At 70.1% G+C, this 57671-nt stretch carries 47 protein-coding genes (2 of these 47 cut by a window edge); 26 read left to right on the forward strand and 21 right to left on the reverse strand.

All coding sequences use genetic code 11. The annotated features are described in order from the left end of the window. The 3 genes from JFC09_RS13970 to manA form a co-directional block, all read left to right on the forward strand. On the forward strand, window positions 1–266 hold the 3' portion of the coding sequence (locus JFC09_RS13970) for an LCP family protein (RefSeq protein ID WP_198394650.1). 1210 nt of this gene lie to the left of the window's left edge; 266 of the gene's 1476 nt are visible here — the last part of the coding sequence; its start codon lies beyond the left edge, outside the window; it ends in the stop codon at window positions 264–266. A 397-nt stretch (window positions 267–663) separates the two neighbouring features. Further along, entirely contained in the window at window positions 664–3414 is a 2751-nt protein-coding gene (locus JFC09_RS13975; protein ID WP_269770535.1) for an NlpC/P60 family protein, read from the forward strand. Window positions 3415–3692: 278 nt separating this feature from the next. Further along, on the forward strand, window positions 3693–5039 hold the full coding sequence (gene manA / locus JFC09_RS13980) for a mannose-6-phosphate isomerase, class I (protein WP_198394651.1): 1347 nt from the start codon (window positions 3693–3695) through the stop codon (window positions 5037–5039). Between the two features lie 90 nt (window positions 5040–5129). Here the strand turns inward: manA and JFC09_RS13985 are convergent, their stop codons facing one another. The 4 genes from JFC09_RS13985 to JFC09_RS14000 are packed head-to-tail and all read right to left on the reverse strand — an operon-like array spanning window position 5130 to window position 8602. Further along, window positions 5130–5792, reverse strand: a complete 663-nt coding sequence (locus JFC09_RS13985; RefSeq protein WP_198394652.1) for a 3-oxoacid CoA-transferase subunit B — start codon at window positions 5790–5792, stop codon at window positions 5130–5132. 2 nt (window positions 5793–5794) lie between these two features. Next, complete coding sequence (locus JFC09_RS13990) at window positions 5795–6565, reverse strand: CoA transferase subunit A (protein WP_198394653.1); 771 nt, start codon at window positions 6563–6565, stop codon at window positions 5795–5797. Between the two features lie 56 nt (window positions 6566–6621). Then, on the reverse strand, window positions 6622–7368 hold the full coding sequence (locus JFC09_RS13995) for a hypothetical protein (RefSeq protein ID WP_198394654.1): 747 nt from the start codon (window positions 7366–7368) through the stop codon (window positions 6622–6624). A gap of 4 nt (window positions 7369–7372) precedes the next feature. Continuing rightward, window positions 7373–8602 (reverse strand): coenzyme F420-0:L-glutamate ligase, encoded by a 1230-nt coding sequence (locus tag JFC09_RS14000; RefSeq protein ID WP_232483619.1) that lies wholly within the window; start codon window positions 8600–8602, stop codon window positions 7373–7375. A 540-nt stretch (window positions 8603–9142) separates the two neighbouring features. Between JFC09_RS14000 and JFC09_RS16955 the strand changes: the two genes are divergently transcribed. Genes JFC09_RS16955 through JFC09_RS14015 form a run of 3 tightly spaced genes read left to right on the forward strand, consistent with a single transcriptional unit; the run spans window position 9143 to window position 13946 of the window. Beyond that, window positions 9143–9394, forward strand: coding sequence for a WhiB family transcriptional regulator (locus JFC09_RS16955; protein ID WP_198394783.1), 252 nt, complete (start codon window positions 9143–9145; stop codon window positions 9392–9394). Beyond that, the gene (locus JFC09_RS14010) at window positions 9391–12492 is read left to right on the forward strand and encodes a glycosyltransferase family 2 protein (RefSeq protein WP_198394655.1); all 3102 of its coding nucleotides are present in this window, start codon (window positions 9391–9393) and stop codon (window positions 12490–12492) included. The genes JFC09_RS16955 and JFC09_RS14010 overlap by 4 nt, the downstream gene beginning before the upstream one ends. Continuing rightward, window positions 12489–13946: a DUF5719 family protein gene (locus tag JFC09_RS14015; RefSeq protein ID WP_198394656.1), complete on the forward strand. Its 1458-nt coding sequence runs from the start codon at window positions 12489–12491 to the stop codon at window positions 13944–13946. Before JFC09_RS14010 ends, JFC09_RS14015 begins: the two co-directional genes overlap by 4 nt. A gap of 71 nt (window positions 13947–14017) precedes the next feature. Here JFC09_RS14015 and JFC09_RS14020 read toward each other — a convergent pair whose 3' ends face one another. Next, window positions 14018–14398 carry a metallopeptidase family protein gene (locus tag JFC09_RS14020; protein WP_198394657.1) on the reverse strand — a complete coding sequence of 127 codons (381 nt, stop codon included), beginning with the start codon at window positions 14396–14398 and terminating at the stop codon, window positions 14018–14020. A gap of 71 nt (window positions 14399–14469) precedes the next feature. Between JFC09_RS14020 and JFC09_RS14025 the strand changes: the two genes are divergently transcribed. Genes JFC09_RS14025 through ahcY form a run of 3 tightly spaced genes read left to right on the forward strand, consistent with a single transcriptional unit; the run spans window position 14470 to window position 18001 of the window. Continuing rightward, window positions 14470–14826 (forward strand): DUF3499 domain-containing protein, encoded by a 357-nt coding sequence (locus JFC09_RS14025; RefSeq protein WP_198394658.1) that lies wholly within the window; start codon window positions 14470–14472, stop codon window positions 14824–14826. A gap of 51 nt (window positions 14827–14877) precedes the next feature. Further along, window positions 14878–16473 (forward strand): phosphohexomutase domain-containing protein, encoded by a 1596-nt coding sequence (manB, locus tag JFC09_RS14030; RefSeq protein WP_332839782.1) that lies wholly within the window; start codon window positions 14878–14880, stop codon window positions 16471–16473. A gap of 37 nt (window positions 16474–16510) precedes the next feature. Further along, window positions 16511–18001 carry an adenosylhomocysteinase gene (ahcY, locus tag JFC09_RS14035; protein ID WP_198394660.1) on the forward strand — a complete coding sequence of 497 codons (1491 nt, stop codon included), beginning with the start codon at window positions 16511–16513 and terminating at the stop codon, window positions 17999–18001. Between the two features lie 122 nt (window positions 18002–18123). Here the strand turns inward: ahcY and JFC09_RS14040 are convergent, their stop codons facing one another. Next, window positions 18124–18942, reverse strand: coding sequence for an RDD family protein (locus tag JFC09_RS14040; RefSeq protein WP_232483621.1), 819 nt, complete (start codon window positions 18940–18942; stop codon window positions 18124–18126). A 33-nt stretch (window positions 18943–18975) separates the two neighbouring features. Between JFC09_RS14040 and JFC09_RS14045 the strand changes: the two genes are divergently transcribed. Beyond that, window positions 18976–19971, forward strand: a complete 996-nt coding sequence (locus JFC09_RS14045; RefSeq protein WP_198394661.1) for a stage II sporulation protein M — start codon at window positions 18976–18978, stop codon at window positions 19969–19971. Window positions 19972–20060: 89 nt separating this feature from the next. Here the strand turns inward: JFC09_RS14045 and JFC09_RS14050 are convergent, their stop codons facing one another. The 5 genes from JFC09_RS14050 to JFC09_RS14070 form a co-directional block, all read right to left on the reverse strand. Next, window positions 20061–21353 carry a DUF58 domain-containing protein gene (locus JFC09_RS14050; RefSeq protein WP_198394662.1) on the reverse strand — a complete coding sequence of 431 codons (1293 nt, stop codon included), beginning with the start codon at window positions 21351–21353 and terminating at the stop codon, window positions 20061–20063. Between the two features lie 88 nt (window positions 21354–21441). Then, window positions 21442–22578, reverse strand: a complete 1137-nt coding sequence (locus tag JFC09_RS14055) for an AAA family ATPase (protein WP_408610975.1) — start codon at window positions 22576–22578, stop codon at window positions 21442–21444. A 173-nt stretch (window positions 22579–22751) separates the two neighbouring features. Continuing rightward, entirely contained in the window at window positions 22752–24011 is a 1260-nt protein-coding gene (locus JFC09_RS14060) for a DUF4350 domain-containing protein (protein WP_198394664.1), read from the reverse strand. After that, window positions 24008–24739: a DUF4129 domain-containing protein gene (locus JFC09_RS14065; RefSeq protein WP_198394665.1), complete on the reverse strand. Its 732-nt coding sequence runs from the start codon at window positions 24737–24739 to the stop codon at window positions 24008–24010. Before JFC09_RS14065 ends, JFC09_RS14060 begins: the two co-directional genes overlap by 4 nt. Continuing rightward, window positions 24736–25944, reverse strand: coding sequence for a hypothetical protein (locus tag JFC09_RS14070; protein ID WP_198394666.1), 1209 nt, complete (start codon window positions 25942–25944; stop codon window positions 24736–24738). Before JFC09_RS14070 ends, JFC09_RS14065 begins: the two co-directional genes overlap by 4 nt. A 149-nt stretch (window positions 25945–26093) precedes the next feature. On the opposite strand from JFC09_RS14070, the gene mtrA reads away from it, so the two are divergent. From mtrA to secA, 7 genes are all read left to right on the forward strand, one after another. Continuing rightward, entirely contained in the window at window positions 26094–26774 is a 681-nt protein-coding gene (gene mtrA, locus JFC09_RS14075) for an MtrAB system response regulator MtrA (protein WP_198394667.1), read from the forward strand. 16 nt (window positions 26775–26790) lie between these two features. After that, window positions 26791–28614: an MtrAB system histidine kinase MtrB gene (gene mtrB / locus JFC09_RS14080; RefSeq protein ID WP_232483622.1), complete on the forward strand. Its 1824-nt coding sequence runs from the start codon at window positions 26791–26793 to the stop codon at window positions 28612–28614. Beyond that, window positions 28607–30319, forward strand: a complete 1713-nt coding sequence (locus tag JFC09_RS14085; protein WP_198394668.1) for an LpqB family beta-propeller domain-containing protein — start codon at window positions 28607–28609, stop codon at window positions 30317–30319. The genes mtrB and JFC09_RS14085 overlap by 8 nt, the downstream gene beginning before the upstream one ends. A 2-nt stretch (window positions 30320–30321) precedes the next feature. Then, a complete protein-coding gene (locus JFC09_RS14090) occupies window positions 30322–31086 on the forward strand; it encodes a ComF family protein (protein ID WP_198394669.1) in 765 nt (254 codons plus the stop codon). Between the two features lie 115 nt (window positions 31087–31201). Beyond that, complete coding sequence (gene hpf / locus JFC09_RS14095) at window positions 31202–31888, forward strand: ribosome hibernation-promoting factor, HPF/YfiA family (RefSeq protein WP_198394670.1); 687 nt, start codon at window positions 31202–31204, stop codon at window positions 31886–31888. Window positions 31889–31893: 5 nt separating this feature from the next. Beyond that, window positions 31894–33141, forward strand: a complete 1248-nt coding sequence (locus tag JFC09_RS14100; protein ID WP_332839784.1) for a winged helix-turn-helix domain-containing protein — start codon at window positions 31894–31896, stop codon at window positions 33139–33141. Between the two features lie 52 nt (window positions 33142–33193). Continuing rightward, window positions 33194–35938, forward strand: coding sequence for a preprotein translocase subunit SecA (gene secA, locus JFC09_RS14105; protein ID WP_198394671.1), 2745 nt, complete (start codon window positions 33194–33196; stop codon window positions 35936–35938). Between the two features lie 191 nt (window positions 35939–36129). On the opposite strand, the gene JFC09_RS14110 is transcribed toward secA, so the two are convergent. Both JFC09_RS14110 and JFC09_RS14115 read right to left on the reverse strand, forming a co-directional pair. Continuing rightward, entirely contained in the window at window positions 36130–36708 is a 579-nt protein-coding gene (locus JFC09_RS14110; protein ID WP_198394672.1) for an Rv3235 family protein, read from the reverse strand. Next, window positions 36705–37466: a LysM peptidoglycan-binding domain-containing protein gene (locus JFC09_RS14115; RefSeq protein ID WP_198394673.1), complete on the reverse strand. Its 762-nt coding sequence runs from the start codon at window positions 37464–37466 to the stop codon at window positions 36705–36707. Before JFC09_RS14115 ends, JFC09_RS14110 begins: the two co-directional genes overlap by 4 nt. A gap of 146 nt (window positions 37467–37612) precedes the next feature. Here JFC09_RS14115 and JFC09_RS14120 point away from each other — a divergent pair, with 146 nt between their 5' ends. Next, window positions 37613–38215: a hypothetical protein gene (locus JFC09_RS14120; protein WP_198394674.1), complete on the forward strand. Its 603-nt coding sequence runs from the start codon at window positions 37613–37615 to the stop codon at window positions 38213–38215. Window positions 38216–38232: 17 nt separating this feature from the next. On the opposite strand, the gene JFC09_RS14125 is transcribed toward JFC09_RS14120, so the two are convergent. Continuing rightward, window positions 38233–38451 (reverse strand): helix-turn-helix domain-containing protein, encoded by a 219-nt coding sequence (locus JFC09_RS14125; RefSeq protein ID WP_198394675.1) that lies wholly within the window; start codon window positions 38449–38451, stop codon window positions 38233–38235. 107 nt (window positions 38452–38558) lie between these two features. Between JFC09_RS14125 and JFC09_RS14130 the strand changes: the two genes are divergently transcribed. The 3 genes from JFC09_RS14130 (at window position 38559) to JFC09_RS14140 (ending at window position 41105) form a co-directional block, all read left to right on the forward strand. Continuing rightward, window positions 38559–39266: a CpaB family protein gene (locus tag JFC09_RS14130; protein ID WP_198394676.1), complete on the forward strand. Its 708-nt coding sequence runs from the start codon at window positions 38559–38561 to the stop codon at window positions 39264–39266. Then, complete coding sequence (locus JFC09_RS14135) at window positions 39263–40555, forward strand: AAA family ATPase (RefSeq protein WP_198394677.1); 1293 nt, start codon at window positions 39263–39265, stop codon at window positions 40553–40555. The genes JFC09_RS14130 and JFC09_RS14135 overlap by 4 nt, the downstream gene beginning before the upstream one ends. 79 nt (window positions 40556–40634) lie before the next feature. Then, entirely contained in the window at window positions 40635–41105 is a 471-nt protein-coding gene (locus tag JFC09_RS14140; RefSeq protein WP_198394678.1) for a DUF6912 family protein, read from the forward strand. Here the strand turns inward: JFC09_RS14140 and JFC09_RS14145 are convergent. Then, the gene (locus JFC09_RS14145; protein ID WP_198394679.1) at window positions 41037–41621 is read right to left on the reverse strand and encodes an SRPBCC family protein; all 585 of its coding nucleotides are present in this window, start codon (window positions 41619–41621) and stop codon (window positions 41037–41039) included. The genes JFC09_RS14140 and JFC09_RS14145 overlap by 69 nt on opposite strands. Window positions 41622–41777: 156 nt before the next feature. On the opposite strand from JFC09_RS14145, the gene JFC09_RS14150 reads away from it, so the two are divergent. Continuing rightward, complete coding sequence (locus tag JFC09_RS14150; protein ID WP_198394680.1) at window positions 41778–46718, forward strand: NAD-glutamate dehydrogenase; 4941 nt, start codon at window positions 41778–41780, stop codon at window positions 46716–46718. Next, entirely contained in the window at window positions 46715–48238 is a 1524-nt protein-coding gene (locus JFC09_RS14155) for a sensor histidine kinase (protein WP_198394681.1), read from the forward strand. The genes JFC09_RS14150 and JFC09_RS14155 overlap by 4 nt, the downstream gene beginning before the upstream one ends. A gap of 78 nt (window positions 48239–48316) precedes the next feature. On the opposite strand, the gene JFC09_RS14160 is transcribed toward JFC09_RS14155, so the two are convergent. Further along, entirely contained in the window at window positions 48317–48565 is a 249-nt protein-coding gene (locus JFC09_RS14160; RefSeq protein ID WP_087004855.1) for a WhiB family transcriptional regulator, read from the reverse strand. A gap of 287 nt (window positions 48566–48852) precedes the next feature. Between JFC09_RS14160 and JFC09_RS14165 the strand changes: the two genes are divergently transcribed. Continuing rightward, window positions 48853–49413: a gamma carbonic anhydrase family protein gene (locus tag JFC09_RS14165; RefSeq protein ID WP_198394682.1), complete on the forward strand. Its 561-nt coding sequence runs from the start codon at window positions 48853–48855 to the stop codon at window positions 49411–49413. Between the two features lie 150 nt (window positions 49414–49563). Continuing rightward, complete coding sequence (locus tag JFC09_RS14170; RefSeq protein ID WP_198394683.1) at window positions 49564–50988, forward strand: NAD(P)H-quinone dehydrogenase; 1425 nt, start codon at window positions 49564–49566, stop codon at window positions 50986–50988. Window positions 50989–51061: 73 nt separating this feature from the next. On the opposite strand, the gene JFC09_RS14175 is transcribed toward JFC09_RS14170, so the two are convergent. The 3 genes from JFC09_RS14175 to JFC09_RS14185 form a co-directional block, all read right to left on the reverse strand. Then, entirely contained in the window at window positions 51062–52864 is a 1803-nt protein-coding gene (locus tag JFC09_RS14175) for an acetyl/propionyl/methylcrotonyl-CoA carboxylase subunit alpha (protein ID WP_198394684.1), read from the reverse strand. A 229-nt stretch (window positions 52865–53093) separates the two neighbouring features. Continuing rightward, window positions 53094–53795 (reverse strand): Maf family protein, encoded by a 702-nt coding sequence (locus JFC09_RS14180; protein ID WP_198394685.1) that lies wholly within the window; start codon window positions 53793–53795, stop codon window positions 53094–53096. Further along, the gene (locus JFC09_RS14185) at window positions 53792–54793 is read right to left on the reverse strand and encodes an SGNH/GDSL hydrolase family protein (protein ID WP_198394686.1); all 1002 of its coding nucleotides are present in this window, start codon (window positions 54791–54793) and stop codon (window positions 53792–53794) included. The genes JFC09_RS14180 and JFC09_RS14185 overlap by 4 nt, the downstream gene beginning before the upstream one ends. Window positions 54794–54923: 130 nt before the next feature. On the opposite strand from JFC09_RS14185, the gene JFC09_RS14190 reads away from it, so the two are divergent. Then, complete coding sequence (locus JFC09_RS14190; protein WP_232483623.1) at window positions 54924–56579, forward strand: AI-2E family transporter; 1656 nt, start codon at window positions 54924–54926, stop codon at window positions 56577–56579. Between the two features lie 136 nt (window positions 56580–56715). Here JFC09_RS14190 and greA read toward each other — a convergent pair whose 3' ends face one another. Both greA and JFC09_RS14200 read right to left on the reverse strand, forming a co-directional pair. Further along, window positions 56716–57210, reverse strand: a complete 495-nt coding sequence (gene greA, locus JFC09_RS14195) for a transcription elongation factor GreA (RefSeq protein ID WP_198394687.1) — start codon at window positions 57208–57210, stop codon at window positions 56716–56718. Window positions 57211–57421: 211 nt separating this feature from the next. After that, a protein-coding gene (locus JFC09_RS14200; RefSeq protein WP_198394688.1) for a DUF4307 domain-containing protein crosses the window boundary here: on the reverse strand, window positions 57422–57671 show its 3' portion. The gene runs 200 nt beyond the window's last position; the window shows 250 of its 450 coding nt (coding positions 201–450); its start codon lies off the right edge, out of view; the stop codon is at window positions 57422–57424.

Here is a 57671-nt window from a genome sequence, read left to right on the forward strand (position 1 = left end):
ACCTGGCGCTGCAGACGCGGTCTGCCGGGACGACGTCGCTCAACCTGACCCCTCCCGAGGTCAACCCCACCCACCCCGACTTCGTCGAGGTGCAGCAGCTGGTCTCCGACACGATCGAGACATCGTCGCAGGACGCCGAGGCCGCAGCACCCCAGTCTGCCGGCTCGGTGTCGCTGTGGGCGGCTCCTGCCGGGGGAGAGGCGACGGACGCGGGCGACGGCGAAGGATCAGACCCTGACGCGGAATCCATCTGCAGCGTCCCCTGACGTCTGCTGACAAGTCGCGACGGCTGTTGGCGACCGGGTACTCTGTCGTAGTCGAGAGTGCGAAGCCACTGCAGGAAGCCGCGTCGGCGCGGTCCGGTCACCGGTGTGACTCGCTCACTCGCTGCCAGAGAACCCACAGGGTCCTGTGAGCACTGTCACGTCGTATCGTGACCGTTCAGCGGCCTGAAGGCCGATCTGCGAGAAACTTTTTCAGGCGCACAGTCCCGCGAGAACTCGCGGAACCACATCGATGTCATTTTGGTCAAACGCGAGATTTCAACTCAGACACGCCGAATTTATGTAACAATCTTGAGATGTTGAGGTGGTGCGCCGCATCCAGCGACGCCCCCACTTCGTAGAAGCCTCCTTCCCTGACTTCCTCACAAAGGCTGAAACGATGAGAATTCTGGTCCCTTCTGTAGCCGCATGCGCGGCTGCGGTGATGGTGACGACGTTCGGACTGTCGAGCTCGACCGCCGCGATAGCGGTTCCGGTCAGCCCCGACATCAGCGCAACACCTCTCACCGACATCGACGCCGACGGCCTCGACGAGGCAGGCGCCCGCGCATCCTCTGAATCCACGTCCACGGCATCGAACCGCGGGCTGGTCAACGTTCCCGGGCTGCTGCGTGCGGCTCAGGACACCACCGCGAAGAACGTGTCCGCTGCGCCGTTCGCACCTGACAGCGGTGCGTACGGGGCGACGAACACGTCGCTCACCGACTCCTCGGAGAACTCCGAGGACACCGACGCCCCGGCGCTGGGCGACTCCTCGGACTCCGCACCGGACGATGACGCATCGTCTGACGCCGGCTCCTCCGACGACGGGTCCTCCGAGAACGCCGAATCGACGGAGCCCGCAGAGACGGACTCTCCCGTCGTCGGGTCGGTCAAGGAGGAGACTGAGGACGGCGTGACGATCGCCGCGATCTCCAACGCAGTCGACGTCCCCAGTGACAACCCGAGCGTCGTGGGCATCACCTACGAGGGCGATGCAGGCGTGTCGTTCGAGGTGCGCCTGAAGTCCGGCGGCGAATGGGGCGCCTGGGAAGACCTCGAGATCGAGAACACCGATGAGGGCGGCAACGGCACGGAGCCGTTCATCGTCGCGGACTCCGAGAGCGTGCAGCTGCGCGTGCTCGGTGAAGCCGAGGCGCCGGAGAAGACCGAGCTCGTCCTCGTCGACCCGAAGACCTCCGCCGCAGATGCGGCGGCGGTGCAGGAGAACCAGCCGGTCCTCCCGCCGCAGGAAGACTCGGCCGATGACTCCGGTGCGGAGTCCGACGGTGCGGCCAGCGAGACGGCCGAGGCACCCGCAGCCGAGGCGCCCGCAGAAGGCGAGGCGGCAGCGGAAGCCGCCAACGCCTCGGCGACGGAGGGTGCGAGCGTGCAGAACGCCGCCTACGTGCCGGGCAGCTCGACCGTGCAGAACACCTCCGTCAAGAAGGTGAAGAAGCCGAAGATCGGCTCCCGCAAGTCGTGGGGCGCGAACGAGAAGCTGCGCAAGGGCTCGCCGGATTACGCGGGCTCCGTCAAGGCAGCGGTCGTCCACCACACCGCCGGAGCCAACGGCTACAAGGCCGAGGACGTCCCCTCGATCCTGCGAGGCATCTACAGCTTCCACACGAACGGCCGCGGATGGTCCGACGTCGGCTACAACGTCCTCGCGGACAAGTACGGCCGTCTGTGGGAGGGCCGCGCCGGCGGAGTCGACAAGGCCGTGATCGGTGCACACGTCGCCGGGTACAACACCGGGACGTTCGGCATCTCCGTCATGGGCACGTTCGAGAAGTCCGCGCCACCCCAGAAGACGATCGACGCGGTCAACCACGCGATCGCCTGGAAGCTGTCGATGAACGGTGTCTCCGCGGATGCGAAGACCACCGTCGCGGGCAAGAAGATCCGCACGGTCGTCGGACACCGCGACCTCGGACAGACCTCCTGCCCCGGCGCCGCCTTCTACTCGAAGTTGGGTGGAATGCGCAGCGCGATCACGAAGATGCAGAAGGGCGGTGACACCCCGGAGGACAAGAAGGACTCCGAGGAGAAGGAGAAGTCGAAGACTCCGATCGAGAAGAAGTACGACGGCAACGAGAAGGCACTCGGCAAGCCTTCCGGCAAGGAGTTCGACATCGCCAGCGGCCGCGCGCAGAAGTACGAGAACGGCCACATCTACTGGACGAAGGACACCGGCGCACACATCGTCAAGGGTGCCTTCAACAAGCTGGTCGACGAGAAGCTGCTCAAGCAGATCGGCTTCCCGGTCGCGGATGAGAAGGGCGGCCTCAAGGACGGCGGCTACTACCAGAAATTCAAGAAGGGCTCCGTCCACTACTCGAAGGACTCAGGCGCTCACGCGACGACCGGCATCCTCCAGAAGTACTGGAAGGACAAGGGCACCGAGAACGGCCACCTGGGATACCCGACCAGCGAACTGACCGTCAAGGACGGCCGCGCTGAGCAGACGTTCCAGGGCGCACGCCTCGTGTGGGCCGAAGGGTACGGAACCACGGAGTTCTCACCCGAGGGCGACATCAACGCCGGCGTCGAAGACCTCAACCTGCGGGACGGAGGTGACACCGGCGAGCCCGGGGAAGGCCCGTCGGATGAACCCTCCGCCGAGCCGAGCGAGGAGCCGTCGGAGGAACCCTCGACGGAGCCTTCGGAAGAGCCGTCGCAGAAGCCCAGCGAATCGGCCTCTCCGACACCGTCTGCCACGCCTTCGCCCACGCCTTCCAAGACGGCTGAACCGACGCCGTCGAAGAAGCCGGAGAAGACCCCGGAGCAGAAGGAGGAGGAGAAGCGCGCCTCGATCATCGCCGAGGCGAAGAAGCACCTGGGAGTGAAGTACCGCTGGGGCGGCACCTCACCCACCTCCGGATGGGACTGCTCGGGCTACACGCAGTACGTCTACAGCAAGAACGGGATCAAGCTCCCGCGCACCACGAGTGCGCAGCGCGGAGCAGGGGAAGTGATCTCGGCCAAGGAGGCGAAGCCCGGCGATCTCGTCTGGGTCCCCGGACACATCGGCATCGTGTCGGAGACGAAGGGCCAGATGTACGACGCGGGGTCCTCGCGCACGAACACCTCGAAGCGCAGCTACGACTGGATGGTCAAGCGCGGCGCAGTGTTCATCCGCGTGGTCTGAGTCCCTCGGAGTGACCGGGGGCGACCGGAACGGTCTGGGGCGACCAGGGTGACCTGAGTCGACCAGAGCGAACCGGGGCCTCGGGGCCGGCGGGTTGGGGAACCCGCCGGCGCACCCGTGAACAGCGGTCCCGCATCCTTGCGAGGGTGCGGGACCGCTGCTGTTCGTCTCCCCGTGTGCGCCTGCGGGACCGCCGCTGTTCGCCACGTGTTCGCCACGGCGTCGCCACGGCGTCGTAGACTTCACGAGATCCGTGGGTCCCTGATGTGAGGAGATCAGTGCAGCGTTTGACGAACACCGTGAAGGACTATGCGTGGGGCTCCCCGTCGGGCATCCCCGAGATCCTCGGGAACGAGCCCGACGGACGTCCTGCGGCCGAACTGTGGGTGGGCGCCCACCCCGGGGCACCGTCGTTCGTCGACGGTCGCGGTCTCGACGATCTCATCGCCTCGGACCCGTCCCGGTATCTGGGGGAGGCATCCGTCGCCCGCTTCGGTCCGCGGCTGCCGTTCCTCCTCAAGATCCTCTCCGCACGCACTGCGCTGTCCATCCAGAGCCACCCGTCCCGCGAACAGGCGATCGCCGGGTTCGCCGCCGAATCCGCCGCGGGAATCCCACTCGACGCGCCGCATCGCAACTACCGCGACGAGTGGCACAAGCCGGAGCTCCTCTACGCCCTGGGCGAGTTCCATGCCCTCTGCGGCTTCCGGCCCGTCCCCGCGATCCGCGCGACACTCGACCGATTCGCGACCGCTCTGGACGCGGCGGAAGCAGCATCCGCGCACCGTGAGTCGCTCGCAGCGTGGCGCGACGCACTGGATGGAGAGGCGGAGGCTGGACTCGAAACAGCGTCCGACACTGGGCCCGAGGCCAAGACCGAGACCGAAGCCGAGACCGAGGCCGAGGCGGCGGTCCTGCGGCGAGCCGTGGAGGTGGTCCTGGGGGACCCCGACCGGTTCGGCGCTCTCGCGGACGCGCTCGCAACTGCCCTCTCCGCGCCATCGTTCCCGCACGTCGCAGCCGATGACCCGTCCCATGAGGGGACGAGCGTGGACCCGGCACTCACCCTCCTGGAGACCCACGCGGACTTCCCGCGCGACGCGGGCTCACTGGTCGCCGTCATGCTCCGCCGCTTCCTCCTGCAGGCAGGGGAATCGCTCGCGTTCGATTCCGGGATCCTCCACGCATACTTGGGAGGCCTGGGGGCGGAGATCATGGCCTCGAGCGACAATGTGCTGCGCGGCGGCCTCACAGGGAAGCACATCGACGTGCCGGAACTGGTCCGGACAGTGCACTTCGATACGCAGCCGCCGCGCGTCCTCACCGCGGACGACGACACCGAACTGCGGGGAGCGACCGACGACTTCATCCTCACTGTCGTCCACGATGCAGACGACCAGGTCCTGCCTCGCCCTGGGGCGCTCACCGCTCTCTGCATCGACGGGACGTTCATGCTCCGGTCGGGGGACGAGGAACTGGAGGCCGGCCGCGGTGACTCCGTCTTCATCGGCGCCGACGAACCCCGCCCCACTCTCACCGGGAAGGGCGCGCTCTTCGTGGCGAGTTCGGCACTGAGCGGCGCGAGAGATCGCACTGAGGGCCATGAGCGCCCCGTCGTGGCCTGAGAGACGAGCACTCGGCAGCAACACAGAAGCGGGCGGTGGACTCCGCATGGGAATCCACCGCCCGCTTCTGTGTGCGAAGCGCTCCGCCTGTCACGCGGCCGGCGCGGCCTCCGGGACATCACCGGTGACGGGCTCGAGGCCCTGTGTCTTCTCCTGGATCTCCTCGACACTCACCCCGGGCGCCCGCTCGATGAGCCGGAAGCCGGTGCCGGTGACGTCGAGCACCGCCAGGTCCGTGATGATGCGGGAGACGACCCGCTCACCCGTGAGCGGCAGGTCGCAGGTCTCCAACAGCTTGAGCGACCCGTCCTTCGCGGTGTGGTCCATGATGACGATGACCTTCTTCGCGCCGTGGACCAGGTCCATCGCGCCGCCCATGCCCTTGACCATCTTGCCGGGGATCATCCAGTTCGCGATGTCGCCGTTGCCCGCGACCTGCATCGCGCCGAGGATCGCCGCGTCGATCTTCCCGCCGCGGATCATGCCGAAGCTGGTCGCGGAGTCGAAGTAGGCGGAACCCGGGTTCATCGTGACGATCTCCTTGCCCGCGTTGATGAGGTCGGGGTCGACCTCGTCCCTCCGCGGGTAGGGGCCGACGCCCAGCAGACCGTTCTCCGACTGCAGGACGACGTTCACACCTTCGGGGATGTAGTTGGGCACCAGCGTGGGCATGCCGATACCCAGGTTGACGTACGAACCGTCGGGCAGTTCCTGGGCCGCGCGGGCGGCCATCTGATTGCGTGTGAGACCCATGGTCAGTCCTCCCTCACGGTCATCTTCTCGATGGGCTTGTCCGCGACCTGCTCCGGTGTGAGCTCCACGACGCGGGCGACGTAGATGCCGGGCAGGTGGACATCGTCCGGATCGATCTGACCGACCTCGACGAGCTCTTCGACCTCCGCGATCGTCGTCTTCGCGGACATCGCGGCGGGCGGGTTGAAGTTGCGGGCGGACGAGTGGAAGACGAGGTTGCCGGCGCGGTCGCCCTTCGCGGCGCGGACCAGCGCGAAGTCCGACGGGAGCGACTCCTCGAGGACGTAGTCGTGCTCCTCGCCGAACGTCGACAGTGTCTTCGTCTCCTTCTTCGGAGACTCCTTCACGACGTTGCCGTCGCTGTCGTACTTCCAGGGGATCCCGCCGTCGGCCACCTGGGTGCCCGAACCGGTGATCGTGTAGAAGGCGGGGATCCCCGCACCTGCTGCGCGCAGCTTCTCCGCCATCGTGCCCTGCGGCGTCAGCTCGACCTCGAGCTCTCCGGACAGGTACTGGCGGGCGAATTCCTTGTTCTCACCGACGTAGGAGGCGATGATGCGGCTGATCTGCCGCGTCTCCAGGAGCTTGCCCAGCCCCCGGCCGTCGACACCCGCGTTGTTCGAGATGACCTCGAGACCCTTCGCGCCCTGGTCGTGGAGTGCGTCGATGAGGACTTCGGGCACTCCGACGACCCCGAATCCGCCGACGGCGATGCGCACGCCGTCGGGGATGTCCTTCACCGCTTCTGCTGCTGAGGAAACCACTTTGTCCATGCTCCGGATTATTGCATGTCACCTGAAAGCGGGCTTATGCGTCCACGGGGCACGACTTACGGGTCCACGGCGGGACGGAGGACGACGACCCCGTGGAGCAGCCCGTGCATGATCCGGCCCCAGTCGGAAGCGGTGCGGGGTGCGGAGGTGACGACGACCTCGGCGGCGGTGGACGGACTGTCACTGGGAGTGGCGGACGGGCCGTCCGCAGGGGCGGCGGACGCGGAAGCGTCACCGGGGGGCGCCGTCGACGACAGGACCTGTGCGGAGGGGGCCCCGCAGAGGGCTCGCAGGCCCTCGGTCTCCGTGTGCGCCGCATCGCCGAAGGTCACGCGGGCCGTCGTGCCGATCGGCGCCTCGTCCGGGTAGGCCCGCAGTGCAGTCGCGAAGTCGATCGTGTCCTGTGGGGCGTCGACGCCCAGGGCGAGGGGTGCGACGGGGTAGATGAAGACCTCGTCCGCGGAGTGGGTGACGGCGTCGTCGGCGCGGTGCTCGGACACGAGGGCGGCCCACGGGGCGTCCGGCTCCTCCTCGTCGATCACGCGCACGCACGCACCCAGCGACCACGCTGCCAGCGCCCCCGCCAGAGCCCGCCAGTGCACGCCGGGCTCCTCTGCTCCCGTCTCCTCCACGACGCCGAGGTCGAGGTCCGGTCCCACGTCGGAGTCCGCAAGCAGCCCGTGCGCCTTGTGCGCCCAGTTGGCGAGCACCGGGCCGGTGAGTTCGAGGGAGGCACCGGCACTGTCCTCCCAGCGCAGGACTGGGTGGCGGCGTTCGGCGAGTGCGGTGAGGAATGTGCGCACGGAATCAGCTCCTGGTCATGAGGTCGAGTTCGATCCGGATGTCCGCACCGCCAGGCGCCCCGGTGTCGTCCCACAGCCACGCGGTGTCGCAGCGCAGGTCTTCGGCGGCGAGGCTCGTCGCGATGCGCTCGACGAGCGCTCCCAGCCCCACCGCCGCTTCGACGAGAGGGTGCCCCGACACCTCGGACGGGGCGAAGCCGGGACGCGGTCGGATGCGGATGGACGAGCCCGAACCGGTGACGCTCAGCCGCCACCCCGCCTGGCCGGGGGTGCGCGGATCACCGGCGCGGGCGACCGCGAGCGCGCGGGTGGTGCGGGTGAGGATGTCGTCCGCGCCGTCGCCCGACGGTGGGGTGAGAGCCGGGTCCGCCGGATCGACGCCCAGTGCGTTCCAGGCCGCCTCGACATGCCCGGTGCGGAACCAGTCGTCCTCCAGCGGACGGGTGAGCGCCGCCGCGCCGGAGCCGGCCGCCGTGGCTGTGTCCCGGCGGGTGAGGACTTCGCCCACGCCGCGGACGATCGCGACGGGGCGACCGCGCGCGGCGCCCTTCACGAGGTCGGCGGCCTGCGTGATCGAGTCCGCGACGGCGCGGACGGTGATCTGCTGGGTGCGACCGGAGTCGTCCGGCAGGCCCCGCTGCGAGTCGAGCGGGTCGATGCCCGCGCAGCCCAGCGCGAAGTCGAAGACCCCGACCCGCCACGGCCGCGACGTGGAGTCCGACACGATGATGCCCAGTCGCACCTGGAACCGTTCGGTGAGGGAGGCGAGCAGGGCGGCCGCGGAGGCGTCCGGATCGCGAGGGTGCAGGATGACGTCGGTGTCCGCGTCGGTGTTCGACTGGTCCAGACCGGCAGCGGCCTGCACGGTCCCGGAGCGTGTGCGGACGACGCTCACGGTGACGCCGGAGCCGTAGCGGCGCCTCGCGACCGTGTGGTGGGTGTGCGCGTCGACGAGCTGTTCGACGTCCGCACGTGTCCGCGCGGTGGCGACGGAGCCCTCCGCCTTCGCGACGACCTTCGAAGCGACGACAAGCACGTCGCCGTCCTTGAGATCGAGGCCGCTCGCGGTGATCGCCCCGCCGATCTCCCGGCCCAGGTCCGTTCCGGGGCGCACTCGGCCGATCCCGGGGACCGCGAAGGCGGTCAGGAGGCGACTGGGTTCTGCGGGAGGGCGGCGATCCGCGTGGGGTCGGGGATCTGCGCGCGGGTGGGACGCGGGCGGCATGGCGGTCATTCTCCCATCGTGGCAGACCGGTGACAGACCAGAAGTGGGCCATGGGACGAGACTGCCCACCCGTTGGACGGAACAGTGCGAGATCCTCCGAATTCCCAGAGCATCACATCCATCCACAGGTTGTGGTCCGCGCGGGCCCTGTCCACCATATGTAGTGCCGTGGTGCAGCCGGTGACTGTGAAGCAGTCGAACAGCCGTTCTAATGCGGGGTTAGGATACATGCTGGCCGCTTGACGGGACGTAATGACACGCGTGTAATTCCACTATGAGTCGGACGCGTCGGGCACTCAGCCGACGCCAACGACGATAGGGGGAAGACACGTGACACCAGCACACAAGATGACGACGGCGAGTGCGGCACCGCAGACGGAGGCGCCGGTCGTACCGCTGCGCGAAAGCGTCACAGACAGAGCCGCGGTCGATTGGTTCGTGGATCCGGGAACAGGGGCGCCGTCCTATGTGGCGGACCCGCTCGACCTGGATCCCGTCTCTCTGTCGCCGCGCCCGGCAGGCGGTGACCGCGGGGAAGCGGTATCGCCCCTGTCGCTGCTGTTGGGCGGGTCCGGTGACGGGGACCTGGCCTGGCAGGACGAGGCGCTGTGCGCGCAGACGGACCCGGAGGCGTTCTTCCCTGAGAAGGGCGGATCGACGCGGGAGGCGAAGAAGGTCTGTGCGTCCTGCGACGTGAAGGCCGAATGCCTCGAGTACGCACTGTCGAACGATGAGCGGTTCGGCATCTGGGGAGGGCTCTCCGAGCGCGAAAGGCGACGCCTCAAGAAGCAGGCGGTGTGAGCTTACGCATCACCGCTGTCGTCGGTTCCGACGACGGCGCAGACCTCCGGGGTGCCCACGAGTCCGTGAGCGTCCCGGGGGTCTCTTCCGTCCTGCGCGCGAAGCGGGACGGGATGGATGACGCGATCGAGCGCGCCCTGGCGGCCGGTGCGGACTGGCTGTGGCTGCTGGGAGCGCGCGACGAGCCGACGGCGGGCGCACTGGCGCGTCTGCTCGACATCGCGGGTTCCGGTGACGCGGTGGGGCTCGTGGGTCCGCGGCTGCGCGTCTCCGATTCGGATCGGCTGGCGTCTGCCGGGGTGACGACGACCGCGCAGGGGCTGCGCCTCAACCCCGTGTCCCCGGGGGAGGTCGACCAGGGGCAGTTCGAGCGCACGGAGGACGTCTACGCCGTGGACCTGCCGGGTGCGCTCGTCTCCGCCGAGGTGGTCCGCGCCGTGGGCAGCCCCGCCGCCTCCCTGCCCACGTCGTATCGGGGGATCGAGTACTCCCGCCGTGTGCGGGCCGCTGGTTTCCGTGTGGTGCTGGCGCCCCGAGCCGAGGTGGTGGTCGCCGCCGCGACCGCCCGCGCCCTGCTGTCGTCGCCCCGACCGCCGCGTGCGGCTGCCGATGTGCGCGCCGAGCATCGCTATCGCCTGTCCCGCGTCCGTCCCGCAGCGGCGTGGCGCACGGCGATCCTGCTGTGGCTCGCCGCCGTGGGGGCGGCGTTCGGCCGTCTCCTGTCGAACGACCCGCGGGGTGCCGGCCGCTGGCTCACTGCCGCAGGGAAGGTCGGCGCGGACTCCCGTGCCGTCGCGCCGCTGCGCCGCCGTGCCCCGACGGCAGAACCTGCCCCCGGCCTGCTGGCGAGCCGGGCGCAGCTCGACACCGCACGGCGCGAGCTGCGGGAGACCGGTGCGGACGGCACCGCCGCCTGGTGGTTCGACCGGGGCCCCGGCGGCACCGACGGCGGACTCGCGGCCGGGGCGGACGAAGCGCTCAACACGGGGGAGGAGCTGCAGTCCTTCTCCGGCGTGGACGTGGGTCCGCGCCGCAGCGCACTGCTCCACCCCCTCACCGCGGTCGTCGCCCTCACCGTGGCGGCCGCCGGTCTCATCGGCTGGCGCCTGTTCGGTCCCGGCTCGCTCAGCGGGGGCGCGCTGCCCCGCCTGGACGTGGGCTTCGACGAGGCGCTGGCGCGGGCTCTGAGCCTCCGCGACGACGCGGGCCTGGGGTCGCGGTCGCCGGCCGATCCGCTGCTCACCGTCCTGCTCGTGTGGGCGCTTCCCTTCCTCGGCCACCTCGACATGGCGGTGCGCGTCCTGCTGCTCGCGGCGCTGCCGGCTGCGGCGCTCCTCTTCTACGCGTCCGCCGGCCGCCTCACCCCCCGCCCCAGCATCCGCGCCCTCCTGGCGCTCGTGTGGGCGGCGTCGCCCGCATTCGTCCTGTCGCTCGTCGAGGGCCGGGCGGGGACCGTCGTCGCGTGGCTGGTGCTGCCCGTGTTCGTGCGTGCCCTGCATTCGGCGGTCGTGCGCCGCTCGATCGAGGCGTCCGCGAGTGCCGGGCTCCTCCTGACCGTCGTCTGCGCGGGGATGCCCATCCTCCTGGTGCCTGCCGTAGTGGTCGTCGGCGTGCTCCTCGTGCGGACCCACGCGCTGCGGCTGCTGTGGACGGTCGTGCCGGTGCTCGGCCTCACCGGGCTGTGGCTGGTCGCCGCGATCCGTCAGTCCGACGCGCTGCTCATCGACCCCGGCGCGGTCCTCCCGTACCCCGTCGCCCGCTCCTGGATCCTCGCCCTGGGTTGGCCCGAGGTGCCGGTCTCCCAGTCGCTGTCCGGCACGGCCGGCGCCCCGTACATCGGTCTCATCCTGCTCGTGTCGATCCCCCTCGTCATCGCGGCCGGAGCGGCGTACTTCCGCAGGTCCGCCCCGGACGACCTCATCGTCGGGTCCACGGCGCTCACCGTGCTGGGTCTGTGCCTGGCGATCGCGCAGTCGATGACCGCCGCCGGTCTCACCGCGCACCGCCTCGTCGCCGCATGGCCGGCCGCGGGCCTTGCGGTGCTCACCCTGGGTGTGTGCGGGCTGCTCGCCGCCTCGCTCGTGCGCGCCCCCGGCAGGAGGAGTGCCGCCGCGGCACTGCCGACCCGCCGCCGGTCCCGCGCCGTCGTGGTCGCGGCAGCCGGGTCCGCTGCCCTCGTTCTGGCCGCACTGTCGCTCGACGCGGCTGTGGGCGGCGCCGAGGTCCACCGGACGGGCGACGACCGGCTGCCGGTCTTCGCCGGCGAACGCGCGAAGGGCCCGCTGGCGCAGCGCACCCTCATCCTCGACGTCGTCGACGGCGAGGTGACCGGCCGGGTCGCCGGGGACACCGGCGGCACGGTGCTGGAATCGTCGACGATCACCGCGGCGCAGCAGCTGCAGGGGTTCGGGCCCCGTCGAGCGCCCGTCGCCCTCGACCCCGCGGACACAGCCCTCGCGGAGGCGATCGGCCGTCTCACCGCGGACGGCGGGGGAGACGTGGGCGCTGCCCTGTCCTCGCTGGGTGTGGGCTTCGTCGTCCTCACCGGCGACGACGGCGACGACCTCGATGCCGCCGCCCGCAGCGTGTCCGGCGCGACCGGACTCACCCGGCTGGGAGTCGCGGACCAGGGACTCCTCTGGCAGGTGGGGACGGAATCCACGGACGAAGCCGACGACGACCTCGCAGGCGGGGCCGCGGACGACAACACCGGTGAGGAGACCGCCGGGGGCACTGTGGACGAAGAACCCGGCGCCTCGGCGGAGGTCTCCTGGGCCCGCGTCGTCGACGCGGACGGCACCAGCGTGCCCGTCCCGGTCCGCGGTGACACCGCGGAGGTCCCGGCCGGCGCGGACGGGAGGCTCCTCGTGCTCGCCGAACGTGACGGGGTGACGTCCGCATCCGTCGGCGGCAACCCGCTGGCGCCCGGCGACCCCGCGGGCGGGTGGGCGCAGTCCTTCGCGGTGTCCGCGGAGGCGCAGACCGTCACCCTGTCCACGACGCCCGCGTGGTACCGGGTGGGAGTCGTCGCCGGATGGCTGCTCGTCCTCGTCACCGTCGTCGTCGCGCTCCCGATCGGTCGAGGAGGCCGCCGATGAACGCCTTCTCCCGGACCGCCGCCACGTTCGTCGGCATCGCTGTGCCTGGCGTGCTCATCGCGGTCACCGCGTTCGTCGCACCCCTGCCCAGCGGGTCCGGTGCGCGGGGCCCCGAACAGGTGCGCCTGCCCGCCGCCGCCACGACCGCGGTCTGCCCCGGCCCCCTGGACCGCGACGACGAGGCGGCGGGGACGGACGAGGAGTTCGAGTCCTCCGAAGCACCCACCACCGTCGCCCGGGCGGTCAGCATCTCCACGACCGCACCGGACGGGTCGGAGGGCGCCGCGGGCGTGGAAGCGCGGGTCGTCGACGGCGACACGCTCTTCACCATCGATCCCGGGGAGCCGATCGTCACGGGCGCCGACGGCATGGGTGCCCCGGTCGCCTATCTCGGCACGCCGGCGGGGGAGAGCCCCGCCCTCTTGTCCGCCGTGCAGACCGCGGCCGCGGACACCGGCGACTACGCGGGTCTCGCCGCGCTGTCGTGCACGACCCCGCTCACGCGGGCGGTGTTCTCCGGAGCGTCGACGATGACGGGGGACGACTCCCGGCTGCTGCTCGCGAACCCCACCGACGCACCCGTGACGGTCCGCGTCGACCTCACAGGGGAGTCGGGGCCCATCCCGGTCGCCGGGCAGGACACCCTCACGCTGCAGCCGCACACACTGCGCACTGTCGTGCTCGGGGCGCTGGCAGAGGGTGTGCCGGTCGTCGGCGCAGAGGTCACGGCCGAGGACGGGAGCGTCACCGCCGCCCTCCAGCACAGCAGGCGTGACGGCCTCACCCCGCGGGGGATCGAGTACGCCGCGCCCGAGGCGCCGGCCGCCACCCGCACCGTCCTCCCGATCGCGACGGAGGGCGAGGCCCGACTGCGCGTGTCGAACCCCGGTGGCTCCGCCGTCACCGCGCGGCTGGGAGCGCACTCTGCGGACGGTCCGGAACCCCTCGCCTCGGGTTCCGTCGCCATCCCCGCCCGCGGGACGGCAGAGGTGGAGCTCGGTGAGGTGGCGCCCGGCGACGTGGTCGTCGAAGCCGACGGCGAGGTGTCCGCCTCCGCCACGGTGGCCGTCGACACGGAGGAGGGCCGGGACGTGGCCTTCTACCCCGGCGTGGACGAGGTGGGCGACACGCGCCTCCTCACCCTGCCGACCGACGAACACGGGACCCCGCTCGAGGGCGACCTCGTCCTCGCCGCCGGGGAGGGGGCGGTGGACGTCGTCCCCGTCGGTGGTGACGGACAGCGCGGTGAACCGCGCACCCTCGACCTCGACGCGGAGCGGGCGATCGTCCTGGGACTCACCGACTTCGGTGAGGCGCGCGCCCTCGAGCTGCGGGGGACGGCGGGGGAGGCGTACGCGACCGTAGGTGTCCGCACGGACGCAGGGGTGAGCGGTATCGGCTTCCCCGCACCGCCCGAAGGGATCGGCTACCGGGACGTCCGACTCGAACGCTGAGGCGGCTGACTGATCCGGGGTGCGCCGGCGGCCGAGGGTCGGGGCCCGTGAGCACGACCTCGGCGTTCGTGTCAGCGGGGGCGCAGCTCGTCCGGGTCGCGGCCGGACAGCAGCGCCGCCTGGTCCGCGAGGACGTCCGCGACGAGGTCTGCGAGATCGATGTCGTCCTCGCAGCGTTCCGCGATCGGCAGGCGGTGGAGGACGAGGACCGCCGGCGTGTCGCGCGTCGCGGGGAGGACACGGCCCAGCTCCAGCCCCGCCTCGGGCGGCGGGATGTCGTCGACGGTGAGGACGACCGAGTCCAGCTCGCCGTCGACGCGCAGCCGGATGTCCGCGAGCAGGCGGGCCGCCAGATGGGCGAACTCCTCCGCACGGCTGCGGTGCGCGGGCACCGGCGCGCGGAAGATCAGCGGGCTGCGACCGTGACGATCGTGGCGACGCGAGGAGGGCATGCCTCGGAGTCTAGGCGGTGGGCGACCGTGGCACTGCCCGGGGAACCGTCCGCATTGGGTAGACTGCGCGTGTGTCAGTTCGTCTGTGTGCCAAGGCCGGGTGCGGCGTCAGTGCCCGATTCACAATGACGTATGTCCATGCGGACGCGACGGTCGTCGTCGGTCCGCTGGCGACCCGCGCGGAACCCGGTGCGCTCGACCTGTGCCGCAACCACGCCGCACGGATGACCGCGCCCCGCGGATGGGAGCTGCTCCGCCTCGACGTCGGTGAGGAGCAGCCCGAACGTTCACGCGACGATCTGCTCGCCATCGCAGACGCGGTCCGTGAAGCCGCCCGCCCCCGCCCGCCCGCTCCGCAGCAGCCCGCCGATCTGCCGTCCGGCCCCGGCCGCGGCCACCTGCGGATCATCAGCGGAAACGGCGAATGATCGTCGACCTCTTCATCCCAGGAGATGGACAGTGAGTGCAGGAGACGGACAGTGACAGCTGTCGACCCCCAGCGGACGTCCGCGGCACCCGTGGCCGACGCTTCCCACGCTGATGCCCCCGTGCCGGCCACTGCCTCCGCGCGCACTGCTGTGAGCGCACGCGCTGACGCCCCGGCAGACGGCGATGCCTCTGCAGACGCCCTCCGCGCGTCCCGCAGTGCGCGGTTCGACCGTGCGCTGGGAGCGTACGACCTGCGCGGCCGGATCGGCGACGACCTCGACGACGACCTGCTCTACGCGCTGGGATTCGGCGCCGCCCGCACCTTCGGGGACGCGGGGGCGGAGGAGATCGTCGTCGGCTGCGACATGCGCCCCGACTCCCCGCGATTCGCGGAAGCCGCGGCCGCCGGAGTCCAGGCAGCGGGCCTGCGCGCGCGGTTCGTGGGACTGTGCTCGACCGACCAGCTGTACTTCGCCTCCGGCCACTGGCACCTGCCCGGCCTCATGGTGACCGCCAGCCACAACCCCGCCGACTACAACGGGGTGAAGGTGTGCGGTCCCGGGGCGGCGGGCGTCTCCCGGGACCACGGCCTGGGCGACATCCGCACCGCAGCGCTCGATGCGCCCCGGCATGAGGCGGGTGGTGGAGCGGACCGTGCCGGTGCCGTCATGGTCGACGCCCGCGGGGCGGAGGAGCTCGCGGTGGAGTTCGCCACGCGCCTGCGCAGCCTCACCGGTCTCGACCGGCTGGAACCGGTGCGTCCCCTCACCGTCGTCGCGGACGCCGGCAACGGGATGGCCGGGAAGCTGCTGGGCGAGGTGTTCGGCACCGACGCGGACCTGCCCGCCGTTCCCTTCACCCTCATCGGCCTCTACACGGAGCTCGACGGGACGTTCCCGAATCACCCGGCGAACCCGCTGGAGCCGGAGAACCTCGTGGACCTCCAGGCCGCCGTGCGCACCCACGGTGCTGACCTGGGACTCGCGTTCGACGGGGACGCGGACCGCTGCTTCTTCGTCGACGGCACCGGCAGCGTGCTGTCGCCCTCCGCCGTCGGCGCGCTCGTCGCGGAACGGGAGATCGCCCGCGCGCAGGATGCGGGGGAGACTGAACCGGTCGTCCTCCACAACCTCATCACGTCGCGCATCGTCGCGGAGACGGTCGCGGAGGCGGGGGGACGCGCAGTGCGCACGCCCGTCGGCCATTCCGGCATCAAGCGCCTCATGCGGGAGCACGACGCGGTCTTCGCCGCAGAGCACTCCGCACACTTCTACTTCCGCGACTTCTACTCCGCGGACTCCGGGATCCTCGCCGCCTGCCACGTCATCGCGATGCTCGCCGGAACGGAGGAGTCCGCCGCGAACCTCATCGCGGATCGCGAGCGCTACGTCGCATCTGGCGAGATCAATTCGACTGTGGCGGACCCGGACGCCGTGCTCGCGGACTTCGCGGCCCGGGCGCGGGCCGGCGAGTACGGTGACGGCGACGTCATCGCGTTCGACGGCGTCTCGCTCGAAGGCGACGACTTCTGGTGCAACGTGCGGAAGTCGAACACGGAGCCGCTGGTCCGCTTCAACTGCGAGACGCCCACGGCCGAACGCACCCGCGCACTCACCGATGCCGTCCTCACGAGCATCCGACGGTGAACGACACGACCTGACCCCGCAACCCCGAGGAGACACAATGACCCAGCACGAGGCGGTCCTCACCGCAGCCGACCACCGCGTCGCAGACCTCACCCTCGCAGAGTCGGGCCGTCACCAGATCCGACTGGCCGAGCGGGAGATGCCGGGCCTCATGAGCCTGCGCGAGGAGTACTCCGGTTCCCAGCCGCTGGCCGGTGCGCGCATCGCGGGCTCCCTGCACATGACGGTCCAGACGGCGGTCCTCATCGAGACGCTCGTCGACCTGGGCGCGGACGTGCGCTGGGCGTCGTGCAACATCTTCTCGACGCAGGACGAGGCTGCAGCCGCGGTCGTCGTGGGTTCCGGCACACCCGACGCACCGACCGGCGTCCCCGTCTTCGCGTGGAAGGGCGAGACCCTCGACGAGTACTGGTGGTGCACCGACCAGATCTTCCGGTTCCCCGCGACCGGTGACCAGCCGGCGGGCCCCACCCTCATCCTCGACGATGGCGGGGATGCGACGATGTACCTCCTCGACGGTGCCGCCGCGGAAGAGGCCGGAGGAGTCGCGGACGACGCGGAGGACGACTCGGAGGAGTTCAAGGCGTTCCGCGCCCGTCTGCGCGCGTCGCTCGCGGATGAGCCTGGCCGTTTCACGGCGCTCGTCCCGCAGCTGCGGGGTGTGAGTGAGGAGACGACGACGGGTGTGAACCGCCTCTACCGCCTGGCGGAGGAAGGGCGTCTTCCGTTCCCCGCGATCAACGTGAACGACGCCGTCACGAAGTCGAAGTTCGACAACCGCTACGGCATCCGCCACTCCCTGCCGGACGGCATCAACCGTGCGACGGACGTGCTGATCGGCGGCAAGATCGCCCTGGTGATCGGCTACGGCGACGTGGGCAAGGGCGCAGCAGAGGCGATGCGGGGGCAGGGCGCCCGGGTCGTCGTGAGCGAGATCGACCCGATCTGCGCGCTGCAGGCCGTCATGGACGGGTACGAAGTCGTCACGACGACCGAGGCCGCGAAGACCGCGGACTTCGTCATCACGACCACCGGCAACAGCGCAGTCCTGTCGGTGGAGCAGCTCCAGCTGCTCAAACCGGGCGCGATCGTCGGCAACGTCGGTCACTTCGACGACGAGATCGACCTCGCGGGGCTCGCCAAGCTGCCCGGCGTGGACAAGGTCGAGATCAAGCCGCAGGTCCACGAATGGACGCTGCCCGCCGCTCAGGAGGCCGGCCGTGAGACGACGAGCATCATCGTCCTCTCCGAAGGGCGCCTGCTCAACCTGGGCAACGCGACGGGCCACCCCAGCTTCGTCATGAGCGCGTCGTTCACCAACCAGGTGATGGCGCAGATCGAGCTGCACAGCGGGGTCGCCGGATACTCGAACGACGTCCACCGCCTGCCGAAGGCACTGGACGAGAAGGTCGCCAGGCTCCACCTGCCCGCCCTGGGCGCGCAGATCATGGAGCTCACGAAGGAGCAGGCGGAGTACATCGGCGTGGACGTCGCCGGACCGTACAAGCCGGACCACTACCGGTACTGAGCCGGGTGCGGGACCGATGCGGGTGATGCGCCGGAACCAGGACCGCTGGCGGCACTGAGAACAGCTGAGACGGCCGAGGCCGGGACCTGTGAAGGGGTCCCGGCCTCGGCCGTCTCAGCGTGTCAGTGGAGGTGGAGGCCGTGCGGCAGCGTGCCGACCCTGTTGCGGAACCCGGCGGCCGTCGCGTCAGCTCGCCTCTGGCGGTCGACGTACTCCCAGCGGGTGCGCGCGATGATGGCCCCGAGGAACATCTCCGGTGAAGTGCCTGGCGGGGGAGCGGGAGCGACGTGGGGATTGAGCTCTTCCGCGAGTTCGACGGCACGCTCCGTGCGGGATCCCGGGGTGCGCTGCGAGGCGGAGGACAGGAACTGCACGATGCGGTGGTGGAGTCCCGCGGGCAGGGGAGAGATGTCGGCCTGCTGGATCCAGCCGTAGAGGTGGGGGTGCAGCACGACCTGGTCGTGACGGAGACGTGCGGCGCGCTCGCTCACCGCCATGGTGCCCGCCAGCATGTCGCCCAGACGCTTCGACCGGGACGACAGCAGACCCACGAGGGCGGCGACGGAGCCCCCGGTCGCCAGCACCTCGAACTGCCACAGGAGTGCGCGGATGAGCGCGTGCCGGAATCCGATCGCCCCGCCGTCTTCCCGGACGACCCGCAGCCCGAGCGCGAGCTTCCCCAGGGAGCGCCCCCGCATGAGCGTCTCCACGGTGCAGGGCACCGCGACCGTCGTGAAGACGGTGAGGAGGATCATGATCGACGACCCGATGAGGGACCACTCGAAGCGGGCGTAGCTCAGCAGCCAGCCGGCACTGATGAAGATCGCGAAGTACACGATCATGTAGACGACCAGATCGATCGCGGCCGCCAGCGCGCGGGCGGCGAAATGCGCGGGCTGCACCCGCAGGGCGACGGCTTCACCGGTCACAAGCACGCTCATGAGCACCATCGTCGCACAGGTAGTGTGGGAGGCATGGATCCCGTCCTCCTCGCGCAGATGCACGGCTCCCAGTGGGCGCAGCTCGACCAGCTGGCGAAGAAGGCGAGGCTGACCCCGGCGGAAGCCGCGGACCTCCTCACCCTCTACCGTTCCGCGTCGAAGGACCTGTCGCGGATCGTGACAGTTGCTCCCGACTCGCAGACGGCCGCGCGCCTGTCCGTCACCGTGCACCGCGCGCGGACCCACCTGTCGTCGATCCCGCGCAGCCCCATGGCCGCATTCGTGCGCTTCACCGTGAGATCTCTGCCGGCTGCCCTCTACCGCCTGCGCTGGATGCTCCTGGGAGTGACCCTCTTCTTCCTCGCCAGCGCGATCGTGGCAGCGCTGTGGGCTCTCCACACGCCCGGTGCGCTCGACGCGATCATGCCTCCGTCGCAGCAGAAGGCACTTGCGGAGAAGGAGTTCGTCGAGTACTACAAGGAGAACCCCAACTCCGTCTTCGCGATCGGTGTCTGGACGAACAACGCGTGGATCGCCGTGCAGTGGGTGGCGCTGGGGATCACCGGGATCTACGTGGTCTTCGGCCTGCTCATGAACGGGGTGAACGTCGGGTTCTCCGCGGCGGCGATGTACGCGCACGGGTACGAACGGGACTTCTGGGCGTACATCCTGCCCCACGGCATCCCGGAGATCACCTGCATCCTCATCGCCGCAGCGGCGGGACTCCAGATCTTCGTCGCCTGGATCATCCCCCGGGCGATGACCCGGGGACAGGCGCTCGCGAAAGAGGCGCGCTCCCTCATGACGGTGGCCGGCGGCCTCGTCTTCTTCCTCTTCCTGTCAGGGCTCGTCGAAGGCTTCATCACCCCCAACCCGCTGCCCGTCTGGCTGAAGATCTCCGTGGGGGTCGGGCTGACCCTGGCGATCTTCACCTACGCCACACTGCTGGGACGCCCCGTGCTGAAGGAAGGCGGCGACGGCGACCTCGAGGACGAGCGCGCCGGCTACCGCACTGTCGCAGCCTACTGACGACGCCCACGAGACTCGGGGGCGCTTGGAGACTTCGAGGCGCTCAGGTGACTTCGCGGCGCGGGAGATCCGGAGGTGCCGGAGGGCTGTCAGAGGCGTCCGGAGGACTTCAGCATGATGTAGAGGTCCGCGAGCGCGGGGGGCAGGTCGTCGGGGGCTTCGTGGACGGAGTGCACTCCCAGGCCGGACAGCGCATGCGACAGTGAGCGGGACTCCAGGAGCTCCCGTTCAGCGGCCGCCGCGGTGTAGACCTGCTCCGTCGTGAAGCGCGCCGACGTCATGTCGTTCAGCACCGGGTCCGCGACCGACGCGATGGCCACCATGTGGCGACGAGTGAGGAGCGGAAGAGTGGGCAGCAGGTCTTCTGCGATCGTGGCCGGGTCCAGTGCGGTGACGAACACGACGAGCGCCCGATGGGAGGTCACGCCCATCACCGCGGACGTGATCGTCTCCCAGTCCGCTTCGAGCAGTTCCGGGGCGAGGGGCGTGACACGGTGCATGAGATGGTCGAGCGACGCGAGTCGCCCGATCGGGCCCACCCGGGCGCGGACCCGTGCGTCCGCGACCAGCACGTCGACGCGGTCGCCCGCACCGGCCGCCAGTCCGGCCAGCAGGAGGGCCGACTCGATCGCCGCGTCGAACGCCGTCCCCGTGCCCACGTAGCGGGCGGACAGGCGTGAGGAGTCGAGGACGATGATGACGCGGCGGTCCCGTTCGGGCCGGTAGGTGCGCACCATGACCTCCTGTGCGCGTGCCGTCGCCCGCCAGTCGATCGACCGGACGTCGTCGCCGCGCACGTACTCCCGAAGGGAGTCGAACTCCGTGCCTGCGCCCTTGAGCATGACTGCGGTGCGTCCTTCCAGCTCGCGCAGCCTGCGCAGCTTCGAGGGCAGGTGCCTGCGGGAGTGGAACGGAGGCAGCACCGTGATCGCTGCGGGCACCTCGAGGCTGCGCTGGCGGGCGACGAGCCCCAGGAGCGAGGTGGAGCGGACGGTCACGCGGTCGGCACGCAGCATGCCGCGGCGGGTGGGGGTGAGGACCGTCGTCCGCTCGTGGGCGGAACCGCCGCGCACGCGGGTGCGGAAGCGGTTGTCGTGTGCTCCCGCGGTGGGCGCCCACGCGTCGCGCACGTGCAGCCGCCGGGTGCGCCTGCCCCCATTGGTGATCGTCAGCACCGCGCTCGTCTCCTCACCCAGGCGGATGCGCGGCCCCGGCGTGCGCTGGAACCCCAGTGCGCGGATGCCGGGCGCCGCGAGCCAGTCGAGCAGGCCCGCGATGAGGAGCAGTCCGATCATGACTGCGAACGTCGTGGAGACGGGGCGCAGCGCGATGGGGATGGCAGCGAGCACGGTGAGGACGAGGAAGCGCCACGTCAACGCCATGGGCGTCCTCCTGACCGATGTGTGCGAGGCAGCCGGACCGCGAGGGCGTACCGGCTCGGCCGGGCTGGCAGGTGGGTGCGGGCGTGTCTCACCGCGGGACGTTCACCGAGTCGACGATCGAGGCGAGGACGCGATCGATGTCCGCCCCCTCCATCTGCGCCTCGGGGCGCAGCGCGATGCGGTGGCGGAACGTCATCGCCACGAGCGACTTCACGTCGTCCGGCGTGATGTAGCCGCGGCCGGACAGCCACGCCTTCGCCTGGGCCGCGCCGAGCAGACGCGTCGCCCCTCGCGGTGACACTCCCAGCGCCAGCGATGGTGCCTGCCGGGTGGCCTGCACGATGTCCACGATGTAGGCGATGACCTCCGGGGAGCAGTGCACCTGGGCGGCGCGGGCGCCCGCACGCAGCAGTTCGTCCGGTCCGGCCACCCGTTGGATGCCCGCGCGCTGCAGGTGGTGGGAGTCGAATCCCTGCGCGTGGCGGGTGAGGATCGAGTACTCGGTGTCGCGATCGGGCAGGCCGAGCACCAGTTTGAAGAGGAACCGGTCCAGCTGCGCCTCCGGCAGAGGGTAGGTGCCCTCGTATTCGATCGGGTTCTGTGTGGCCGCGACGAGGAACGGTGGGGCGAGGCGCCGGGAATCCCCGTCGACGGTCACCTGACGCTCCTCCATGGCCTCGAGGAGTGCGGACTGCGTCTTGGGCGGTGTGCGGTTGATCTCGTCCGCGATGAGGAGGTTCGTGAAAACGGGCCCCTCGCGGAACGTGAAGTCGCCGGACTTCGCGTTGTAGACCACCGAACCGGTGACATCGCCGGGCATGAGGTCGGGGGTGAACTGCACGCGCTGCGAACCCAGATCGAGGCTCTGCGCGACGGCACGCACCAGCAGGGTCTTCGCGACTCCCGGCACGCCTTCGAGGAGGACGTGCCCCTGCACGAGCAGCGCGAGCAGGATACCTTCGACCGCCTGCGTCTGTCCCACGACGGCTTTGCCGGTCTCCGCGCGGACCTGGAGCAGCACCTCCCGCAGGCGGGCGTCCTCCTCCGTCAGCACGAGCGATTCCGCTGGCGGTGGCGCGCTCACACCGTCTCGCGGAGGCGCGAACTGCTGCCCCGGATGGTTCACCGGTGCCTGCCCCTGCTGCCCCTGCTGCCCCTGCTGACCGTGTTGACCGTGCTGCTGACCGGGTTGCTGACCGGGTTGCTGACCGGGTTGACCCGGCAGGCCCGAGTGCGCCGGCTGCCCCTGGTGAGCGGGGTGGCCTGGCTGTCCCTGCTGCCCGGGCTGACCCTGGTGAGCAGGGCGGCCTGGGTGGCCCGGCTGACCCTGGTGGCCGGGCTGCTGACCAGCCGGGTGGCCCTGCTGATCCTGTGGACCGGGCTGCTGTGGGGGAACGGTCATAGGGGGTCGACCTCGCTCTCGATGGTGGTGATGTCGATGGAGATGCGGATGAGCGTCTCGTCGTCGTGGGGGTGTTCGGTCAGCAGCACGGCTTCCGTCCAGACCGGGTCGAGACCGGCGACGGCAGCGGCACGGGCCGCGACCTCGGCGGCGGGGGCGTCCGGCGGCAGCGCCAGGCGACGGCCCAGCCGGACCAGTGCCGCGGCCCGCAGGTCGCTGAGCGCCTCCGCGCGGGCCTCCGCCCGCTGGAGGAGGGCACTGCGGCCCCGGACGGTCTCCGCAGCCGGGACGATGACGGGCAGCGGCTCGACCGCGAGCGGACCCATGCGGCGACCGTAGACCAGCAGTGCCACGAGGACCACCGGCAGCGACCACAGCAGTGTCGCGAACGCCCACTGCGGGAACAGCCAGACGGACGGTGTGCCGTCAGGGCCGCCTTCGTCGTCACCGGGCTGGTCACGGTCGACCGGGTAGTAGTAGGTGATCGGCTCATCGGTGCCCAGCACGCCTGCGATGAGGGACATGTTGCCCTCCGCCGCGAGCGACTCGTTCATGAACCACGGCTCCGAACCCATGACGGACAGCGTCCCGCCGGCGTCGCCGTGGGGCACTTCGACGTACACGCCGTGGGGGACGGGATCGTCTGGATCGCCGCTGTAGCAGAAGTGGGAGTCCTCCGGCACCGAGGTGGTCGAGAAGTATTCGGAGCCGGTGTCCGTGTGCCGCACGGCACCCGCCGTGTTCGCCACGTCGGAGTCGCAGGCGGGCGCGCGCCGGGTGGGGGCCTGCGCACCGGGGCCGAGGTCGTCATACAGGAGCGAGTCCGTCCACAGCTCGACGTCGTACTCCGGGTCGATGAGCACGATGTGGGCACCGGATTCCGCGGCGCGTGCGGAGAGGTCATCGATGGCGGCGTTGGTGAGAGACCAGCTGCTCGCGTAGACGAGGACCGTCTCCCCGTTGTCGATCGCCGTCCCGGCGTCCAGGTACGTGTCCGTCGTCGTGACGTCGCGACCATGCTCCCGCAGCACCTCGACGAAGGCGCGCCCTCCGTCTCCCTGGGTCGATTCGTAGTGGACGGGGGCCGTGTTCTCGCCACCCTCGACGAGGACGAGGACGATTCCCCCGATGAGCAGGACGATCGCTGCGACGACCCACAGCGCCGCCGACCGTGCCAGTCCGCCGGCGCGTGCCGCGAAGCCGGGCCCGCCGACGGATCGCGTACCGCGCACCGCCACGTCCGTCTGGGCGCTCATGCGTCACCTCCGTCCGCTGTGGCGCCTGCCGGCGCGGCGGTGCCGCCCGTCGGGGAGCCGGGTGCGGACGAGTCGGCAGATCCGGTCCCGCGAGTGATCCGGGAGTCGAGCACACGCGTGCGATCCCAGTCCTCGCGGGTCACAGGGCTGCCGGAGAAAGACACCTCGTCGAAGACCGATGCGAGACGCGTGAAGTCCCCCGCAGACCGCGGAAGCGCTGCGCCCGATGCGGTGGCGAGCTCCTGCGCGGTGGAGGACCGGTCGATGACGATCCGCTTCGCCGCGGCCTGCTCCGCGAAGACCGCGCGGACGAGGTCCTGGATGGCGAGCCGCCAGTCCTCGGCGGCTGCGGCCTCGGCGGACGTGCGTCGCAGCGCGACCGGGTCGAGCTCCGACCGGAAGACCGGCTGGCGGGGAGCAGTCGGCTCCAGCCGCACCCCGGCCGACCGGCGCGTCCACCACACGATGAGCACCACCATTGCGAGGACGGCGACCGCGACCACGGCGAGGAGCCACGGCGACTCGATCCCGGCAGCGGCCTCGAACAGGTCGTCGAAGAAATCGGTGATGGCCCGGCCGATCCGCTCGAACAGGGTCATGTCCGCTTCCCGGTAGATCGGGTCGGACAGCTCGTCGCGCGCCCACTGCTGCCCCTCGTCGCGGGACGGCTGACCGAGCAGGTCCTGAGGGGGCACGCCGGAGAGGGCCCGGACAACGAACGGGGTCATGCGCGGACATCCTCCCGCGCCAGCTGCACCGCGACGTCGATGGAGTCCGCGTCCTTGGTCGCCTGGGCCTCGTCGACCTCAGCGCGGCGGAGGAGCACCAGGTCGTAGCCTTCCCGCCGCATCCGCCGGTCGAGGTAGACCATCGCGACGACCCCGCTCAGGTAGGCGAACATGAGCGCCGTCGCGCCGATGGTGACCGTCGCGATCAGAGTGCCCATGCCGATGGACAGGCCGAAGCCGAGGAACGACAAGGCGCCTGATCCGCCGTCGAGTGTGAGGAGGACGAAGACGAGGACGAAGAGGAAGAAGAGGATGATGAGGATCGGGCTCAAGATGAGGTTGATGATCTGCGAGGACAGGAAGTAGGAGACGACGAACTGCCCCGTCGACTTCCAGAAGGCACCGCGGGTGAGGTCCCACGACCGCCGCACCGACGCGACGAGGCCCAGCCCCTCCACCGCGATCGCGGCGCCCGCGAGGGAGCACTTCGTGAAGAGCCAGACGGTCGCCACCATCCAGGCCACCACACCCAGGGTCGCGACGAGAACGCCTGCGACGGGGGCGAACAGCACCAGGAGGACGCCAGGAGCCACCGCGATGCCCAGCATCACGAGATGCGCGACGAAACCCGCCGCGCAGAGGCCCACCAGCCGCAGCCTGCGCCCGCGCAGCCGCCGCCACACCTCGGACAGCCGCATGCGCTCGCTGGACGTCGCGGCCTCCGCGGCGACGGCGACGAACGCGGATAGCAGCAGGACGAGGGAGAGGGCGAGCAGCGACGCCGTCGCCGTCACTGTCTGGAGCACGAGGTTGAGGCCGACCCCCGCCTCGGGGTTCGACAGCACACGGCCTACATAGCCGAGGTTGCCGACGATGAGCAGGGTGACGACCAGAGCCGCAGCGAGGGTCACGAGGGTGTAGACGATCATCGCGAACCCGAACGTCGCTCCCGGAGCGAAGCGGAGCAGGCGGAACCCACCGTCCAGCGTCTCGAAGAACGTGAACGGCCGCTTCGGCAGAGTCCCCGGCTGCGGGGCGGGCCTCCACTGCGTGGACGGCCGCCCGCCGGTGCGCTCGCGGAGCGTCCCGGAAGCCCAGTCGACCTCGGTGCCCCATTCGGGGACGGTGCTCACCGACCCGGTCGAGTTCGGGACCGGGCGGGACCGCGGTGCCCCTTGCGGGGCCGGGTGCGGGGACGCGGTCACGCACACCTCCTCAGCTGTGGATTCTTGCTGCGGCGACAGGTCATCCCTCCCATCCTGCCACGTGTCCGCAGCCGTGCGGGCACAGACGGAGGGGACGTCACTGCGGGTCATGTGCGACGATGCGCCCGAGGTTTGGGACAATGGGCGGCATGAATGCACGCATCCTGGTGGTCGACGACGATACGGCGTTGGCAGAAATGATTGGAATCGTCCTCAAGAGCGAGGGCTTCGAGCCGGAGTTCTGCGCCACGGGGGACGGGGCGTTCGAAGCGTTCCGAGCCATGCGACCCGACCTCGTGCTCCTGGATCTCATGCTCCCCGGCAAGGACGGGCTGGAAGTCTGCCGGGAGATCCGCGCGGAGTCCGGGACCCCCATCATCATGCTCACGGCGAAGTCCGACACCGTCGACGTGGTGGCGGGACTGGAAGCCGGTGCCGACGACTACGTCCCCAAGCCCTTCAAGCCGAAGGAGCTCATCGCCCGCGTCCGTGCGCGCCTGCGGATGCTCGAACCCGCCGCACCGGAGGTGCTCCAGGTCGCGGATGTGACGATCGACGTCGCCGGACACCAGGTGACCCGCGACGGGGAACCGATCTCGCTCACACCGCTCGAGTTCGACCTCCTCGTCGCACTCGCCCGGAAGCCGTGGCAGGTCTTCTCCCGTGAGATCCTCCTCGAAGAGGTGTGGGGCTACCGCCACGCCGCGGACACGCGCCTGGTCAACGTCCACGTCCAGCGGCTGCGGTCGAAGATCGAGAAGGATCCGGAGAACCCGGAGATCGTCGTGACGGTCCGCGGGGTCGGCTACAAGGCGGGACAGCAGGCATGACCTCCACGGTGCGCGGATGAGGAGGGTCCCGGCCTCCGCCGGCCTCCTCGCGGCGATCGGTCGCGGCATTCTCGACCTGTCCCGGTGGCTCGTCTCGATCTTCTCGCGGTCCCTGCAGGTCCGCATCGTCGTGCTCACGGTGCTGCTGACCCTCGTCGCGATCTTCGGCGTCGGCACGTACATGACGCAGGTGATCGCCCGCGGCCTCTTCGAATCGAAGCTGTCCGCCGTGTCGGAGCAGACCAGCACGTACGTCGCCCAGATCGAATCGCTCGCGACGGAGGACGACCTCAGTGAGGCGCTCACCGTCCAGCTCCAGAGCATGTATTCGCGTTCCCCCACCCCCCTGCGGTCGATCAGCCTGGAGCCGCGCGACGCGAACAGCCGCGTCCTCCCCGTGACAGTCCTCGACACGGTGCAGGGCTCGCCGCGTGTCGAGGAGCTGCCGGAGGACTTCCGGATGCAGGTGGCGGACACGGTTGCGGACCAGCAGCGCTACATGTCGACCAACCTGTCCGAAGACGGCGTGACTCCGGGCCTCGTCATCGCGCAGCCGCTGTCCGTGCCCGGTGCCGGACAGTTCGACCTGTACGTCGTCGCAGACCTCACCGAGGAGCAGGCGACTCTCAACTTCGTGACGCGAGCGACGCTGGTGGCCGGCATCGTCCTCGTCGTCCTCGTCGGTGCCGTGGGCCTGCTCGTGTCCCGCCTGGTCGTCACACCCGTCCGCACCGGGTCGGAGGTCGCACGGGAGATCGCGGACGGCGACCTCGACCGGCGCATGCCCGTCACCGGGCGCGACGAGCTGTCCCAGCTGGCGCAGAGCTTCAACGACATGGCGGACAGCATGCAGGAGCAGATCACCCGGATGGAGCGCCTGTCCGTGCTGCAGCGGCAGTTCGTGTCCGACGTCTCCCACGAACTCCGGACGCCGCTCACAACGATCCACATCGCCTCCGACATGCTCTACGAATCACGGGACGAGTTCGATGAATCCGCGAGGCGCAGCGCAGAGCTGCTGAATTCGCAGGTGGACCGCTTCGAACAGCTGCTGGGCGATCTGCTGGAGATCTCCCGCTACGACGCGGGTGCCGCGGAGCTCGTCGTCCACCCACACGACCTGCGCGACCTCGTCACCGGCGTCATCGAGACGGTCATGGTCGTCGCGGAGAGGTCCGGCACGCTGCTGCGGGTCCATGCACCCGCGGCCCCCGTGATGGCGGAGCTGGACCGCGTCCGCATCACCCGTGTCGTGCGGAACCTCGTCGTCAACGCGATCGAGCACGGTGACGGCCGCCCCGTCGACGTGCACCTCGCGTCGAACGCGGAAGGAGCGGCCGTGAGCGTGCGCGACCACGGTGTGGGGATGAGCGCAGAGCACGTCGAGCACGTGTTCGACCGCTTCTGGCGTGCCGACCCCTCCCGCAAGCGCACCCTCGGTGGATCCGGCCTGGGCCTTGCGATCGCACTCGAGGACGCCCACCTTCACGGCGGCTGGCTGCAGGCGTGGGGGGAACTGGGGGAGGGCTCGTGCTTCCGCCTCACGATCCCGCGTCGCCACGGACAGTCGATCTCCACCTCACCGCTGCCGCTGCCACCGGCCGACGCGAGCCCCCGCTCCGCACTCGTCGCGGGACCGTCCAGCTCCGACGGGTCCGTGCGCATCCAGACCGGCAGCATCCCGATCGTCGTCGAGGCCGGATTCGACGGTGCGGGCTCCAGCGGCAGCGGTGCGAGCGCCGCCGGCCCCAGAGGAAACGGTCCAAGCAGTGCCGGTCCGAGCAGCGCCGCCGGCGCCAGCCGCGCAGTCGCCGACCAGGAGGAGGATCCCGATGCGTGATCGTCAGGGGCTCGTCGCAGCGCTCGCGGCACTGCTGCTGGTCCTCAGCGGTTGTGCCGCGATCCCGACGGAGGGCGAGACCGGGGTCATCGACGTCGTGGACCGGCCGGAACGCGTCCAGTCGGAGATCGAGCCGGAAGGCCCCGTCGAAGGCGCGGACCCGAACGCCATCGTGCGCGGGTTCCTCGCCGCCGGTGCCGGCTATTCCGACGACTTCGCCGTAGCACGGTCCTTCCTCACCGAGGACTTCTCGAACGAGTGGGACCCGCAGTCCAGCGTCGTCGTCATGCCGAGCAGCGCGGACTTCGACACGATCACGGCGGAGGTGTCCTCCGACCAGCAGAACATCTCCATGTCGCTGCCCGTCGCCGCGACCCTCGACGCACAGCGCGTGTATCGGGAGGAGCGCCCCGGTTCCGAAGTGGACCGTGCCTTCTCGCTGCGGCAGGTGAACGGGGAATGGCGGATCTCCTCCGCCCCGCAGGGGCTCGTGCTCACCTCGTCGTCGTTCACATCCGTGTACGACTCGTACCCCCTGTACTACTACACCCCGGGATTCGACTACCTGGTCCCGGACACACGCTGGTTCGTCCGGTCGCCCGCCGCCGCGACCGAGGTGATGACGGAGCTGCTGGCCGGCCCGGCCGACCACGTGGGCGGGTCCGTCATCTCCGCAGTGCCCGACGGCACCCGCCTGGACCCCCGCTCCGTGACCGTGTCCGGTGGGATCGCCCAGGTGGGGCTCGACGAGACCGCACAGGGCCTCGACGAGGAGACGAACGGCCGCATCCTCGGCCAGGTGTCCGCGACACTGCGGGGCCTCTCCTCGACGAACGCCGTCGAGGTCACCACCCCGACGGGCGCGCTGAACGCCCCTCCGGGTGACAGCGTGCCCGTGGGCGTGCGCATCGACGCGCGGCCGGTGCTCATCGCCGGCGGGACACTGGCACGGCTGGACGAGACCCGACTCGACCCCATCCCGGGGCTGCCGGACCTGGGGGACGACCCGACGGATCCCGCGGTGTCGATCGACGACTCCACGTACGCCTACCTGGCCGAGGGTAAGACCGAACTCCACCGCATCCTGCCCGACGGCGAGGGCGACGCCGTGATCCACACCGACGAGGACGGGCTCACCGGTCCGAGCTTCGACCTGCACGGGAGCATCTGGACGGCGTCCCGCGTGCAGGGGGACACCGGCCGGGTCACGGTGATCCTGGCATCCGGCGACACCGTCGACGTCGCCGTCCCCTGGCTGGGGGACCGCACCGTGCAGGCGCTCCGCGTCTCCAGCGACGGCACCCAGCTGGCTGTGCTGTCGCGGAACGGCGGCGGCACGCCCCGCATCGACGTGGTCGGCATCGTGCGCAGCGCGGACGGGGACCCCACGGGCATCGTGCCGGCCGCTCCGCTGCGCGTCGGAGCGCGCTTCGACCAGATCGTCGACCTGTCGTGGGCGGGGTCGGGGGAGCTCGCGATCCTCGCCGCAGAGAGTCGTTCGGGCGATGCCCAGCCGTACCTGGCGCCCGTGTCCGGCCCCACCACCTCCCTGGGCGACGTGAGCGGGGGCTCCTCGATCACGGCGAGCACGGATGCCCGGTCCGTCCGGGTCAGCACGGAGGACGGAGAGCTCTACTCCTTCGGCGCGGACAACTGGCAGAAGGTCGTGGACCTGGTCGTCCACGACCCCGCATACCCGGGCTGAGCATGGACAGGAAGCCGACGACACCCCGGTTCGCACGTGCGCTGCGGGAGGTGGGCGGGGAGCTGGTCGACCTGCTGCTGCCGCGCACGTGCGCCGGATGCGGGGTGGAGACCGTGAGCCTCTGCGGACCGTGCCTCACACACCTGCAGCCGCAGCCCCGCACCGTCGCCCCGCGCTACGGACTGCTTCCGGTGTCCGGCGCAGGTGAGTACTCGGACACGCTGCGCAGCGTCATCGTGGCGATGAAGGCGCGCAAGCGCACGGACGTCCTCCCCGTCGTCGCGATCCTGCTGGCCGCCGCGATCGCCCACGCGCTCGAGGAATCGGGATACACGGGTGGCGACGTGACAGCGGTGCCGGTCCCGACCTCGGCGGCGGCCATGCGGGAACGGGGGCGGGACCTCGTCGCGGAGCTCAGCGCACACGCCTGCGGTCTGCTGGCGGCCGACGGCCTGACGATCCGGTCCACACCGCTGCTCACCGCCGTCCGCCATCGCGACCAGGTGGGATCGGGGGCACGGGACAGACGACGGAACGTGACCGGCACCCACGCCCCGCGCCGCCGCGCGCAGTGGGAACCGGTGCGGGGGTCGAGCCGCATCGTCCTCGTCGACGACGTCCTCACGACGGGGGCCACGTTGGCCGAGGCGGCGCGGGCGCTGCGAGAGGCGGGTGTGGAACCGGACGGGTGCGCAGCGCTCGCGGTGACCGAGGACGGGAGGCGGGGGCGCGCCGAAGACGCTCCCGACAGCGTCCACGATGTGTGACGCGCCGGTGTGATCTTCACTTCATTCGTCGTTGGGGATGGTGTTCAATGGAGTGTACCCATCCAGCGAATGGGTACGGAGCGATCCGTCGAACGAGTCGCCTAGGAGAGACACCATGGACGTCGTAGTGAAGGGCCGTCACCAGGCCGTTTCGGACAGCTTTCGGGACCACGCAGCAGAGAAGGTCTCGAAGGTCGAACAGCTCTCCCCGCGTGCTCAGGCCGTCGAAGTCCAACTCCGGCACGAGAACACGCGAAACCGCGAGCAGGAGCAGCGCGTGGAGATCACCGTCTTCCAGAAGGGGCCCGTGCTCCGCGCGGAGGCGAGCGCGGACGACAAGTACGCAGCACTCGACCTCGCATGGGCGAAGCTCCTGGAGCGACTCCGCCGCGTGAAGGACCGCAACAAGGTCAACCGGACGGGTCACCGGCGCCAGAACTCCACAGGTGAGGCCCTCGCGTCGATGGAGGTCATCGACCCGCTGATCCCGCAGGACGGAGAGGTCCGCGAGGCGAAGAACGAGACGACGACCGGAGCCGTGGACGCCTCCGATCAGACGAACGGCCGCATCCAGGCAGAAGGCGACTCACCCGTCGTCCTGCGTGAGAAGCGCTTCCCCGCACAGCCGATCGGCATCGAGGAGGCGCTCAACCGCATGGAGATGGTCGGCCACGACTTCTACCTCTTCATCGACGAGGAGAACGAGCAGCCCTCCGTCGTCTACCGCCGGAAGGGCTGGAGCTACGGAGTGATCGCCCTGGACGAATCGATGTCCCCCGAGGACGCGGAAGCCGTGTCCTGACACCTGTGACACGGGTTCCCACCCTGTCGACGGAGGCGGCGAAGCGCATCGCGCTCGCCGCCTCCGGCTTCGCCCGCCCACGGCCGGCGAACCCGAACGCCGGACACCTGCGGCGGGTCTTCGACCGCCTGTCGGTCGTCCAGATCGACTCCGTGCAGGCCGTCACCCGGTCGCACTACCTCCCCTTCTTCTCCCGCCTGGGGTCCTACCCCCGCGCCCGGCTCGATTCCCTGTTCCACGACGCCCCGCGCATGGGTGTCGAATACTGGGCGCACGAAGCCGCCTACGTCGCCCCCTCGACGGTGCACGCATTCCATCGTCGCCGCGGCGAGTGGTTCGTCCACGACTACGGGCAGCGGGACCCGGTCCACGGCGCCGACTTCCGCGCGCTCATGGAGGCGCTCGTGGTCGAACTCGCCGCGGGCCCGGGAACGGCGAGGAACCTCGCGGAGCGCGTCCCGCACTCCGTGCCGGAACACGATCGAGGCCACTGGGGATGGAACCCGACCCGCACGAAGTCCGCGCTGGAGGCGCTGTTCCGCGCGGGCAGGATCGCGTGCGCGGGACGCAGCCCCCACTTCGAGCGCATCTTCGCACTGCCGGCCCACACGCATCCCGACCTTCCCGTGCCCGCACCCGTGTGGGGCCCGGACCACGACCCGGATCTGGGCATCCGACCCGAGGCTGGCGGAATCCCGCGGGGAGTGACCGGTCTCGAGGACGATGCCGTGGCACTCGTGCGACTGGCCGGACCCGCACTGGGCATCGGCACGGTCGACTGCTTCGCAGACTATTTCCGGATGCCCCGGGCGACGACCCGCCGCGCCGTCGACGCGCTGACGGCGGAGGGTGCACTGCGGGAGGTCTCCGTCGACGGGGTCCAGGCGTGGCGCTGGCATGACTCGCGGGCTCCGCGCTCCGTGGAGGCGACGGCGCTGCTCGCACCCTTCGACCCGCTGGTATTCAACCGCCGACGCATCCGCTGGCTCTTCGGATTCGACTACCGCATCGAGATCTACACCCCCGCCCCGCAGCGACGCTACGGCTACTACGTCATGCCGTTCCTGCACGACGGGTCGCTCCGCGCACGCGTCGACGTGCGGGCACGCAGAGACTCCGGCGTGCTCCGCGCGGCGGTCCACATGGAACCCGGCGAGGACTGCGAAGCGGCTGTCCAGCAGGAACTGCGGGAACTCGCAGGATGGTTGGGGCTTGCAGAAGTCGAGGTCCTGCCCGCCGGGCAGATATGCTGAGGGGCGGACTTCACACTGTGGACCGCGTGGGAGCGCGGGGCTAAGGAGAATCGTGGCGAACCTGCTGGAGAAGCTGTTGAGGACCGGCGAGGGCCGCACGCTCAAGAGACTGCGCGCCTATACGACGGCGATCAACAACCTGTCCGACGAGTTCGAAGCTCTGTCGGACACCGAACTCCGCGAGGAGACAGACCGCTTCAAGAAGCGCCACGCCGACGGCGAGACGCTCGATTCACTGCTGCCGGAAGCGTTCGCCGCAGTGCGCGAGGCGTCGGCCCGCACGGTCGGACTGCGCCACTTCGACGTCCAGCTCATGGGCGGCGCCGCGCTCCACCTGGGCAACATCGCAGAGATGAAGACTGGTGAGGGCAAGACGCTGGTCGCGACGGCACCCGCATACCTGAATGCGCTCACCGGCAAGGGCGTCCACATCATCACGGTGAACGACTTCCTCGCCGACTACCAGTCGAACCTCATGGGCCGCGTCTTCCGCTTCCTCGGCATGGAGACCGGGTGCATCAAAGCGCAGATGAGCAACGACGATCGTCGGAAGCAGTACGCCGCGGACATCACCTACGGCACCAACAACGAATTCGGCTTCGACTACCTCCGGGACAACATGGCGTGGTCGGTCGACGAGATGGTCCAGCGCGGCCACAACTTCGTCATCGTCGACGAAGTGGACTCGATCCTCATCGACGAGGCCCGCACCCCCCTCATCATCTCCGGCCCCTCCGAGGGCGACGCCGATCGCTGGTACGGCGAGTTCGCCCGTGTCGTCAAGCGTCTCAGGCCGGAGCGCGACTACGAGGTGGACGAGAAGAAGAAGACGATCGGCATCCTCGAGTCCGGGATCGACAAGGTCGAGGACTACCTGGGGATCGGGAACCTCTACGACGCGGACAACACGCCGCTCATCAGCTTCCTCAACAACGCCATCAAGGCGAAGGAGCTGTTCAAGAAGGACAAGGACTACGTCGTCCTGGACGGCGAAGTCCTCATCGTCGACGAGCACACCGGGCGCATCCTCAAGGGCCGCCGGTACAACGAGGGTCTCCACCAGTCGATCGAGGCGAAGGAGGGTGTGGACGTCAAGGCGGAGAACCAGACGCTCGCGACGATCACCCTGCAGAACTACTTCCGTCAGTACGAGAAGATCTCCGGCATGACCGGCACGGCAGAGACGGAAGCCGCCGAATTCATGTCGACCTACAAGCTGGGCGTCGTCCCGATCCCGACGAACCGTCCCATGCAGCGCGCCGACCACTCCGACGTCGTCTACAAGCACGAGAAGGCGAAGTTCGCCGCCATCGTCGACGACATCGCGGACGCGCACGATGCGGGCCAGCCGGTGCTGGTCGGTACGACGAGCGTCGACAAGAGCGAATACCTCTCGAAGCTGCTGGCGAAGAGGGGCATCCGCCACGAGGTGCTCAACGCGAAGAACCACGCGCGGGAAGCCGCGATCGTCGCGATGGCGGGCCGGAAGGGCTCCGTCACGGTGGCGACGAACATGGCGGGCCGCGGAACCGACATCATGCTGGGCGGGAATGCGGAGTTCCTCGCGGTGGCGCGGATGGAGGCGAAGGGGCTGGACGCACGGGAGGACCCGGACGCCTACGAAGCGGCCTGGCCGGACGTGCTGGCCGACGTGGAGAAGGAGGTCAAGAGGGAGGCGGAGGAGGTCCGCGACGCGGGCGGCCTCTACGTGCTGGGCACCGAACGCCACGAATCGCGTCGCATCGACAACCAGCTGATGGGTCGTTCGGGTCGTCAGGGCGACCCCGGCGACAGCCGCTTCTACCTGTCCCTCACGGACGACCTCATGCGCCTCTTCGGGTCCGGTGCGGCGGAGCGGATCATGTCGATCGCGAACGTCCCCGACGACGTCCCGCTCGAGGCGAAGATGGTGTCGCGGGCGATCCAGTCCGCGCAGAGCCAGGTCGAGGAGCGCAACGCGGAGCAGAGGAAGAACGTCCTCAAGTACGACGACGTCCTCAACCGCCAGAGGACCGTCATCTACACGGAGCGTCGCAGCGTGCTCGAAGGCGCGGACCTCGACGAGCAGGTGCAGCAGTTCCGGGACGACGTCATCGACGCGTATGTGACGGCTGCGACGCAGGGCCCTCCGGATTCGTGGAAGATCGACGAGCTCTTCGAAGCGCTGAGTCGGCTCTACAGTCCGTCGTTCACCGCGCAGGAGCTGGTGGAGGACGCAGAGGGGTCGGGCGGCCTCACGCGGGACAGGATCCGGACAGAGATCACGACCGACGCGGACCTCTTCTACCAGCGCCGTGAGGAGGAGCTGGGCGAGGAGGCGACCCGTGAACTGGAGCGCCGCGTCACGCTGTCCGTCATCGACAAGCGCTGGCGTGAGCACCTGTACGAGATGGACTACCTCAAGAACGGGATCGGCCTGCGCGCGATGGCGCAGCGCGACCCGCTGGTCGAGTACCAGCGTGAGGGCTTCGACATGTTCGTCGCGATGCAGGAGGGCATCAAGGAGGACGTCGTGCGCCTCACGAACACCCTGGAGGTGAAGGTGCGGAATCCGGCATCCGAAGTGGGCACCCCCGGCTCCGGCGCGCAGCTGGGCGCTGCAGCGGCGGGTGGTTCCGGCAACGGCACCGCCGCCGGCGGTGTGCTGGTCGAGGCGGACGAGCTGAAGCCCCGGAAGCCGGCACTCCATCTCAGCGCGCCGAGTGAGACCGGTGGCGTGGCGGAGAGCGACGACAGCGCGGCGGACGACGCTCCAGCCAACCGTGCACAGCGTCGTCAGCGCAAGCGCGAAGCCTGAGACCGGCTGACACCCGGCCTCGGGTGGAGGACGAAGCGTCCCGGCAGTGATGGATTCACTGCCGGGACGCTTCGTCGTTCGCGGGAGCTCCGTCTGGGGAGCCGCCGCCGCTGACGGGGCACACTCACCGAGGCCGGGGCACACTCGCCGTTGTCGGGGCATACTCGCCGCTTGGGGATGGACTCCTCCGGTCAGATGCTGAGGAACTCGGTGAGCTTCCACCGCGAGCGTCTGCGCGTGAGTCGCAGCGCGAGAGCGCGGGGGCGACGCATCGTCGTCACGACGAGGGCGATCTCCACGACGGAGTCCGACACCTCGCAGATCCGGGCGGTCGACGTCGTGAGCGGTCGGTCTGTGTGCGGGTTGCTCTGCGACAGCGATCGGCGGACACGTGTGTGCTCCGTGATCCGGTCGAAGAGCGGGGCCTGCACCCATTTCTCGATGCTCACGGGGGCGCGGGCGCCCACCAGCACTTCGACGAGCGCCGTGGCCAGCGCAGGAGCCATCGATTGGAGCAGCACCCGGTCGTCTGCGCTGAGCGGACGGGTCCCGGGCCGGACGTGCGGTGCTCGGTCGGGCTCCGTGGAGGGGCGTGCGTCGACGGGTGCTGCAGGACCGTCCCCGGTCGGCCGACCCCCAGCGAGCGAGAGGACGGACGTGTCCGCGGATCCGTCCGCGGGTCCCTTCGACCCGTCATCGGTCTGCCCGCGTCGTGGGCGGACAAGTGTGAGCGACGGTGCTGTGGTGAGGTGGGCTGCGGCGGTGGTCATGGCAGCACCAGCCGCTGGCCGGGGAGGATGAGGTTGGCGTCGTCGCCGACCAGTTCCCGGTTCGCCGCGTGGACATCTGCGACGCGCGTCGCGACCTCCGCTGGGGCGGCACCCGGCAACTCGGACGCGACGATCCGCCACATGCTGTCCCCCGGCGCGACGACGTGGACGGAAGCGGCGTCGTCCGGAGCAGCCGCAGAGCCCGGGGCCGGAGCGCGGTCCGGAGTGGTCGGAGGGGGCGACGCCGCGTCCTGGGACAGCGGCCATGCAGGTCCGCGCCCCTGGGCGCGCGAGGCGTCCTCATCGAGCGGAGCCGTGCCATCCGAGTGAGCGCTGTCGTCGGAGGGAGTCGGGTCATCGGAGAGGGCCGTGTCATCGGCGGGAGCCGGGGACAGGGGCCACGCGGGGGAGGGCGATGCGGCGAAGGCCGGCCCGGCGAGGACCGCTACGGAGAGTGATCCGCCGACCGCCGCGCTGAGAGCGGTCCGCGCTGCACGCGGTGCCGTGCGGAGGGCGGCGGCCCGGATCGGCGCGGCGGCGAGGCCGGCCGCCGTGCACAGGCGCCAGAGGTGCGCGAGGAGAACCGACACCGTCGTGCGCACACCTGCCAGGACTGTCGCCGCGCCCGCGATCAGCAGCAGCGCAGCACCCGGATCGCCGGCGAGTGCCTCTGCTGCGAGACGCGGGAGGGCGCACAGGAGAAGTGTCGTCCCCGCCGCATGCGCCGCGGCGAACAGTGTGAGTCTGCGCATTCCCATGGCCACTCCCTCGTGAGATCATCTATGGATAGCAAACTGTATCAAATGGCGCGAAGGCTGGGTGAAGTGATTGTGAACTCGTCAGTAGCTATCGCGCGCTACTGACAGATGCGCAGTGAGGGTGAGCGTCATGGCATACTGCGAATATGGAAAGACGCGACGGTGTGGCACACGGGAGTGCCGACGACCGCTTCCTGCGGCTGTTCGAGGACCTCGAGGCTCAGGAGGCGGGCCGTGCGCAGCACGAGCGCTTGGGCGAGTTCTCCGATCTGGTCGCGGGGGAGGCCGCGGATCATTCCCTGACGGAGCGCCTGGCGGGGTCGATCGGGGCCCGGGCCGGTGTGACGGTCGCCGGGGTCCGCTTCGCGGGACGGCTTCAGCGGGTCTCCCTCGCCTGGATCAGCGTGGCCGTAGATGGCGGCGGGGGCGTCCTCATCGCCCTGGCGCACGTCGACGAGCTGCGGGTCGGGTCGCGTGCGCATGCTGCGCCGCCCGAATCCCTGTCGTTCGCCTCACCGCTGCGTGAGTGGAGGGAGGCGAGGGTGCCGTGCGCGGTCGCGGCGCTGGGCGCAGCAGGAGGAGTCCGGACTCTCGTCGGCACGCTGTCGCTCGTGGCCGCCGACTACATCGAGGTGGAAGAGTCATCCCGCCGTGAGGTCGCGCGTGAGCGGGGCGACGCGCCGGCCGGCAGGCTGCTCGTGCCCCTGTCGAGGGTCGCCTTCGTGCGACCGGAGGGGAGGGTCCTGTGACGAGGGCCGGGTGCGGGTCAGTCCGCGGAGCCCGCGTCGACCTCCGCGCGGACCTCTGCGTACATGCGCTGGATGTAGTCCTCGAGTTCGGTCTTCTCAACGCGCCACTGGCCGCGACCGCCGACCTTGATCGCGCGGAGGTCTCCGGACCTCACGAGCGCGCGGGCCTGGGCGACAGAGACATTGAGGACTTCTGCGACGTCGGTGAGCGGCAGGAAGCGGGATTCTACGGCCATGAGGAGTCCTTTCGCGTCGAGAGCACGGCGAATGGTGCCGGTGACGGCCAAATACTATCACTTGACCCCTTTACGTGTTCTGATCTGTGGAGAGTGGGAGCCGATCGATGAGCCACCTCAGCAGCCCTGCCGGTGTGCCCCGTGCGCGTCGACTTTCCCGGCCCCGATGGCGGGACCCGCGCCTCCTCATCGGTGCGGTGCTCGTCCTCGTGTCACTGGTCGCCACCACGACCCTCGTCCGTGCGGTCGCGGAGACGACACGGGTGTGGGCGGCGGCGGTGGATCTGGTGCCCGGTGGTGAGCTCACGCAGGAGTCGCTGGTGCCCGTCGAGGTGAAGCTCCCCGAGTCCGCCGGCGCGTATATCGGTGCCGCCTCGAGCATCGAGCCGGGAACGACGGTCCGCGCGGTCGTGGCAACGGGCGAGCTGATCCCGCTGTCCTCACTGGTCGCGCTGGCGGACCTGCCGGGGAGGGTGGTGTCCGTCGACGTGTCGTCCGCGCTGCCGGCCGCGGTGGGGCCGGGCAGCAGCGTCGACATCTGGGCGACGGATGCGCGTGCTGCGGACGTCGCGGAACCCGACGCCATCCTCGAAGGCGTCGACGTGCTGTCGGTCGACCGGGGGACCCGTGACTTCACCTCGTCCGGTGCGGCCCGGATCGAGGTGTACGTCCCTGATGGGCGGATCTCTTCCGTCGTCCGTGCTCAGGCCGCGGGACACCACATCTCCGTCGTCGCGGTCCCGCGGAAGAGGGCTGCGGACGGTGTGGAGGGAGCGGAGGCGACGGATCCCGCCGAGGCAGGCGAGACCCCATGATCGACGTGGTCGTCGCCGTCGACGTCGAGTACGAGGCGACGGTGGTCGCGGCTGTGTCCGGACTGCCCGACGCGCAGGTGGTGCGCAGACCGGCGGACGAAGCGGAGCTGCTGGCGCTGGTCGCCGGCGGCACCGGCCACGTCGTGGTGCTGTCGCGCTGGTTCCCCGGCGTCGACGCTGACGTCGTGGCCCGCATGCGCGATGCGGGTGGGCGCATCGTCGGATTCGGCTCCGACGCGGCGCTGTTCGAGCGCTGGGGGATCGTGCACACGCTGGCTCCCGGCGCGACCGCGGAGCAGACGGGGGCGGTGCTGCGCGACTGCGCGGATTCCGTCCAGGCTCCGCCCAAGCCGGCGCAGCCGCCGCGCAGTGACACTCCTGCGCCCCGTTCGGGATCCCTCACGGCGGTGTGGGGCACAGGGTCCTCGCCGGGCCGATCGACGGTGGCACTCGTCCTCGCCCACTTGGCGGCGCGTGCGGCCGGGCGCACGACACTCGTCGACGCGGACACCGTGTCGTCCTCACTCACCCCCGCGCTGGGTCTCCTCGACGAAGCGCCGCAGCTGGCGGCGCTCTGCCGCCTGGTCGTGAGCGGCGCGGCCCACGACACGCAGCTGGTCGCGGAGAGGCTCGTCGAGATCGAGCCCGGGTTCGAGGTCGTCACGGGTCTGAGCCGCGCCGACCGGTGGCCGGAGATCAGGGCGGGGGTCCTCGCTGACGTCCTCGACAGGTTGGCCGCGCGGGCGGAGCACGTGATCGTCGACGTGTCCGATCGGATCGACCCGGACGACCCGTACGCGGACCCGCACTACGACCGGCATCAGGCGACGCGGGCTGTCCTCGACCGCGCGGACCGGGTCGTCCTCGTCGCCTCAGCGGATCCGATGGGGCTGCAGCGCCTGGTCCGACGGCTCGAATCCGATCGTGCAGCCCGGCATGCGGATCATCTGGTGGTCGTCGTCAACCGCGTGCGCACCTCTGCAGTGGGACCCGACCCGTACACGCGCATCCGGTCGGTGCTCAGTCGCTTCGCCGGGGTCGAGGACGTGGTCCTCCTCCCCGACGATCCCTCGACGATCGATGCTGCGGTGCTGGCGGGCCGGTCTCCGCTGGAGATCGCGCGCAGGTCGCCGTTCGTCACGGCGGTCGACGACGAGCTGCTGCCGCGCTTGCCGGGGATCGTGGTGCGCAGGCCCAACAGTCGTCGCGCGGAGGTCGGCAGCCACACGAGGAGCAGCCGCGGCAAGGGGGCCGGGCAGCACAGAAGGAGAAGTCGTCGCACGGAGTGAGGGGACGCGGGGTGAGAAGGGTGCGGGGTGCGGTGGCACGGAGTGAGGGGACGGATCCCGCCGGTGCGACAATGAGGTCATGATTCGTGCGTACGCCCCCCTCGTCGGTCGGACCTTTGCGTCCGCATGGCCCCTCAGCGGACCCCACACCGTGTTCGCGCCCAGCCCGCAGGAGCGGCGCCTCACGGGCGACGACCTGGAACTCGCCGAATACCGGGCGATGTCCGCAGCCGCGGCGAGCATCGCGGACGACGCGGTGACCGCGGGCTCCCCGCGCGCGGTCGTCGCCGTCGACGTCCCGGACACGGCCCTGACGGGTGCCGCCGAGGTCGTCGCCGGCGTGGTCATGGGAGCTGCGGAGGTGGATCCCCGCCTCGTCGCGAGCGTGCACATCGACGACCCGGAGGGCTTCGCCGGGCTGCCGGAGGACCGCGACGACGCGCTCGCGGCGCTCGCCGGGTCGGACCTCCTCTGGTTCGACTCAGCGGAGGTCGACCAGCTGGTCGAACTTCTCGCGCAGCTGGGAGCGGACGACCGGTTCGAGAGCTGATTCGACCATCGGCCCGAAGAGGGGGACGGACGATTCGAGTTCCGCGTGCGCGGTGACGGTCGAACCGGCGCCCTCCGTGGCGGGCGGGCCGGCGAACGGGCCGCCAAGCGAGCCCGACGGCGGGTCCGCGGACGGGCCGCCGGGCGATTCCGAGCCGTCGTGGGTGTCGGAGGCCGCCGGCTGGGAGGCAGGGGCGGTCGGGTGCGCCGTGAACGCGACCCGGACCACCACCGGGGCGCCCGGGACCGTCACCGTGAGGTGGGCGGTCTGCGGGGTGCCCGTCGGGGCTTCGGCGTCGGCACGCACCTCCATCCGCAGGGAGGCGCGATCCGGCACGAACCGGGACAGGGCGTCAGGGACGGAATCCGCGGGCAGGGGGAACGACGCGGTGAGGGCGTCCCCACCCTCCGATTCGAGTGTCGCGCCCTGGCTGCGCCACGTCGTGGGGTCGAGGAGACCCGCGCGCAGCCGGGCCGGGGACAGTGCGGACGCGCCGGTGAGCGAGAAGGTCTTCATGTGCGCCAAGTCTGCCTCATCATCCGCTCCTGAGGCGCGTCTGACGAGTGCCCCACGAGTGCCCGACACCACATCGCACGGGACTCGTAGAGGGCATAGAGTGGGGTCCGTGCTCATCGTCGAGCACATCTCTACAGCACATGAGGTGAGACTGACGTGACCGAGGTCGACCTGACCGCTATCGCCCACGCGTGGAACGAGCTCCGGAGGACGACCCCTCCTGAGCATCTCCTCGCCGAGTACTACCCACGACTCAGCAGCGCTGAGATGCGGAGGGCCGGTGCGGAATCCCTGGCCGCAGCCGCAGCCGCCCACGTGAGTCTCGCCGAATCGTATGACGGGGGTGCTGCGCGGATCGCGATCCGCAACCCCGACCACGACGCTGCGGACTACACCGGCAACCGCACGCTCATCGACATCGTCGTCGAAGACGTCCGGTACGCGGTCGCGAGTGTCGTCGCGGAACTCAACCGGCAGGGCCTCGCGATCCGCGACGTCCACCACCCGATCATGGCGGTGCGCCGCGACGGCGGCAGCCTGTCCGTCATCCCGGAGTCGGAGCTCACCCACACGGCGACGGAGACGGCGGGACTGCCGGTCATCGGCCCCGACGGCGAAGCGGTCGAGGGTGCGAGCGCCGCCCGCTCCGAATCGTGGATCCACCTCGAGGTCGACCGTGTGCCGGCCGAGGACTTCGCCGCCGTCGAATCAGGACTGGCCGACGTGCTCGCCTACGCGGCGGCCGCGGACCACGACCGGTCCCGCCTGCGCCAGCGGGCGCGGGACATCGCGGAAGAACTCCGCGCCCGTGCGCCCCGCCCGGAGCTGCAGGCGGAGGCCGCGGAGGCCGCGGAGCTGCTGCACTGGATGGATCACGGCTTCATCTTCCTGGGCTACCGCGAGTACGCGCTCGCCGTCGATGCCGAGGGCAAGCGCCTCGACCCGATCGACGGCACCGCGCTGGGCATCACCTCGCTGCGGGAAGCGCGTTCGTCGCGCCTGTCCCGGGCGGTCGCGGAGAAGGCGGAGGAGCCGCACGTCCTCGTCCTCACGGAGGCGAATTCACGGTCCAAGGTCATGCGCCGCGGATACATGGACTACGTGGGTGTGAAGACCTACGATGAGGCGGGCAAGATCGTCGGCGAGCGGCGGTTCGTGGGCCTGTGGAGCCCGCGCATCGACACGACGTCCGCTCTGGACATCCCCGTCATCCGCACGAAGGTGCGGAACATCCTGCGGCGGTCCGGCCTGGGCCGGGACACGCACGCGGGCGACGAACTGCTGGGCGCGCTCGAGTCGTACCCGCGCGAAGACCTCTTCCACGCGTCGACGGACGAGATCTTCGACACCGTCATGCAGGTCATCGATCTGCAGGAGAAGCACGAACCACGGGTCTTCATCCGCCGTGACCCGTACGAGCGCTACGTGTCCGTCCTCATCTACCTGCCGCGCGACCTCTACGACACCGCTGCACGGCAGCGTGTCCAGGAGGTGCTGCGGGACCACTACTCCGCGCACACCGTCGACTTCGACGTGCTGCTGGGCGATTCCGCCCTCGCCCGCCTCCACTTCACTGCGCGCGTGCCGTCGGAGCAGGCGCTCCCGGCCACCGATTCGGGTGAGGTCGACGCGCGCATCGTCGGTGCGCTGCGCTCGTGGAACGAGGACCTCTGGGAGATCCTCGCCCCGGCGGCGGAGAAGAACCCGGCATCGTCCGCGGAGCGCGCTCGCCGCTGGGCGTCCGCCTTCCCGCCGTCGTACACGTCGCTCCACACCCCGGAGCGCGCGGTCGAGGACGTCGCCCGCCTCGAACGGGCGGCGGAGGACTCCGGTCCGGTCGTCGCGGTGCACCGCCGCAGCGCGTCGGAAGCGCTCCTGGCGTTCTACCGCATCGAGCCCGTCACCCTCACCCAGGTGCTGCCGTACCTGGCGAATCTGGGCGCCGAGGTCGTGGACGAGCGGCCGTTCGAGCTCCGTCCCGCGGGCGGCGGTTCGGTCTGGATCTACGAGTTCGGCATCGCGTTCGACGAAGAGCTGTCCGACGAGGACCTCGACACCATCCGTGACGGGTTCGTCGCGGCATGGGCGGGGGCCCGCGAATCGGACGCGCTCGACTACCTGCTGCTCCAGGAGCTGTCCTGGCAGCGCGTGAGCATCGTCCAGTCGTTCGCGAAGTACCTGCGCCAGGCGGGCTTCACGTACTCCGATGCGTCGATCGCCCAAGCCTTCACGTCGAACCCGCTGCTGACGGGCCGCATCGTCGAGGCGTTCGAGGTGAAGTTCGACCCCGACCGCACCTACGCGTCCCACGAGGAGCGGGTGGAGGCGGCCGAAGCCGTCCTCACCGAGGTGGAGTCCGGCCTCGCGGAAGTCGCCTCCCTGGAGGCCGACCGTGTGCTGCGCGCGACGGTCGACACTATCCGTGCGACAGCCCGCACGAATGCGTTCCACAACGCCGACGGCTCCCTGCCGGAGGCCATCGTCATGAAGATCCGTGCGGAGGAGCTCGACTTCCTCCCCAAGCCGCGACCGGCCCTCGAGTCGTGGGTGTACTCGCCCGCGGTCGAAGGCGTCCACCTGCGGTTCGGCTCCGTCGCCCGCGGCGGCCTGCGCTGGTCCGATCGTCGCGACGACTTCCGCACGGAGGTGCTGGGGCTCGTCAAGGCGCAGATGGTGAAGAACGCGCTCATCGTCCCGACCGGTGCGAAGGGCGGATTCTTCCCCAAGCAGCTGCCGGATCCCGCGAAGGACCGGGAAGCGTGGGGTGCGGCGGGACAGGCGGCGTACGAAGTCTTCATCGGCGCCCTGCTCGATATCGCGGACAACCTCGAGTACGCCGATTCCGGTGCGACGGTGATTCATCCGGACCGCGTCGTCGCCCACGACGGGGACGACTACTACCTCGTCGTCGCGGCGGACAAGGGGACCGCGCGGTTCTCCGACGTGGCCAACGGCATCGCCGCGTCGCGTGACTTCTGGTTGGACGACGCGTTCGCGTCCGGCGGGTCGAGCGGCTACGACCACAAGGCCATGGGCATCACGTCCCGCGGTGCGTGGAAGTCCGTCGAACGGCACCTGCGCGAACTGGGTCTCGACGCCTCCCGCGAGGACTTCCGGGTCGTGGGCATCGGCGACATGAGCGGTGACGTGTTCGGCAACGGCATGCGCCGGTCGAAGCACATCCGCCTGGTCGCCGCCTTCGACCACCGCGACATCTTCATCGATCCTGTCCCGGATGCCTCCGTGGGCTTCGAGGAGCGGGAGCGCCTGTACCACCTGCCGCGCAGTTCGTGGCAGGACTACGAGCGCGCTCTCATCTCCGCGGGCGGCGGCGTCTACTCCCGGTCGGCGAAGTCGATCGACCTGACCCCGGAGGCCGCCGAGGCCCTGGGCACCACGCCGGGGAAGAAGACCCCCGACGAGCTCATCTCCACGATCCTCAGCGCACCGGTCGACCTGGTGTACAACGGCGGGATCGGCACCTACATCAAGGCGACGGACGAATCGCATGCGTCCGTCGGTGACCGTGCCAACGACGCGATCCGCGTGAATGGCGCGGACATCCGCGCACGCGTCGTCGGGGAGGGCGGCAACCTGGGCGCCACCCAGCTGGGTCGGATCGAGGCGGCGCTGAACGGCGTCCGCATCAACACGGACGCGGTGGACAATTCCGCGGGCGTCGACTCCTCCGACCAGGAGGTGAACATCAAGCTCCTGCTCGCCGCGCTCATCCGCCAGGGAGCGTTCGCACCGGAGGAGCGCGGTGCGGTGCTCGAGTCGATGACCGACGAGGTCGCGGACCGTGTGCTCGCCAACAACTACTCGCAGAACATGGCGATGGGGGAGGCGCGCTCCGGCTCGTTCGCGATGACCGAGACGCTCCTGCGGCTCATGAAGTACCTCGAGCGCGAAGCGGATCTGGACCGCGCGGTCGAGTACCTGCCGGAGAACACCGTCCTGCGCAAGCGCGCACAGAACGGCACCGGCCTCACCTCGCCGGAGCTCGCAGTGCTGCTCGCCTACGTGAAGATGGACGCGGCGGAGAAGATGCTCGAATCGTCCGTCCCGGACGAGGACTGGATGGCGGGGCCGCTGCGGGACTACTTCCCGCCGAGCCTCCTCACCTACGAGGAGCACTTCGTCGAGCACCCGCTGCGGCGGGAGATCGCGACGGCGAAGATCGTGAACTCCGTCGTGGACCGCGGCGGGATCACCTACCTGTACAGGCTGAAGGAGGAGACCGGCGCGGAGCTGCCGCACCTGGTGCGGATCTTCACCGTCGTCTGCGAGGTGTTCGGACTCGACGAGTTCGTCGACGACGTCTGCGGGCTCGACAACGTGGTGCCGGCAGACGTGCAGGCCAGACTGCTGCACGATCACATCCGGCTGCTGGATCGGGCATCGCGCTGGTTCGTCCACCAGAGCCCGGAGACGCTCGACGTCCTGTCGAACATCGAGACGTACCGCGATGTCGTCACGCGGCTGCGAGCGAACCTCACCGACTACCTGCAGGGTGAGGACCTCGAGGAGTACGACGCGCAGCGGCAGCACTACGTCGACCGCGGGGTGCCGGAGGCCATCGCGGCGCGTGCGGCGGGCCTGCTGGACGAGTTCGCGCTGCTGGACGTCGTCCGGGAGGTCGTCCGCACCGGCGTGGAGCCGGAGGAGGCGGCTGGCGTCTACTTCGCGGTGACGGAGATGGTGAGCGGCAGCGCGATGCTCGAGATGATCCGTCACCTGGATCGGAGCAGCCGCTGGACCGCGCTGGCCCGCGGTGCGATGCGCGACGACTTCTACCAGGCGATCCTGTCGCTCACCGACGCGGTGCTGCGGCACACGGACGAGACCGCGGGTGCCGGCGCTGGAACCGGCGCCGCAGGCTCGGTCGGCGCGGGCGACGGGAGTGCGAGCGGGGCACGCGGCCGTCGACGCGTCGACTCCTGGCTGGACGCGAACCGGAACGCACTGGAGAAGGTGCTCGAGATGGTGTCGGAGCTGCGTGAGCTCAAGACGGTGGACCAGGCTCCTGTGTCCGTCGTGCTCCGCCAGCTGCGCGCCGTCGTCCGTTCTGCGGATTGGGCGAGCGAATCAGCATGAGCATCCTCGCGGAACTCCGGACCCCGGACAGCGGGTTCGGTGAGAAGGACGTCGATTGGCTCCACCTCCTCGTCGGAGACTGGCAGCTCATCGCCGACCTGTCGTTCGCCGACCTCGTCCTGTGGGTTCCGCGCAAGCGGGCGACGGCTGTCGCCGTGAGTTCCGACGGGGACGACGGGGAGGTCGACTTCGTCGTCGCGGCGCAGTGCCGGCCGATGACCGGCCTCACGATGTTCTCCAGTGACGCGGTGGGGGACCGGCCCGCTCCACGGCACCGGGCGCTGCTGTCCCGCGCGTACCGGACGAGGACCACCGTCATCGCGGACGACGACGGCACGCGGTTCGCGCGTGCCGACGTCGTCCCGGTCGTCCGCGCCGGACGCGTGCTGGGAGTGCTCACCCGGCACACGGAGGAATCGCGCCGGGTGGGTGCTTCGCGGCTGGAGCGCAACTACCGCAGCAGCGCCTCTGCACTGCTCGACATGATCGGTGAGGGGTCGTTCCCCCACCCCGACGCGCCCTCACGGTCGCGTCGGGGTGAGCCCCGCGTGGGTGACGGCCTCATCCTCCTGAACCGGGAGGGGCGCATCAGGTACGCCTCCCCGAACGGGGTCTCCGTGCTCTACCGGCTGGGCTCCGAAGGGGACATCGAGGGCAGGTACCTCGCGGACCTCGTCGCGGACCTGGTCGACCAGCCCGGCACGGTCGACGAATCCCTCCCGCTGGTCCTCACGGGGCGCACCTCCTGGCGTTCGGAGGTGGAGTCGGGGCGGGTGAACATCTCACTGCGGTCGATCCCCCTCATGCGCGACGGGAACCGCACGGGTGCCGTGATCCTGTGTCGCGACGTGTCGGAGATCCGCCGCCGTGAGCGGGAGCTCATGAGCCGTGACGCGCTCATCCGCGAGATGCACCACCGTGTGAAGAACAACCTCCAGACGGTGTCCGCCCTGCTGCGGCTGCAGGCCCGGCGTGCGACGTCGTCGGAGGCGAAGTCGGCGATCGAAGAGGCCATGCGGCGGGTGTCCGTCATCGCGGTCGTGCACGATTCGCTCAGCCAGTCGCTCGACGACTCGCTCGACTTCGACGACATCCTCGACAAGGGTCTCCGGCTCGCCCCGGACCTCTCCTCACCGCTCGTCCAGGTGACGACGCGGCGTGTGGGCAGCTTCGGGAAGATCGCGACGGAGGACGCCTCCGCGCTGCTGCTGGCGATCACGGAGCTCGTGACGAATGCCGTGGAGCACGGATACCCGTTCGACGTGGACGACCCGGATTCGGAGCCGGTAACGGGGCGCATCGATGTGCGTCCCGAACGCGAAGGGGACTTCCTCCGGCTGCGCGTCGTTGACGACGGGGCGGGTCTGAACGGCGACCGCGGTCCCGGCGATGGGCTGGGGACGCAGATCGTGCGCACGCTCATCACTGCGGACCTGCGCGGCACGATCGAATGGAGACCCGCACGGGGCGGTGGCACGGAGGTCGTGCTCGAAGTGCCGCTGAGACCGGCGGCGGACTGAGACACGACGACAGACGAAGACCCGGACCCTGCAGGGCCCGGGTCTTCATCCGTCCGGTGTAGGAACGAGTGCGGGAGCTCAGCCGGCGCGGCGGGCGCGTGCGGCGCGACGCTTGAGAGCGCGGCGCTCGTCTTCGCTCATTCCGCCCCACACGCCGGCATCCTGTCCGGATTCGAGGGCCCACTGCAAGCAGGTCTCGACGACCTCGCAGCGGCGGCAGACCCGCTTGGCCTCTTCGATCTGAAGCAGGGCAGGACCAGTGTTCCCAATGGGGAAGAACAGCTCAGGATCCTCGTTCAGACACGCAGCACGATGGCGCCAGTCCATGGGTTCCTCTCAAGTGGAAGACGGCCCGTCGACTCAGTCCTGCGGTGGAATACGGCCGACACGGATGTCGCGGCGCATGCCGCCGCTGGCGCGCTGACGGGCGCGGAAACGGTGATAATCCAGCATCCCACGCGAGCGCGCACACCCACAAGACCTCATCTGTGTGAAGTCTCTGACAGACAACCATCATGAAGGAGGCGTATACAAGAGTGCAAATCGTGTGCTAAGGCCGTCCGCCTGGCGGTCATCCATTGCTCGGACGACCTGCCTCTGCTTGCATTGTGCACATGAGCGAGCAGAGCAGAGCACCCGGGAACCTGGCCGACGTCCGCCTCATCGAAGTCGACGGTCGCGCCCCGCAGATCCACGAGACGGCATTCATCGCGCCGGGCGTCACGCTCATCGGCGACGTGACGATCGGCGCGAGGTCGTCCGTCTTCTACGGGTCGGTGCTCCGTGCCGAGCGCGCCGCGATCACGATCGGTGAGGACACGAACGTGCAGGACAACACCGTCATGCACTGCGACCCGGGGTTCGACGTCACGGTGGGCAGTCGAGTGTCCATCGGTCACGCCGCGATGATCCACGGCTGCACGATCGAGGACGACTGCCTCATCGGAATGTCCACGACGCTGCTCAACGGGGCCGTCGTCGGGTCGTACTCCCTGGTCGCTGCGAAGGCTCTCATTCTCGAAGGGGCGTCGATCCCCGCAGGCTCGCTCGTCGCAGGCGTCCCCGGGAAGGTGCGCCGCGAACTCGACGAGGAGGGGCGCGCACACGTCGATGGCAACTGGCGCTCCTACCGGGAGATCGCCCGGATCCACATGGAGCAGTCCCGCATCCTCTGAGACCGCTGCGGTTCCGCATCGACCCCACCATGGCGCCGCCCCCGCCGTTGGGGCGACTGGACCCGTGGGGCGACCGCATCGCTGTGAGGTCCCTCTCTGCCCGCGGGGACGAATGGCCGCGGACTGGTCTCCTGCGCGTCCTCTGACAGAATGAGAGGCGTGAAGAACGTACTGGATCGCTCGCATAATCGTGTAGTCATCATGGGTGGTGGCCCGGGAGGATACGAGGCCGCGCTCATCGCCGCCCAGCTGGGCGCCGACGTCATGCTCGTGGAGCGGGACCGCTGCGGCGGATCCGCCGTCCTCACCGACGTCGTGCCCTCGAAGTCCCTCATCGCCACGGCAGAGGTGATGGGGACGATCAACGACGCCGGAGGGTTCGGCCTGCGCGTGCGCGGAGGCGACGCGGAGTCGCCGGTCGTCCCGGATCTCGCCGCGATGAACGAGAGGATCCTCGGGCTGGCGGACGCGCAGGCCGACGACATCCACGACGGCCTCGTCCGTGCCGGGGTGAAGGTCGTCAAGGGGTCCGCACGACTCGTCGATCGCAACACCGTGCACGTGACGGAGGCCGGTGGCACCGAGTACGACCTGGCCGCCGACACCGTGCTCGTGGCCGTCGGTGCTCATCCTCGCGAGCTGCCGACCGCGATCCCTGACGGGGAGCGGATCCTCACGTGGACGCAGCTCTACGGGCTGGACGAGCTCCCTCCGCACCTGGTCGTCGTGGGCTCCGGGGTGACGGGTGCGGAGTTCGCCTCCGCCTACCGCGCGCTGGGCACCGAGGTCACTCTCGTCTCCTCCCGCGACCGGGTGCTGCCCGGCGAGGACGAGGACGCCGCAGAGGTGCTCGAATCCGTCTTCCGGTCCCGCGGGATGAACGTCCTGTCGCGCTCCCGCGCCGAATCCGTCGAGCGCGACGGCGACGGCGTCGTCGTCACGCTCGCGGACGGGCGGATCGTCCGGGCCTCGCACTGCCTCATGGCGGTCGGCTCGATCCCCAACACTGAGGACCTCGGGCTGGAGGCCGCAGGTGTCGCAGTCGAGGAATCCGGCCACATCGTCGTCGACGGAGTCTCCCGGACGTCCGTCCCGGGTGTGTACGCCGCTGGCGACTGCACCGCGGTGCTGCCACTCGCGTCCGTCGCCGCGATGCAGGGACGGATCGCGATGTTCCACGCGCTGGGCGATGCGGTCTTCCCGCTGCGGCTGCGCAACGTCGCCTCGAACGTCTTCACCTCACCGGAGATCGCGACGGTCGGTTTCACGCAGGCGGACTTCCGCGAGAACGCGTTCGAGGTCGAGACGGTCACTCAGCCGCTGCACACCAACGCGCGTGCCAAGATGCAGGGCATCACGGAGGGCTTCGTGAAGATCTTCTGCCGCCGCGGATCCGGATCCGTCCTGGGCGGTGTCGTGGTGGGCCCGCGTGCCAGCGAGCTCATCCTCCCGCTCACGATGGCGGTCGAGAACCGCCTCACGGTCGATCAGCTGGCGCAGTCGTTCGTCGTCTACCCGTCACTGACGGGATCGCTGACAGAGGCCGCGAGGAAACTGCACCACCACCAGGCCTGAGAAACGCGAAGATGCTCCGGGGCCGCCCCAATCGGGCGGCCCCGGAGCATCTTCGCGTCAGGGGAAGCGCGTGTCAGACCTCGAACTCGACGAGGAGGTCACCCGACCGCACGCCGGCGCCCGGCCCCACCGCGACCGAGCGGACCACCGCGTCGTGTGCCGCGGTGAGCGGCTGCTCCATCTTCATCGCCTCGATGACAGCCAGGCGATCACCGGCGGACACGCGGTCACCGGGGGAGACGTCGACCGCGACGATCGTTCCCTGCATGGGTGCGGTGAGGCTGCCAGAGGCGGCCGCGGTCTTCGACGTCCGCTTCGTCACGCGGCGACTGCGCTGCGGGCGGCCGCTCGGTGCCGCCAACGCCGCGGGCACCCCGACGACGAGCCGGTGGCCGTCGACCTCGACGACGACCTCGACCTGCTCGGCGCGCTCCTCCCCGTCCTCCGACGGGGCGGGGAGACGATCAGCGGACCAGTCCGGCATGAAGTCCTCCTCGAGCCAGCGCGTGGACACGAGCAGCTCCTGACCCGCGAACTCCGCGGCATCCGTGAGGCTGCGGTGGAGCGGGAGGAGGGTGGCCACGCCGTCGAACACGAACTCGTCGATCGCGCGGCGGCTGCGTGCCAGCGCGGTGGCCCTGTCCGGTCCCCACACGATGAGCTTCGCGAGCATCGGGTCGAAGTCCGAACCGACCGTCGTGCCCGCCTGGACACCGGAGTCGATGCGCACGCCGGGCCCGGCGGGCTCCCGGTAGGACGTGATCGCGCCCGTGACCGGGACGAATCCGTGAGCGGGGTCCTCCGCATTGATCCGGAACTGGAACGCGTGACCCCGAGGGGCGGGGAAGGATTCGGGAAGCGATTCCCCGGCCGCGATGCGCAGCTGCCATCCGACGAGGTCGATCCCGGCGATCTCCTCCGTGATCGTGTGCTCGACCTGGATGCGGGCGTTCGCCTCCATGAACGTGATGCGGCCGTCCGCCCCCAGGAGGAACTCGCAGGTCGCGGCACCCACATACCCCACGTGGCGCAGGATGTTCACGGACGCGTCCGCCAGGAGCTGCTCCTGCGCGTCGGTGAGTCCGGGTGCCGGCGCCTCCTCGAGGATCTTCTGATTGCGGCGCTGCAGTGTGCAGTCGCGGGTGGAGACGACCAGGACGTGGCCCTTCGCATCCGCGAGGCACTGCGTCTCGATGTGGCGCGGACGCACGATCTGCTGCTCGATGAGGCACTCGCCGCGGCCGAACGCCGCCTTCGCCTCACGCGACGCGGCTTCGAACGCGGCAGGCAGGGCGTTGGCGTCCGCGGCGGTGCGGAACCCGCGACCCCCACCCCCGTGGACCGCCTTGATCGCGACGGGGTAGCCGATCGTCTCCGCGATCTCCGCTGCCTCGCGGATCGACTCGACGGGGCCGGGCGACCCCTGCGGGACGGGGGCGCCGACGGCCTGCGCGACCTCCCGGGCACCTGCCTTGTCACCCAGGGCGTCGATCGCTGAGGCGGGCGCGCCCACCCAGGTGAGCCCGGCCTCGGCGACGGCGGTGGCGAACTCCCCGCTCTCCGCGAGGTACCCGTAGCCCGGATGCACCGCATCCGCGCCGGCACGCTGCGCCAGCTCGATCATCGTGGGAATGCTCAGGTAGGTGTCCGCGGCACAGGCGCCCTCGAGCTTGTACGCATCGTCCGCGAGCGTGACGAAGAGGGAGTCCGCATCGGAGGCCGTGTACGCCGCGACGGAGGCGATGCCCAGGTCGCGGCACGCGCGGACGATGCGCAGGGCGATCTCACCGCGGTTCGCGATGAGGACCCTGCGGACGGGTCGATCGTCGGCGATTGCGGTCCGGTCTGTCGGCGACGCGGCGGGCGCTGCGGTCATCGGGTCTCCTCACCTGCGGGTAGTGCGCGCGGATGCGCGAACGGGGAACAGCTCCGCCGAATATATGGAAACCCATCGACCGGTTGTGGACGGGAGACAAAACAATGCGCCCCGATTCTTGTCGGGGTGCGTGGGCCCCCGGGCGTGTCGGGGCGTGCTGCGGTCGTCCAGGATCGGTGCGCGGGCGGCAGGGCCCGCAGCCGCGAGCAGCGCGTGGAAGGCCGCACCGTCAGGCGGGGATGCGGTTCCACAGTGCGGTCCAGCGGACCCCCATATCCGCCAGGAGCCCTCGCACAAGGGGGAGGCTGAGGCCGATGACGTTGTGGTGGTCGCCCTCGATCCCCGTGACGAACGCCCCGCCCAGCCCATCGATCGTCAGTGCACCGGCCACCTCGAACGGCTCCTCCGTCGCGATGTAGTCCTCGAGTTCGTCAGCGGTGGGGGTCGCGAGGTGGACGAGCGTCTCGCCAGCAGCGAGGCGGTGGTCGCGCACGCGCCAGGGGGAGGACGTGCGCGGCTCGTCCCGGGTGAGGTCGCCCACCCAGTGCGCACTCCACAGGACGGGGGAGGTGCCTGCCATCCGCTGCCAGACCGTCCGTGTGCGCTCCGCCGTGTGGGGCTTCCCGACCGGTCTGCCGTCCAGTTCGAGCACGGAGTCACAGGCGACGACGACCAGATCTCGTGCACCGGTCTCGAGCTCGACGGAGTCTCCGTTCGCCCCGTCCTCGGCGTCTCCGCTCAGCCGATCGACGACCGCCCGCGCTTTGGCCTCCGCCAGCAGGGTGACGAGGGTGCGGACGTCCGCATCCGGATGCGCCGCCTCGAGTGCGTCCTCGTCGACGTCCGGGACCGCGATGAGCGGTTCGATGCCGGCTTCCCGCAGGATGCGGAGCCGGGACGGGGATCCGGACGCCAGCAGCAGGCGGGTCATTCGTCCTCCGGGGAGTGGCTGTAGCGGGGCAGTTCGAAGCGGTCGGCGATCTCGTGGAGGATCGCGGCCGCGAGCTGACGGCGACCGAGCTCGCTGGGGCGCTGACCGGACGGGTCGACGAGCCCCGTGTGCGCGGTGCCGGACAGGATGCGGGTGAGCGACAGGGGGAGCGCACCCGCCGCCAGCGCGGCGAGCCACTGCGACCCCGCGAGCACGCGGGACGAGCGGCGCAGCACCGTGCGCAGAGGGTTCCTGATGCCGGGGAGGCTGCTGAGGTTCGGACAGCAGAGGACCACGACGGCGAACCCCTCCCGTTCCAGCCTCGACAGCGCGGACGACAGGACGCCCAGCGTGATCGACCCGACGACCGGGAAGACGATGTCCGCCGTACCCATCGAGATGACCGCGATCCGCGGACCGCCGCGTGCACTCAGATGCGGGTCGGCGAGAGCCCGGTCGACCTGGGTGATGAGGGCCTCCGCCCGTGCTGACGGCTCCGCGAGAGCGGTCAGACGCACGGGGATGCCGAGCAGGGACGCGAGCCCGCGGCTCAACAGGCGGGCCGGATCATCCGGCGCCGAACCCGCGATCCACGAGTCTCCCAGCACTGCGAGAGCCGCGGAGGCCTGCTGCGAAGCGGAGGCGGAGCCGGGAGGCGAGCCGGGAGCACGCGGGGAGGGCGCCTCGGCGGCGAGGGAGCCGGGAGCACGTGGGACGGGGACCTCGGCGGCGGGAGCGTCGGAAGAGACAGGGGCTTCGGAAGAGGCGAGCACGTCGGAAGGGACAGCGGCTTCGGAAGAGGTGGGGGCATCCGTGAGGGCGAACCGGGGCGGATGCGCGATGGTGCGCGTGCCCGGGGCGTCGAACGCGTTCGCCGCATCCGTGAAGTCCTTGCGGAGCCTGCCCGCCTGGAGCCGGAGGAGGACGGTCCCCGCACCCACGAACGCGGCAGGCGCAGCGGCGACACTGAGCAGGCCGACGGCAGTCTTCCGCCTCATACGCAAGCTCCTCGTTCCCTCGACCGCGCTCTCGCAGAACCACCCGGTTCCGCGGGACCAGCCTAGCGGCCGTGACAGGTCCGTCCGCGAGCCTTCCTGATCGACGGCCCCGCACGTATAGTCTGGCGTCATGGCGAACGACAGTCGACCCGTCTTCACCCGACGAATCCTCGGTGCATGGGAGGGTTTCCGGAACCTCCGACAAGGTGCTGCCCAACAGCCCGGAGGGGCACTCCTGGGAGCCCCGCCCACGGGCCCGATGGCATTCGAAGAGCCCACCGAGGACGAGAAGGGGCGCGGAGCGTACGAACCGTACGTGTCACCGCCCCTCCGGCTCGCCGCCGCCTGGAGCTGGCGGGCGATCGTCATCGTCGTCGCGCTGGGAGGGCTCTTCTGGCTGCTCGCCAAGGTGTCCCAAGTCATCCTGCCGGCACTCATCGCACTCCTCCTCGCTGCGCTCCTGAGCCCCGCTCACTCGTTCCTCGTGCGTGTGGGATGGCCGCGCGCACTGTCCGCGGCGACCGTCTTCATCGGCTTCCTCGTCCTGGTCCTGGGCGCCATCACCCTCGTCGGGCAGCAGATCATCGTCGGCTTCGGGAACCTGTGGACCCAGGTCGTCGCAGGCTTCGGGACGATCAGCGAATGGCTGAACTCGAACCCGTTCGGCCTCGACTCCTCGATCATCTCCGAGTACATCGACGAAGGGGTCTCGCAGGGGGTCACGTACCTGGAGCAGAACGCCTCCAACCTCGTGGGGGGCGCGGCCGGCGCGGTCTCCTCCGTCGGCACGTTCCTCACCGGACTGCTCCTCGCGCTCTTCTCCGCGTTCTTCTTCCTCTACGACGGTCGACGCATGTTCACGTGGGCCGTCCGCCTCATGCCGAAGCCCGCACGCGCGAAGACGGAGGGCGCCGTCCTGCGCGGCTGGCAGACGCTCGTCCAGTACGTCCGCGTGCAGATCATCGTGGCGGGCGTCGACGCGATCGGCATCGGGATCGGCGCGATCGTGCTGGGGATCCCGCTCGCCATCCCGCTCACCGTGCTGGTCTTCCTGGGCTCCTTCATCCCGATCGTCGGTGCGGTCGTCACCGGCGCCATCGCCGTGCTCGTGGCGCTCGTGTCACAGGGATTCGGCCCCGCGATCATCATGTTGGTCGTCGTGCTGGCGGTCCAGCAGATCGAAAGCAACGTCCTGCAGCCGTTCATCATGGGCAAGGCGGTGAGCATCCACCCGCTCGCCGTCATCCTCGTGGTCGCAGCCGGAGCCTTCCAGTTCGGGATCGTCGGTGCGCTGTTCGCCGTTCCCCTCATCGCGGTCCTCAACACCGTCGTACGGTTCCTCGCGGGTGAGGACGTGTTCGCGGAGAGCAGTGAGGACGATGCCGACGAAGTCTCGGCGGACGATGAGGAGTCGCTGCAACCGGCAGCTGCGCGCGCCCCGACAGGACCCCGCGCGTCTGCAGATGCACAGGACTCGGTGTCCGGGGAGCCGGACACGTCCGGACGGACTGCGGACAGGGAGACGTCCGCCCGCAGCGGCGCTGCCGGCGTCGAGGGACAGCGCACACCGCCGTCACCCCGATCGACCTTCGGTGCCGGCCCTGCCGACCCGGCGACACAGCCGGATGCAGAACATCGAACCGGGTCGTCACGCCCTGGGAATTCGCCGCTAGGAGGCGCGGAGCCCGGTCGCACAGCCAGCGCCGACTCTCCGTCGCAGACCGAGGGGCCTTCCCGCCGCGGCGAGGACGACACCGGCGAGGGAGACGGGCAGCGCACGCTCTGACGGCATGACGACGACCTGACAGCATGACGAAGGGGGCCGCAGCGGATCATCCCGCTGCGGCCCCCTTCGTCATGCGACCAGTCGAAAGATTCGACTGCGCTCAGTTTCCGAGCTGCTCACGCAGTCGCTGAGCTGCTCAGCTGAAAGGTTCGACCTTGTCGACCGTCACAGCGATCGACTTGCCGTTCGGAGCTTCGTAGGACGTGGAATCGCCCACCTTCGTGCCGTTCACGGCAGCGCCCAGGGGGGACGCCTCGGAGAAGACGTCGATGTCCGTGTCCGAACCGGCGATCTCACGCGACCCCAGCAGGAAGCGCATCTCGCGTCCCGCCACCGTCGCCGTGATGACGGTACCGGGCGAGGCGGCGCTCAGGTCCGAGCTCGTCTCACCCACCTTCGAATGGCGCAGGAGGTACTCGAGCTGGCGGATGCGAGCTTCGATCTTTCCCTGTTCTTCGCGCGCAGCGTGATAGCCGCCGTTCTCCTTGAGGTCGCCCTCTTCGCGCGCGGCATCGATCTTCTCTGCGATATCCGCACGACCAGGGCCCTGCAGGGTCTCAAGCTCCTTGGAGAGGCGGTCGAAAGCCTCCTGGCTCAGCCAGGTCTCCTCGCCGATGACCTCTTCCGTCATGGGTCCTCCTCGTGTGCGTAAGGCCCGCAGCGGCTGCGGGCCTCGAGATGCGGACCTGTGGTCCGCTCTGACAGTGAACGATCCCGGAGGGCTGAAGCGCCGACCGGGATCAATCCTGATCCCCCGACTTTACCGCGATACGGATCACGTCACAAGGATGCCTGCAGTTCAGGGTGTCGCGGACGTCACATGCGGTCGACGTGGGCGACGGTCAGAACCGGGGGTCGTCGGCGTACCAGCACGACTCGAAATGTCCACTCGCAGCACGCTGCGTCGTCGAGATGTCGGTGCTCACGATCACCGGGGTCGATGCGTCCGCGGCGGGGTCGGCAGGGATGTCGACCTCCGTGAAGCCGACCGTCGCCTCCTGATCGTTCACCGCCCGCACCGCGCACACGATGTCGCGGGACTCGTCCGGGTAGACGGCGATGGTCGTGCGGGTGAGGGTCGAGTCGACGACG

The organism is Brevibacterium yomogidense (genome assembly GCF_016107685.1).
Classification (GTDB): Bacteria; Actinomycetota; Actinomycetes; order Actinomycetales; family Brevibacteriaceae; genus Brevibacterium; species Brevibacterium yomogidense.

Coding starts and splice junctions, on each gene's coding strand:
- JFC09_RS14190 (WP_232483623.1), top strand. CDS start 54,924: ATGGCGAACGACAGTCGACCCGTCTTCACCCGACGAATCCTCGGTGCA.
- hpf (WP_198394670.1), top strand. CDS start 31,202: ATGGACGTCGTAGTGAAGGGCCGTCACCAGGCCGTTTCGGACAGCTTT.
- JFC09_RS14135 (WP_198394677.1), top strand. CDS start 39,263: ATGATCGACGTGGTCGTCGCCGTCGACGTCGAGTACGAGGCGACGGTG.
- JFC09_RS14175 (WP_198394684.1), bottom strand. CDS start 52,864: ATGACCGCAGCGCCCGCCGCGTCGCCGACAGACCGGACCGCAATCGCC.
- JFC09_RS14060 (WP_198394664.1), bottom strand. CDS start 24,011: ATGAGCGCCCAGACGGACGTGGCGGTGCGCGGTACGCGATCCGTCGGC.
- JFC09_RS14050 (WP_198394662.1), bottom strand. CDS start 21,353: ATGGCGTTGACGTGGCGCTTCCTCGTCCTCACCGTGCTCGCTGCCATC.
- JFC09_RS14090 (WP_198394669.1), top strand. CDS start 30,322: ATGGACAGGAAGCCGACGACACCCCGGTTCGCACGTGCGCTGCGGGAG.
- JFC09_RS14115 (WP_198394673.1), bottom strand. CDS start 37,466: ATGGGAATGCGCAGACTCACACTGTTCGCCGCGGCGCATGCGGCGGGG.
- JFC09_RS14120 (WP_198394674.1), top strand. CDS start 37,613: ATGGAAAGACGCGACGGTGTGGCACACGGGAGTGCCGACGACCGCTTC.
- JFC09_RS14000 (WP_232483619.1), bottom strand. CDS start 8,602: ATGACCGCCATGCCGCCCGCGTCCCACCCGCGCGCAGATCCCCGACCC.
- mtrB (WP_232483622.1), top strand. CDS start 26,791: ATGAGGAGGGTCCCGGCCTCCGCCGGCCTCCTCGCGGCGATCGGTCGC.
- ahcY (WP_198394660.1), top strand. CDS start 16,511: ATGACCCAGCACGAGGCGGTCCTCACCGCAGCCGACCACCGCGTCGCA.
- JFC09_RS14140 (WP_198394678.1), top strand. CDS start 40,635: ATGATTCGTGCGTACGCCCCCCTCGTCGGTCGGACCTTTGCGTCCGCA.
- JFC09_RS14160 (WP_087004855.1), bottom strand. CDS start 48,565: ATGGACTGGCGCCATCGTGCTGCGTGTCTGAACGAGGATCCTGAGCTG.
- JFC09_RS14015 (WP_198394656.1), top strand. CDS start 12,489: ATGAACGCCTTCTCCCGGACCGCCGCCACGTTCGTCGGCATCGCTGTG.
- JFC09_RS14170 (WP_198394683.1), top strand. CDS start 49,564: ATGAGAGGCGTGAAGAACGTACTGGATCGCTCGCATAATCGTGTAGTC.
- JFC09_RS13975 (WP_269770535.1), top strand. CDS start 664: ATGAGAATTCTGGTCCCTTCTGTAGCCGCATGCGCGGCTGCGGTGATG.
- JFC09_RS14185 (WP_198394686.1), bottom strand. CDS start 54,793: ATGAGGCGGAAGACTGCCGTCGGCCTGCTCAGTGTCGCCGCTGCGCCT.
- JFC09_RS14040 (WP_232483621.1), bottom strand. CDS start 18,942: ATGAGCGTGCTTGTGACCGGTGAAGCCGTCGCCCTGCGGGTGCAGCCC.
- mtrA (WP_198394667.1), top strand. CDS start 26,094: ATGAATGCACGCATCCTGGTGGTCGACGACGATACGGCGTTGGCAGAA.
- JFC09_RS14065 (WP_198394665.1), bottom strand. CDS start 24,739: ATGACCCCGTTCGTTGTCCGGGCCCTCTCCGGCGTGCCCCCTCAGGAC.
- JFC09_RS13990 (WP_198394653.1), bottom strand. CDS start 6,565: ATGGACAAAGTGGTTTCCTCAGCAGCAGAAGCGGTGAAGGACATCCCC.
- JFC09_RS14020 (WP_198394657.1), bottom strand. CDS start 14,398: ATGCCCTCCTCGCGTCGCCACGATCGTCACGGTCGCAGCCCGCTGATC.
- JFC09_RS14165 (WP_198394682.1), top strand. CDS start 48,853: ATGAGCGAGCAGAGCAGAGCACCCGGGAACCTGGCCGACGTCCGCCTC.
- JFC09_RS14180 (WP_198394685.1), bottom strand. CDS start 53,795: ATGACCCGCCTGCTGCTGGCGTCCGGATCCCCGTCCCGGCTCCGCATC.
- JFC09_RS14045 (WP_198394661.1), top strand. CDS start 18,976: ATGGATCCCGTCCTCCTCGCGCAGATGCACGGCTCCCAGTGGGCGCAG.
- JFC09_RS14145 (WP_198394679.1), bottom strand. CDS start 41,621: ATGAAGACCTTCTCGCTCACCGGCGCGTCCGCACTGTCCCCGGCCCGG.
- JFC09_RS14110 (WP_198394672.1), bottom strand. CDS start 36,708: ATGACCACCGCCGCAGCCCACCTCACCACAGCACCGTCGCTCACACTT.
- JFC09_RS13985 (WP_198394652.1), bottom strand. CDS start 5,792: ATGGGTCTCACACGCAATCAGATGGCCGCCCGCGCGGCCCAGGAACTG.
- greA (WP_198394687.1), bottom strand. CDS start 57,210: ATGACGGAAGAGGTCATCGGCGAGGAGACCTGGCTGAGCCAGGAGGCT.
- JFC09_RS14085 (WP_198394668.1), top strand. CDS start 28,607: ATGCGTGATCGTCAGGGGCTCGTCGCAGCGCTCGCGGCACTGCTGCTG.
- JFC09_RS14155 (WP_198394681.1), top strand. CDS start 46,715: ATGAGCATCCTCGCGGAACTCCGGACCCCGGACAGCGGGTTCGGTGAG.
- JFC09_RS14130 (WP_198394676.1), top strand. CDS start 38,559: ATGAGCCACCTCAGCAGCCCTGCCGGTGTGCCCCGTGCGCGTCGACTT.
- JFC09_RS14125 (WP_198394675.1), bottom strand. CDS start 38,451: ATGGCCGTAGAATCCCGCTTCCTGCCGCTCACCGACGTCGCAGAAGTC.